General features: G+C 60.1%; 56 protein-coding genes, 1 pseudogene and 1 riboswitch (2 of these 58 cut by a window edge). Of the genes and pseudogenes, 27 read left to right on the forward strand and 30 right to left on the reverse strand.

Annotated elements, in window-relative coordinates; translation table 11 throughout:
• On the forward strand, positions 1–400 hold the 3' portion of the coding sequence (locus D8U60_RS12210) for a phosphoheptose isomerase (RefSeq protein ID WP_008082788.1). It extends 194 nt beyond the left edge of the window; 400 of the gene's 594 nt are visible here — the last part of the coding sequence; its start codon lies beyond the left edge, outside the window; its stop codon occupies positions 398–400.
• Complete coding sequence (locus tag D8U60_RS12215; protein ID WP_024014250.1) at positions 397–975, forward strand: BON domain-containing protein; 579 nt, start codon at positions 397–399, stop codon at positions 973–975. The genes D8U60_RS12210 and D8U60_RS12215 overlap by 4 nt, the downstream gene beginning before the upstream one ends.
• 153 nt (positions 976–1128) lie before the next feature.
• Here D8U60_RS12215 and D8U60_RS12220 read toward each other — a convergent pair whose 3' ends face one another.
• The 7 genes from D8U60_RS12220 to rplM all read right to left on the reverse strand — a co-directional run bounded on the left by D8U60_RS12220 (position 1129) and on the right by rplM (position 6018).
• A complete protein-coding gene (locus tag D8U60_RS12220; protein WP_016773263.1) occupies positions 1129–1542 on the reverse strand; it encodes a ClpXP protease specificity-enhancing factor in 414 nt (137 codons plus the stop codon).
• 16 nt (positions 1543–1558) lie between these two features.
• Positions 1559–2176, reverse strand: coding sequence for a glutathione S-transferase N-terminal domain-containing protein (locus tag D8U60_RS12225; RefSeq protein ID WP_007961620.1), 618 nt, complete (start codon positions 2174–2176; stop codon positions 1559–1561).
• Between the two features lie 146 nt (positions 2177–2322).
• The gene (locus tag D8U60_RS12230; RefSeq protein ID WP_024014251.1) at positions 2323–3105 is read right to left on the reverse strand and encodes a cytochrome c1; all 783 of its coding nucleotides are present in this window, start codon (positions 3103–3105) and stop codon (positions 2323–2325) included.
• Entirely contained in the window at positions 3105–4316 is a 1212-nt protein-coding gene (locus D8U60_RS12235) for a cytochrome bc complex cytochrome b subunit (protein ID WP_024014252.1), read from the reverse strand. Before D8U60_RS12235 ends, D8U60_RS12230 begins: the two co-directional genes overlap by 1 nt.
• The gene (petA, locus tag D8U60_RS12240; RefSeq protein ID WP_007917031.1) at positions 4316–4909 is read right to left on the reverse strand and encodes a ubiquinol-cytochrome c reductase iron-sulfur subunit; all 594 of its coding nucleotides are present in this window, start codon (positions 4907–4909) and stop codon (positions 4316–4318) included. Before petA ends, D8U60_RS12235 begins: the two co-directional genes overlap by 1 nt.
• A 273-nt stretch (positions 4910–5182) precedes the next feature.
• Positions 5183–5575 carry a 30S ribosomal protein S9 gene (gene rpsI, locus D8U60_RS12245; RefSeq protein WP_003228056.1) on the reverse strand — a complete coding sequence of 131 codons (393 nt, stop codon included), beginning with the start codon at positions 5573–5575 and terminating at the stop codon, positions 5183–5185.
• Between the two features lie 14 nt (positions 5576–5589).
• Positions 5590–6018 carry a 50S ribosomal protein L13 gene (gene rplM / locus D8U60_RS12250; protein ID WP_003228062.1) on the reverse strand — a complete coding sequence of 143 codons (429 nt, stop codon included), beginning with the start codon at positions 6016–6018 and terminating at the stop codon, positions 5590–5592.
• Between the two features lie 244 nt (positions 6019–6262).
• Here rplM and D8U60_RS12255 point away from each other — a divergent pair, with 244 nt between their 5' ends.
• Positions 6263–7303, forward strand: coding sequence for an NADP(H)-dependent aldo-keto reductase (locus tag D8U60_RS12255; RefSeq protein WP_024014253.1), 1041 nt, complete (start codon positions 6263–6265; stop codon positions 7301–7303).
• A gap of 157 nt (positions 7304–7460) precedes the next feature.
• Here the strand turns inward: D8U60_RS12255 and D8U60_RS12260 are convergent, their stop codons facing one another.
• The gene (locus tag D8U60_RS12260; protein WP_130900201.1) at positions 7461–8597 is read right to left on the reverse strand and encodes an acyl-CoA dehydrogenase family protein; all 1137 of its coding nucleotides are present in this window, start codon (positions 8595–8597) and stop codon (positions 7461–7463) included.
• A gap of 250 nt (positions 8598–8847) precedes the next feature.
• On the opposite strand from D8U60_RS12260, the gene D8U60_RS12265 reads away from it, so the two are divergent.
• From D8U60_RS12265 to D8U60_RS12285, 5 genes are all read left to right on the forward strand, one after another.
• Positions 8848–9744 (forward strand): GlxA family transcriptional regulator, encoded by an 897-nt coding sequence (locus tag D8U60_RS12265; RefSeq protein WP_162999820.1) that lies wholly within the window; start codon positions 8848–8850, stop codon positions 9742–9744.
• Positions 9745–9926: 182 nt separating this feature from the next.
• Entirely contained in the window at positions 9927–11876 is a 1950-nt protein-coding gene (locus D8U60_RS12270) for an FAD-dependent oxidoreductase (protein ID WP_130900202.1), read from the forward strand.
• A 176-nt stretch (positions 11877–12052) separates the two neighbouring features.
• Positions 12053–12940, forward strand: a complete 888-nt coding sequence (locus D8U60_RS12275; RefSeq protein ID WP_130900203.1) for a nitrilase family protein — start codon at positions 12053–12055, stop codon at positions 12938–12940.
• A 14-nt stretch (positions 12941–12954) separates the two neighbouring features.
• Positions 12955–14160, forward strand: a complete 1206-nt coding sequence (locus D8U60_RS12280; protein ID WP_130900204.1) for a hypothetical protein — start codon at positions 12955–12957, stop codon at positions 14158–14160.
• 65 nt (positions 14161–14225) lie between these two features.
• A complete protein-coding gene (locus tag D8U60_RS12285; RefSeq protein ID WP_110603048.1) occupies positions 14226–15212 on the forward strand; it encodes an asparaginase in 987 nt (328 codons plus the stop codon).
• 45 nt (positions 15213–15257) lie between these two features.
• Here the strand turns inward: D8U60_RS12285 and zapE are convergent, their stop codons facing one another.
• From zapE to D8U60_RS12300, 3 genes are all read right to left on the reverse strand, one after another.
• Entirely contained in the window at positions 15258–16352 is a 1095-nt protein-coding gene (zapE, locus tag D8U60_RS12290) for a cell division protein ZapE (protein WP_016773254.1), read from the reverse strand.
• A gap of 90 nt (positions 16353–16442) precedes the next feature.
• A complete protein-coding gene (locus tag D8U60_RS12295) occupies positions 16443–17798 on the reverse strand; it encodes a tryptophan--tRNA ligase (protein WP_130900205.1) in 1356 nt (451 codons plus the stop codon).
• A gap of 24 nt (positions 17799–17822) precedes the next feature.
• Complete coding sequence (locus D8U60_RS12300; RefSeq protein ID WP_122880734.1) at positions 17823–18452, reverse strand: alpha/beta fold hydrolase; 630 nt, start codon at positions 18450–18452, stop codon at positions 17823–17825.
• Between the two features lie 144 nt (positions 18453–18596).
• Between D8U60_RS12300 and D8U60_RS12305 the strand changes: the two genes are divergently transcribed.
• A complete protein-coding gene (locus tag D8U60_RS12305) occupies positions 18597–19031 on the forward strand; it encodes a DUF1043 family protein (protein ID WP_016773251.1) in 435 nt (144 codons plus the stop codon).
• A gap of 256 nt (positions 19032–19287) precedes the next feature.
• Here D8U60_RS12305 and D8U60_RS12310 read toward each other — a convergent pair whose 3' ends face one another.
• From D8U60_RS12310 to D8U60_RS12340, 7 genes are all read right to left on the reverse strand, one after another.
• Complete coding sequence (locus tag D8U60_RS12310; RefSeq protein ID WP_016773250.1) at positions 19288–20022, reverse strand: OmpA family protein; 735 nt, start codon at positions 20020–20022, stop codon at positions 19288–19290.
• A 121-nt stretch (positions 20023–20143) separates the two neighbouring features.
• Complete coding sequence (locus D8U60_RS12315; protein ID WP_130900206.1) at positions 20144–20788, reverse strand: MBL fold metallo-hydrolase; 645 nt, start codon at positions 20786–20788, stop codon at positions 20144–20146.
• Between the two features lie 60 nt (positions 20789–20848).
• Positions 20849–23584: a LuxR C-terminal-related transcriptional regulator gene (locus D8U60_RS12320; protein WP_130900207.1), complete on the reverse strand. Its 2736-nt coding sequence runs from the start codon at positions 23582–23584 to the stop codon at positions 20849–20851.
• Between the two features lie 344 nt (positions 23585–23928).
• The gene (locus tag D8U60_RS12325; RefSeq protein ID WP_024014265.1) at positions 23929–25293 is read right to left on the reverse strand and encodes a DUF1329 domain-containing protein; all 1365 of its coding nucleotides are present in this window, start codon (positions 25291–25293) and stop codon (positions 23929–23931) included.
• A gap of 27 nt (positions 25294–25320) precedes the next feature.
• Positions 25321–27210, reverse strand: coding sequence for a DUF1302 domain-containing protein (locus D8U60_RS12330; RefSeq protein ID WP_122611810.1), 1890 nt, complete (start codon positions 27208–27210; stop codon positions 25321–25323).
• Between the two features lie 337 nt (positions 27211–27547).
• The gene (locus D8U60_RS12335; RefSeq protein WP_130900208.1) at positions 27548–29230 is read right to left on the reverse strand and encodes a fatty acid--CoA ligase; all 1683 of its coding nucleotides are present in this window, start codon (positions 29228–29230) and stop codon (positions 27548–27550) included.
• Between the two features lie 268 nt (positions 29231–29498).
• A complete protein-coding gene (locus D8U60_RS12340) occupies positions 29499–30128 on the reverse strand; it encodes a LysE family transporter (protein ID WP_016773245.1) in 630 nt (209 codons plus the stop codon).
• A gap of 240 nt (positions 30129–30368) precedes the next feature.
• On the opposite strand from D8U60_RS12340, the gene D8U60_RS12345 reads away from it, so the two are divergent.
• From D8U60_RS12345 to D8U60_RS12355, 3 genes are all read left to right on the forward strand, one after another.
• Positions 30369–31334 carry a 2-hydroxyacid dehydrogenase gene (locus D8U60_RS12345; RefSeq protein ID WP_130900209.1) on the forward strand — a complete coding sequence of 322 codons (966 nt, stop codon included), beginning with the start codon at positions 30369–30371 and terminating at the stop codon, positions 31332–31334.
• A 32-nt stretch (positions 31335–31366) separates the two neighbouring features.
• Entirely contained in the window at positions 31367–32365 is a 999-nt protein-coding gene (locus tag D8U60_RS12350; protein WP_122611807.1) for a class I SAM-dependent methyltransferase, read from the forward strand.
• 40 nt (positions 32366–32405) lie between these two features.
• Positions 32406–32528, forward strand: a riboswitch (yybP-ykoY riboswitch).
• 89 nt (positions 32529–32617) lie between these two features.
• Positions 32618–33202, forward strand: a complete 585-nt coding sequence (locus tag D8U60_RS12355; RefSeq protein ID WP_130900210.1) for a TMEM165/GDT1 family protein — start codon at positions 32618–32620, stop codon at positions 33200–33202.
• 81 nt (positions 33203–33283) lie between these two features.
• On the opposite strand, the gene D8U60_RS12360 is transcribed toward D8U60_RS12355, so the two are convergent.
• Positions 33284–34099 carry a M48 family metallopeptidase gene (locus D8U60_RS12360; protein WP_122507852.1) on the reverse strand — a complete coding sequence of 272 codons (816 nt, stop codon included), beginning with the start codon at positions 34097–34099 and terminating at the stop codon, positions 33284–33286.
• A gap of 251 nt (positions 34100–34350) precedes the next feature.
• Between D8U60_RS12360 and D8U60_RS12365 the strand changes: the two genes are divergently transcribed.
• Positions 34351–36492 carry a methyl-accepting chemotaxis protein gene (locus D8U60_RS12365; RefSeq protein WP_122699526.1) on the forward strand — a complete coding sequence of 714 codons (2142 nt, stop codon included), beginning with the start codon at positions 34351–34353 and terminating at the stop codon, positions 36490–36492.
• A 206-nt stretch (positions 36493–36698) separates the two neighbouring features.
• Here the strand turns inward: D8U60_RS12365 and D8U60_RS12370 are convergent, their stop codons facing one another.
• The 3 genes from D8U60_RS12370 to D8U60_RS12380 are packed head-to-tail and all read right to left on the reverse strand — an operon-like array spanning position 36699 to position 37810.
• The gene (locus tag D8U60_RS12370; RefSeq protein ID WP_130900211.1) at positions 36699–37322 is read right to left on the reverse strand and encodes an SOS response-associated peptidase; all 624 of its coding nucleotides are present in this window, start codon (positions 37320–37322) and stop codon (positions 36699–36701) included.
• 35 nt (positions 37323–37357) lie between these two features.
• Positions 37358–37618, reverse strand: a complete 261-nt coding sequence (locus tag D8U60_RS12375) for a DUF2007 domain-containing protein (RefSeq protein ID WP_016773239.1) — start codon at positions 37616–37618, stop codon at positions 37358–37360.
• A 9-nt stretch (positions 37619–37627) separates the two neighbouring features.
• Positions 37628–37810 (reverse strand): CPXCG motif-containing cysteine-rich protein, encoded by a 183-nt coding sequence (locus D8U60_RS12380; protein ID WP_016773238.1) that lies wholly within the window; start codon positions 37808–37810, stop codon positions 37628–37630.
• A 138-nt stretch (positions 37811–37948) separates the two neighbouring features.
• On the opposite strand from D8U60_RS12380, the gene D8U60_RS12385 reads away from it, so the two are divergent.
• On the forward strand, positions 37949–39115 hold the full coding sequence (locus D8U60_RS12385) for a 1-acyl-sn-glycerol-3-phosphate acyltransferase (protein ID WP_041479984.1): 1167 nt from the start codon (positions 37949–37951) through the stop codon (positions 39113–39115).
• Between the two features lie 97 nt (positions 39116–39212).
• On the opposite strand, the gene D8U60_RS12390 is transcribed toward D8U60_RS12385, so the two are convergent.
• Positions 39213–39491: a hypothetical protein gene (locus D8U60_RS12390; protein WP_016770663.1), complete on the reverse strand. Its 279-nt coding sequence runs from the start codon at positions 39489–39491 to the stop codon at positions 39213–39215.
• A gap of 193 nt (positions 39492–39684) precedes the next feature.
• Between D8U60_RS12390 and D8U60_RS12395 the strand changes: the two genes are divergently transcribed.
• Positions 39685–39891 carry a hypothetical protein gene (locus D8U60_RS12395; protein WP_016770662.1) on the forward strand — a complete coding sequence of 69 codons (207 nt, stop codon included), beginning with the start codon at positions 39685–39687 and terminating at the stop codon, positions 39889–39891.
• 349 nt (positions 39892–40240) lie between these two features.
• Here D8U60_RS12395 and D8U60_RS12400 read toward each other — a convergent pair whose 3' ends face one another.
• Entirely contained in the window at positions 40241–40825 is a 585-nt protein-coding gene (locus tag D8U60_RS12400) for a YajG family lipoprotein (protein WP_024014276.1), read from the reverse strand.
• A gap of 205 nt (positions 40826–41030) precedes the next feature.
• Between D8U60_RS12400 and D8U60_RS12405 the strand changes: the two genes are divergently transcribed.
• Together D8U60_RS12405 and mqo are read left to right on the forward strand one after the other, a co-directional pair.
• On the forward strand, positions 41031–41264 hold the full coding sequence (locus tag D8U60_RS12405) for a hypothetical protein (RefSeq protein ID WP_016773235.1): 234 nt from the start codon (positions 41031–41033) through the stop codon (positions 41262–41264).
• A 704-nt stretch (positions 41265–41968) separates the two neighbouring features.
• Positions 41969–43477 carry a malate dehydrogenase (quinone) gene (gene mqo, locus D8U60_RS12410; RefSeq protein ID WP_024014277.1) on the forward strand — a complete coding sequence of 503 codons (1509 nt, stop codon included), beginning with the start codon at positions 41969–41971 and terminating at the stop codon, positions 43475–43477.
• Positions 43478–43626: 149 nt separating this feature from the next.
• On the opposite strand, the gene D8U60_RS12415 is transcribed toward mqo, so the two are convergent.
• From D8U60_RS12415 to D8U60_RS12430, 4 genes and pseudogenes are all read right to left on the reverse strand, one after another.
• Positions 43627–43914, reverse strand: a complete 288-nt coding sequence (locus tag D8U60_RS12415) for a PA4642 family protein (protein WP_130900212.1) — start codon at positions 43912–43914, stop codon at positions 43627–43629.
• Positions 43915–43977: 63 nt separating this feature from the next.
• Positions 43978–44457 (reverse strand): hypothetical protein, encoded by a 480-nt coding sequence (locus D8U60_RS12420; RefSeq protein WP_016773232.1) that lies wholly within the window; start codon positions 44455–44457, stop codon positions 43978–43980.
• A 69-nt stretch (positions 44458–44526) separates the two neighbouring features.
• A pseudogene (locus tag D8U60_RS27870) lies at positions 44527–44628 on the reverse strand (metal ABC transporter ATP-binding protein); the annotation flags it as partial.
• Positions 44629–44637: 9 nt separating this feature from the next.
• Positions 44638–45195, reverse strand: a complete 558-nt coding sequence (locus tag D8U60_RS12430) for a hypoxanthine-guanine phosphoribosyltransferase (protein ID WP_130900213.1) — start codon at positions 45193–45195, stop codon at positions 44638–44640.
• A gap of 164 nt (positions 45196–45359) precedes the next feature.
• Between D8U60_RS12430 and upp the strand changes: the two genes are divergently transcribed.
• On the forward strand, positions 45360–45998 hold the full coding sequence (gene upp / locus D8U60_RS12435; protein ID WP_024014279.1) for a uracil phosphoribosyltransferase: 639 nt from the start codon (positions 45360–45362) through the stop codon (positions 45996–45998).
• Positions 45999–46000: 2 nt separating this feature from the next.
• On the forward strand, positions 46001–47275 hold the full coding sequence (locus tag D8U60_RS12440) for a uracil-xanthine permease family protein (RefSeq protein ID WP_016773229.1): 1275 nt from the start codon (positions 46001–46003) through the stop codon (positions 47273–47275).
• Positions 47276–47407: 132 nt separating this feature from the next.
• On the opposite strand, the gene hemH is transcribed toward D8U60_RS12440, so the two are convergent.
• Together hemH and D8U60_RS12450 are read right to left on the reverse strand one after the other, a co-directional pair.
• On the reverse strand, positions 47408–48433 hold the full coding sequence (hemH, locus tag D8U60_RS12445; protein ID WP_130900214.1) for a ferrochelatase: 1026 nt from the start codon (positions 48431–48433) through the stop codon (positions 47408–47410).
• Positions 48434–48446: 13 nt separating this feature from the next.
• On the reverse strand, positions 48447–49349 hold the full coding sequence (locus D8U60_RS12450; RefSeq protein WP_130900215.1) for a TIGR01777 family oxidoreductase: 903 nt from the start codon (positions 49347–49349) through the stop codon (positions 48447–48449).
• A gap of 197 nt (positions 49350–49546) precedes the next feature.
• Between D8U60_RS12450 and D8U60_RS12455 the strand changes: the two genes are divergently transcribed.
• The 8 genes from D8U60_RS12455 to D8U60_RS12490 form a co-directional block, all read left to right on the forward strand.
• Positions 49547–50533, forward strand: coding sequence for an NAD(P)/FAD-dependent oxidoreductase (locus tag D8U60_RS12455; protein WP_122880673.1), 987 nt, complete (start codon positions 49547–49549; stop codon positions 50531–50533).
• Positions 50530–50745, forward strand: a complete 216-nt coding sequence (locus D8U60_RS12460) for a TIGR02450 family Trp-rich protein (protein WP_016773224.1) — start codon at positions 50530–50532, stop codon at positions 50743–50745. Before D8U60_RS12455 ends, D8U60_RS12460 begins: the two co-directional genes overlap by 4 nt.
• 213 nt (positions 50746–50958) lie before the next feature.
• Positions 50959–51921, forward strand: coding sequence for a DUF523 and DUF1722 domain-containing protein (locus D8U60_RS12465; RefSeq protein ID WP_041479992.1), 963 nt, complete (start codon positions 50959–50961; stop codon positions 51919–51921).
• A complete protein-coding gene (locus tag D8U60_RS12470; protein WP_130900216.1) occupies positions 51921–52862 on the forward strand; it encodes a MerR family transcriptional regulator in 942 nt (313 codons plus the stop codon). Before D8U60_RS12465 ends, D8U60_RS12470 begins: the two co-directional genes overlap by 1 nt.
• 16 nt (positions 52863–52878) lie before the next feature.
• Positions 52879–54324, forward strand: coding sequence for a deoxyribodipyrimidine photo-lyase (gene phrB / locus D8U60_RS12475; RefSeq protein WP_130900217.1), 1446 nt, complete (start codon positions 52879–52881; stop codon positions 54322–54324).
• Positions 54317–54739 (forward strand): nuclear transport factor 2 family protein, encoded by a 423-nt coding sequence (locus D8U60_RS12480; protein WP_073473500.1) that lies wholly within the window; start codon positions 54317–54319, stop codon positions 54737–54739. Before phrB ends, D8U60_RS12480 begins: the two co-directional genes overlap by 8 nt.
• Complete coding sequence (locus tag D8U60_RS12485; RefSeq protein ID WP_016773219.1) at positions 54736–55518, forward strand: SDR family NAD(P)-dependent oxidoreductase; 783 nt, start codon at positions 54736–54738, stop codon at positions 55516–55518. The genes D8U60_RS12480 and D8U60_RS12485 overlap by 4 nt, the downstream gene beginning before the upstream one ends.
• Positions 55515–56142, forward strand: the 5' portion of a protein-coding gene (locus D8U60_RS12490; protein WP_016773218.1) for an FAD-dependent oxidoreductase. 620 nt of this gene lie beyond the right edge of the window; the window shows 628 of its 1248 coding nt (coding positions 1–628); the start codon lies at positions 55515–55517; the stop codon falls past the right edge of the window. Before D8U60_RS12485 ends, D8U60_RS12490 begins: the two co-directional genes overlap by 4 nt.

Genomic DNA, 56142 nt, shown 5'->3' on the forward strand with positions numbered 1-56142 from the left:
GCTCAACCGCTTCGAGCGCGAGCGTCCGAGTCTGCCGGCGATTGCGCTGACCACCGACACTTCGACGATCACCTCGATCGCCAACGATTACAGCTACAACGAAGTGTTCTCCAAGCAGATCCGCGCGCTCGGCCAGCCGGGTGACGTGCTGCTGGCGATTTCGACCAGCGGCAACTCGGCGAACATTATTCAAGCGATCCAGGCCGCACATGATCGCGAAATGATTGTCGTAGCTTTGACCGGACGCGATGGCGGCGGCATGGCGTCGCTGCTGTTGCCCGAGGACGTCGAGATTCGCGTACCGGCCAACGTCACTGCACGTATTCAGGAAGTCCACTTGCTGGCGATCCATTGCCTTTGCGATCTGATCGACAGCCAACTGTTCGGGAGTGAAGAATGACCCCTAATCGCCTTGGCCTTCTGGCCTTGACCCTGTGCCTCGGCATCAGCGGCTGCACCTCGGTGGTAAATGCCAGCCGTGAAGCGCCGATCGAAGACGACCGTGGCACGCGCACCTTCGGCAGCAAGATCGACGACTCGCTGATTGAGACCAAAGCAGGCGTGAACATCGCCAAGGCCGACCCGGCCCTGGACAACGATTCGCACATCGTCATCACCAGCTTCAACGGCGTGGTATTGCTCGCCGGCCAGACGCCACGCGAAGACCTCAAGGCCAAAGCCGAACAGGCCGCCGCCAACGTCCAGCGCGTGAAGAAGGTGCACAACGAACTGCAAGTGCTGCAACCGTCCTCCCTGCTCGCGCGCCAGAACGACGCGTGGCTGACCACCAAGATCAAGACGCAGATGCTCACCGACGCCAGCATTCCTGGCTCGCGCATCAAAGTCGTGACCGAGAACGGCATCGTCTACCTGCTGGGCCTGCTGACCAAACAGGAAGCCACTCAGGCAACCAATCTGGTTCAGGGTGTGTCTGGTGTGCAGAAGATTGTGAAGCTGTTCGAATACATCGACTGACCTGATTTCGCAGGAGCTGTGTAGGAGCTGACGAGTGCAACGAGGCTGCGATCTTTTGATCTTGCTTTTAAAAATCAAAAGATCGCAGCCTCCGGCAGCTCCTACACGACCAATGCAGACACAAAAAAGGCGATCCATCCGGATCGCCTTTTTTTATTTCACAACCTTCAAACTTGGCCGGCCACTCGGGCGTGGCGGCTCGCTGCCCGGTGGCGGCGAGTCGTCATCCGGATCGATGTCTTCCTCGTCGTCCATCGGCAACTCGAGGTCAAACACCATGCCCTGGCCGTTCTCCCGGGCGTAAATACCCAGGATCGCGCTGATCGGCACGTAGAGACTGTGCGGAACACCGCCGAAGCGGCCTTCGAACGTCACCACGTCGTTATCCATGTGCAGATGACGCACGGCACTCGGCGAGATGTTCAGGACGATCTGGCCGTCACTGGCAAAACCCTGTGGCACCTGCACCGCCGGGTACTCGGAGTTGACCAGCATGTGCGGGGTGCAATCGTTATCCACAATCCACTCGTAGAGCGCGCGGACCAGATAAGGTCGACTGGAGTTCATAGCGGCTCCTTAAGCCTTAGCGCATATCGCGTTCGACACCAGACAGACTTGCCTGGAAAGCCTCACGCGCAAACTGACGCTCCATATAATCAAGCAGCGGCTTGGCCGGCCGCGGCAGTTCAATACCCAGAATCGGCAAACGCCAGAGTATGGGTAATAGGCAGCAATCCACCAGACTTTGTTCCTCACTGAGGAAGAACGGTTTGTCGGCGAACAGCGGCGAAACGCCGGTCAGGCTTTCGCGCAGTTCCTTGCGCGCCACGACCCGTGCAGCCTCTTTGCTCTTGGGATCCAGAATCAGATCCACCAGCCCGCACCAGTCACGCTGAATCCTGTGGATCAGCAGACGACTGTTGGCCCGCGCCACCGGATAAACCGGCATCAGCGGCGGGTGCGGGTAACGCTCATCCAGATACTCCATCACCACGGTCGACTCCCACAACGCCAGGTCACGATCGACCAGCGTCGGCAGACTGCCGTAAGGGTTCACCTCAATCAGTTTAGGCGGCTGGCGGCCCGCTTCCACGTAAATGATTTCGGCGCTGACACCCTTCTCTGCAAGCACGATGCGCACTCGGTGGGAATAGTGGTCGGCGGGGTCGGAGTAACAGGCCAACCGATTGGTCACGCCCATGGCGATCCTCCTCGCTTGTTGAATTTGTCGGAACCGGAAAAACGCGCGCGCCCAGAGGGCACCTCCCGCAGGGTCTGACTGAGCAGACCCTGCTTTAGCGGAGGCGCCCTTGGGCGCGCGCGATTAACAGCAATGCTTGAAGCGTATCAGTGCACGTCTTTCCAGTATTCACGCTTGAGCAGGTAGGCGAACACAAAGAAGAACGCCAGGTACAGCAAGACATAAGTACCGATGCGCTGATGTTGCAGCTTAACCGGGTTAGCCGAGTAAGCCAGGAAGGTTACCAGATTCTTGACCTTCTCATCGAACTGCTCTTCGTTCAGAGCACCGGACTTCGGCACGATGGTCAACTGATCACACGCTTCATGGGTCAGCGGCGTGCCGGTCAGCGGATCGTATTGCTTCTTGCCGTCCTCGACGATCTGCACCTGTTTGCAGCCCACGACCTGACGACCTTGCAGGCCGACCAGCACGTTAGGCATGCCGACGTTCGGGAAGACCTTGTTGTTCACGCCCCATGGACGCGCCGGGTCTTCGTAGAACGACTTCAAGTAACCGTAGAGCCAGTCGGTGCCGCGTACCCGCGCTACCAGAGTCAGGTCCGGCGGCGCTGCGCCGAACCAGGTCTTGGCGTCGGCCGGCTGCATGCCGATGTTCATGTGGTCGCCAATCTTGGCACCGGTGAACACCAGCTTCTCCAGCATCAACTCGTGCGGGATGCCGAGGTCATCGGCGACGCGCTCGTAACGCTGGAACTTGGCACTGTGGCAACCCATGCAATAGTTGGCAAAGGTCCGCGCACCATCCTGCAGGGCGGCTTTGTCGGAGACGTCGATATCGACACTTTCCAGTTCCGGACCATGACCCTCGGCAGCAAAAACCAGGGAAGGCAGCGCAGCAAAAATCAGAGCAAGAAATAACTTTTTCATCAGCCAGTCACCCTTTCCGGAACCGGTTTGGTCTTCTCGAGCCGGGTGTAGAACGGCATCAGAATGAAGTAGGCGAAATACAGGAAGGTGCAGACCTGCGACAGCAACGTGCGCCCCGGCGTCGGCGCCAGAACGCCAAGGATGCCAAGAATCACGAAGGAGATGCAGAACACCACCAGCCAGATTTTGCTCAGCCAGCCCTTGTAGCGCATCGATCTCACCGGACTGCGATCCAGCCATGGCAGCACGAACAGCACCGCAATCGCCGCACCCATGGCGATAACGCCCAGGAGTTTGTCCGGCACCGCACGCAGGATTGCGTAGAACGGCGTGAAGTACCAGACCGGGGCAATATGCTCAGGCGTCTTGAACGGGTTGGCCGGCTCGAAGTTAGGTTTTTCGAGGAAGTAGCCGCCCATTTCCGGGAAGAAGAACACAATGAAGCAGAAGATGAACAGGAACACCACCACACCGACAATGTCCTTCACCGTGTAGTACGGGTGGAACGCAATGCCGTCCAGCGGGATGCCGTTTTCGTCTTTGTGCTTCTTGATATCGACGCCGTCAGGGTTGTTCGAACCGACTTCGTGCAGCGCCAGAATGTGCAACACCACCAGACCGAGAATCACGATCGGCAGCGCGACCACGTGCAAGGCGAAGAAGCGGTTCAGGGTGATTCCGGAGATCAGGTAGTCACCACGAATCCACTGGGTCAGGTCATCGCCGATCAGCGGAATCGCACCGAACAGCGAGATGATCACCTGGGCGCCCCAGTACGACATCTGGCCCCAGGGCAGCAGGTAACCCATGAACGCTTCGGCCATCAGTGCCAGGTAGATCAGCATGCCGAACACCCAGACCAGCTCGCGCGGTTTCTGGTACGAACCGTAGAGCAGACCGCGGAACATGTGCAGATAGACGACGATGAAAAACGCCGAGGCGCCGGTCGAGTGCAGCAGACGCAGGATCGAGCCGTACTCGACGTCGCGCATGATGTATTCAACGGAAGCAAAGGCCTCTTCTGCCGACGGCGTGTAGCTCATCGTCAGCCAGACACCGGTAACGATCTGGTTGACCAGCACCAGCAGCGCCAGTGAGCCGAAGAAATAGAAGAAGTTGAAGTTTTTTGGTGCGTAATATTTGCTGAGATGGTCTTCCCACATTTTGGTCGCGGGAAAGCGCGCATCAACCCAATCCATGAACTTGCTCATCACGCTTTCTCCGTATCGACGCCAATGACAATCAGGTCATCGGTCTCATAGGAATGCGGGGGAACTGGCAGGTTCAAAGGCGCAGGTTGCGACTTGTAGACGCGGCCAGCCAGATCGTAGTGGGAACCGTGGCACGGGCAGAAATAGCCGCCTACCCAGTCTTTGCCCAGATCCGCAGGTGCCACTTCGGGACGGAAGGTCGGTGAGCAACCCAGGTGCGTACAGATCCCGATCAGCAGGAGAATTTCCGGCTTGATCGAGCGTACTTCAGGGTCGACATAAGTGGGTTGCGTGGAGTTTTTGGAGGTCGGATCGGAGAGCTGACCCTCGATCTTCTTGAGATTCCCCAGGATTTCCTCGGTACGGCGGACAATGAACACCGGCTGGCCGCGCCATTCAGCAATCATCTGCTGGCCTGGCTCGATTTTGCTGACATTCACTTTCACCGGTGCACCGGCAGCTTTCGCCTTGGCACTGGGAAACCATGACCCCACGAACGGGACCGCAGCCCCCACCGCTCCTGCAGCACCCACCACGGATGTGGCTGCCACCAGGAAGCGACGCCGGCCTGCATTCACGCCGTCATTGCTCATTCAGTCCTCTCCCATCAGCTTTTTTGGCCTGTTAAATCAGGCGTCTACTAAATAAATCAAATGTTACTTATAAAAATTTTGCCCGAATGGTAATGAAAACCCCCAATTCTGACAAGGTTAATTCCCCGGGGCTCAGCCCCTTAAGCCTTGGAGTATAGGGGGTCTACGGCTGTGGCAAGTTGTCACAACGCAATTCTTTGATAAATCGCAGGCATAAAAAAACGCCCGCTTCCGTGAGGAGGCGGGCGTTCTTTTTTGAACGTGGAAGCGGAATTAACGCTTCGAGTACTGCGGACGCTTACGCGCTTTACGCAGACCAACTTTCTTACGTTCAACTTCACGGGCGTCGCGGGTAACGAAGCCAGCTTTGCGCAGAGCGCTACGCAGGGTTTCGTCGTAGTCCATCAGAGCGCGAGTGATGCCGTGGCGGATTGCGCCAGCCTGACCACTTACACCACCGCCGATCACGGTGACGTAGATGTCGAACTTCTCGACAGTCTCGGTCAGCTCCAGCGGCTGACGAACTACCATGCGGGCAGTTTCGCGGCCGAAGAAGTTATCCAGCGAACGGTTGTTGATGGAGATGTTACCAGTACCCGGACGCAGGAAAACGCGTGCGGTTGCGGTCTTGCGACGGCCAGTGCCGTAATTTTGAGTCGCCGACATAATGAACTATTCCGTTAAATCTTCAGTTCTTGGGGCTGCTGAGCAGTATGAGGGTGTGCAGCGCCCGCATAGACTTTCAGCTTACGGTACATGTCGCGACCCAGTGGGTTTTTAGGCAGCATGCCTTTAACCGCGGTCTCGATCACGCGCTCAGGGGCTTTGGCGATCAGCTTTTCAAAGTTGATCGACTTGATGCCGCCCGGGAAACCGGAGTGGGAGTAGTACATTTTGTCAGTGGTTTTAGCGCCGGTAACACGGATCTGCTCGGCGTTGATGACGACGATGTAGTCGCCGGTGTCAACGTGAGGAGTGTACTCAGGCTTGTGCTTGCCACGCAGACGGCTCGCGATTTCGGTGGCCAGACGACCCAGGGTCTGACCAGCAGCGTCGACGACAAACCAGTCGCGCTTTACTGTTTCCGGTTTAGCAGTAAAAGTTTTCATTCTTTATAGCCTCAGGGGCCGCCTGTAAATAAGACGGCGGATCTTACTGAATAGTGCGTACTTTGACAAGTCAAAGGCAGCCGGATACAGACGCTTTCGGGGGCTCGGGTCGGCGCGTCCGTTCAACGGCAAGATTCTTCGGCGGCGGCGCATCACTTCCACTGCAGAAAGAGGTCGGCAATTATGCAGATTGCGAAAAAATTTTCAACCTGCTTTTATGATTGTTTTGCCCAAGGAGCACCCGATGGACTATCGCCAGCTAGGCCGTACCGACCTGAACGTGAGTGCAATCTGCCTCGGCACCATGACCTGGGGCGAGCAAAACACTGAGGCTGAAGCCTTCGCCCAGATTGAACGGGCGAAAGAAGCGGGGATCAATTTCCTCGACACCGCCGAAATGTATCCGGTGCCGCCCAAAGCCGAAACCTACGCCACCACCGAGCGCTACATCGGCAATTACTTCAAGAGTCGCGGTGACCGTTCCGACTGGATCCTCGCCAGCAAGATCGCCGGCCCCGGCAACACCATCGACTACATTCGCGACAAGAACCTGCGCCACAACCGTCAGCACATCACCGAAGCACTGGACGGCAGCCTCAAGCGTCTGCAGACCGATTACATCGATCTGTATCAATTGCACTGGCCGGAACGCAGCACCAACTTTTTCGGACAGCTGGGGTATAAGCACAAGATCGAAGCCAACCTGACGCCGCTGGAAGACACCCTCGAAGCCCTCGACGAACAGGTGAAGGCCGGCAAGATCCGCCACATCGGTCTGTCCAACGAGACGCCGTGGGGCACCATGCGCTTCCTCGCTCTGGCCGAAGCCCGTGGCTGGCCGCGTGCGGTGTCGATCCAGAACCCGTACAACCTGCTCAACCGCAGCTTCGAAGTCGGCCTGGCCGAGATCGCCATTCGCGAACAGTGCGGCCTGCTCGCCTATTCGCCGCTGGCGTTCGGCTTCCTCTCCGGCAAGTACGAAGGCGGCGCCCGACCACCGAAAGGCCGCCTGAGCCTCTACAGTCGCTTCAGCCGCTATTTCAACCCGCAATCGGAGGCGGCGTGCAGCCGTTACGTTGCCCTGGCCCGTGAACACGGTCTGGACCCGGCGCAAATGGCCTTGGCCTTCGTGACCCAGCAACCCTTCGTCACCAGCAACATCATTGGCGCGACGACGCTTGAGCAACTGGACAGCAACATTGCCAGTTTTGATCTGAAACTGTCCGATGAAGTGTTGGCCGGGATCGAGGCGATTCATAAGGATCATCCGAATCCGGCGCCATAACTGACCGCCAAAAAGCTTCGCGAGCAGGCTCGCTCCCACAGTGGAATACTGTACCTGTGGGAGCGAGCCTGCTCGCGAAGAGGCCAGTCGGATTACCTCAACAGCGGAACGCGGAGCGTCCCCGGCGGCGTACCCACGCACAGCGTGGGAACGATCATCAGATCGACCGCGCAATAATCTCCTTCATGATTTCATTGGTGCCGGCATAAATCCGCTGCACCCGCGCATCCGCCCACGCCCGGGCCACCGGGTATTCCCACATGAAGCCGTAGCCGCCATGCAGTTGCACGCACTCGTCGAGCACTTTGCATTGCAGGTCGGTGCCCCAGTATTTGGCCATTGCCGCCGTCGGCACATCGAGTTTGCCTTGCAGGTGCAGCTCCAGGCAGCGGTCAACGAAGACCCGGCCGATCTGGATCTCGGTAGCCATTTCGGCCAGTTTGAAGCGGGTGTTCTGAAAGTCGGCAATCGCCTTGCCGAAGGCCTTGCGATCGCGGGTGTAATCCAGCGTCCATTGCAGCGCTGCCTCGGCCGAGGCCAGGCCGCCGATAGCCACGGTCAGACGTTCCTGCGGCAACTCCTGCATCAGATAGGCAAACCCGGCACCCGCCTGGCCGAGAAGGTTTTCCTTCGGCACGCGCACGTCCTGGAAGAACAGTTCCGAGGTGTCCTGCGCCTTCATGCCGACCTTCTCCAAGCGCTTGCCTTTCTCGAAGCCCGGCGTATTCGCCTCCACCAGAAACAGACTGGTGCCCTTGGCGCCAGCCTTGGGATCGGTCTTGGCCACCACGATCACCAGGTCAGCCAGAAAGCCATTGGTGATAAAGGTTTTCGAGCCGTTGATCACATATTCGTCACCGTCGAGCACCGCCGTGGTTTTCACCCCTTGCAGGTCGGAACCGGCGCCAGGCTCGGTCATGGCAATCGCCGTGACCATTTCGCCCGAGACCAGTTTCGGCAGGTATTTGTGTTTCAGCGCCTCGCTGCCGTAATGCAGGATGTACGGTGCGACGATGTCCGAGTGCAGCGAGAAACCGATACCGGTCAGACCCAGACGCCCGACTTCCTCGATGACCACGGTGCTGTAGAGGAAATCCGCGCCGAGCCCGCCGTACTCTTCCGGCAGATGCGAACAGAGCATCCCCGCCTCCCCCGCCTTGTTCCACAGCGCGCGATCAATGTGTCCCTGCTTCTCCCACTGCGCGTGATACGGCACGGCCTCTTTTTCGAGGAAAGTTCGCACGCTGTCGCGGAACAATTCGTGCTCGGAGCTGAACAGGGTTCTGGGGATCATGCGGCACCTTTCTTTGTTGTTGGAGGGATACGGCTCTCAGAGACTAAGCCCGACTCCTGCTACGGGACACTGGACACATCCGACAAAAAATAAGACGATCCAGCCGTCTGGTGACCACTTTCCCTTATAAAAACAAAACAAAAGTTGAATTATGTCTAAGCACGTCTCCCCGCCCTTGCGGCGCGTCAGCATCCTGGCCATCGACCGGGTTTTCGCTTACACCCTCATGCAGGCCAAGGATTTTTTCCATGTGGCCAGCCTGCGTTACGGCAAACAACTGGGCCACGGCCTGACCCCGGCGTTTGAAACTCGCCTGGTCAGCCCGGATGGCAAACCGGTAAAAAGCTTCAGCGACGTAGTGATGCCGGTCGACGGCGGCCTGGAAAACGCCGATGTGATCATCCTCCCGGCGTTCTGGGACGATTTCGACACGCTGTGCAGCCGTTACCCGCAAATCCTGCCGTGGCTGCGCGAACAGCATGCGCGCGGCGCAGTGTTATGCGGCGAAGCCACCGGAGTGTTCTGGCTCGCCGAAGCCGGGCTGCTCAACGGTAAGGAAGCGACCACCTACTGGCGCTTCTTCAATGCCTTCGCCGAGCGTTTCCCCAAGGTCTATCTGAATCAGGACAAGCACCTGACCGACGCCGACAATCTCTATTGCGCCGGCGGCACGACCTCGGCCTGTGATCTGTACATCTATCTGATCGAACGCTTCTGCGGCGCAAACGTGGCACAAGCCGTGGCCCGCGACATCCTCTACGAAGTGCAGCGCAGCTATTCGCCGGGACGTATCGGTTTCGGCGGGCAGAAGCTGCATCAGGACGTGATCATCCTGCAGATCCAGCAGTGGCTCGAAGAACATTTCGCCGACAAGTTCCGCTTCGAAGACGTCGCCCGCGAGCACGGCATGAGCATCCGCAACTTCATGCGCCGCTTCCAGACCGCCACCGGCGACAAACCGCTGCACTACTTGCAGCGCCTGCGCATCGAGACGGCCAAGGGCCTGCTTTCGGGCACGCGCAAGAGCATCAAGACCATCAGTTATGAGGTCGGTTACGACGATGCGAGCTTCTTCGCGCGACTGTTCCGCCAGCACACCGAGCTGTCGCCGAATCAGTATCGGCAGCAGTTTCAGCAGGCTGCCTGACCCCGGTCAGACTGAAGTCCCTGTGGGTGTAGTCCTCCCACGGGGACTGGCGTGCAAGCTGTGATTCGTCCGACACAAATGAACGAAAACAGAACAACGTCTGGCTGTGTTTTACGACTGTTCGGACGCGCCTGCGCCGACCAGACTACTTCCCAAGCACATCGCATCAGGGAAGATCAACAGTGACCATCGGCTCCAGCTACAACTACCCCTCACAGGCTCCTGGCCTTGAAAAACGCAAAAAACGTTCGCCACAAAGCAAATGGAAAGCCCGTTTCCCCAATCCGCCGGACCTGTGTTTTGACTACCGCGCGTTACTGGAGCAGCCAGGCGGAATCGCCCGAGCGACTGATTCGAGCCATCGAATCTGCATCATCGGCGCAGGCATCACAGGCCTGACGGCAGCGAGAGAATTGCTGCGCTGCGGCTTCACCCAGATCACGCTGATCGAACAGTCCTCGCGAATCGGCGGCAGGCACCTGACCGTTCCCGGCAGTCCCCAATCCAAGGCCAGCCATACCCCATTCGAAATGGGTGCGATGCGTATGCCTTTGTTCAATCGCGAAGGAGAATCGCCGAAGGACGGTCGTTCGCTGATGGCCTACTACGCGACGATATTCGACCTGGCCCTTTCAGACTTTGCCAACCCCGGCAGCCAGTGGGTCAAAACAACCGGCATCTATCTGCGCGAGGGCAGCCTGTCGAAGCAGGCTACGCCGCAAATGCTTATCTGGAAAAACGCCGACGGCCGGACTCGCCCTCCCGGCGAGGAGCTGCAAGCGGTATATGCAAAATGGAGAGCCTTCGCCGACCGCATGACCCGGCACGTTTGCGACAGTTATGCGAGCGAGGAATGGGAGTCCGTGTGGGCAGCTATTGTCGCCAGGTATCACGCCATTTCCTTCCGTGATCTGGTGAGCATGCCGGTGCTGCAACGCTGGGAAAAAGACGCGCCGGGCGATTTTGGCGGGATGGGAATGTCGCCAGAGGAATCGGCCATTTTTTATGCCATCGGCATCGGTGACGGCAGCTGGGGCGCATTTTATGACGTCTGTGCACTGTACCCGCTGCGCACTGCCATATTCGGGTTCAGCAGTCACTTGCAACTGGTGCTGGGTCGGGTAGATGAACAAGGCGATCCTCTGCCTGACTCACCGCATATCCGCAGCAATGCGGTTTTCGATTCAACCGGCCTGCAGTTTGAAGGCCCGCGCTACCTCGGTCTCGCGGCGCTGAGTGAAAGCCTTATGTTCATCAAACCTGATGAAACAGCGATGTCTTTCCACGAACACAGCCTGCAATACCGCGAAGGTTTGCTGACTGATAGCGCCGTCACTCGGCTGAAAAAGCTCGACAGCGGTAAAACTCGTGTCTACTACAACTGGAAGCAAAGTCGCCCCCATCAGGCCCAGGAACATTTCAGCGATTATGACTCCGTGATCATGACGCTGCCTTCGTGGTTGATCGAAACACGAATCAGGCTTGAAAACTTCACTGCACAAATGCTGCCGTTCGAAACGATCAATGCGTACAAGACTGCACATTGGGAAACCAGCTGCAAAGTGTTCGCGCCGCTGAAGAAATCCTTCCTGTCCGGCAATACCGCCATCCCCCAAGCGATCGTCACGGACAGTTTTATCCACGATGTTTATACCTATCGCTATAACGATCACTACAGCTACGACTGCATTCTTCTCAGTTACACCTGGGAAGATGACGCTACCAAACTCTGCTGTTTCAGCGACAAGGAGCTGGTCGCCAAATGTGCCGAAGAACTTGATCGAATCCTGATGAACTGCAGCAATATCGGGCAACGCATCTCGCCTTTCATTGGCCTCAATCAGGCCGTCGTACAGCGCTGGATCACCGATAAGAACTCACTGGGGTGCGCCAAACTTTACCGCCCCGGCGCCTACTACGATGCTGTTAGCCTGATGAAATACAACCGCGACTATTCCAGTGTTTCCGGGCTGTATCTTTCTGGCGAGTCGTTTTCAGTGGATGCCGGCTGGACCGAGCCCTGCTTTCGCGGTGCCATCGATGCGGTGATTCATATTTGCGAAAAAACCTCGGCGCAGTTCAATGGCGGCTTCCAGATAACCGACTATCCACACTACCAGGCCGGACCATGAAGTTTTCAGTCACGCAATTCAGCGTCCTGAGCGTGCATCGTCGATATGTGTTTAATCGTCCTAGGAGGCGTACTACAACTTAACCGGAAAGCGCCGACTTACCTTCCAGTGCTGACTCGACTCTTATGTTCCCCGCCACCCGATGGCGTGAAAACAACAATAAGGGATCATGAAAAATGAGTGAGTCAACAAGCCCTGTTCGTGTTGCGGTTGTGCAATGTGATCCGCAGGTCGGTACGCAAAATCGTGCAGCGAATCTGAGTAATAGCCTGGAGTTGGCACTGCAGGCGGTCAATGGTGGTGCCAACCTCATCGTTTTGCCCGAGCTGACAAACACCGGTTATTTCTTTCGCACTCGACAGGACGCGTTCGATCACGCCGAATCGGTTCCGGATGGGCCGAGCGTGAGCCGATGGGAGGATTTTGCCCGCCAGCATCAGGTGTATCTGGTGGCAGGGCTGACCGAGCGCGAAGGGGCACGGTTGTACAACACAGCCGTGTTGTTGGGACCTGACGGTTTCATCGGCAAATACCGCAAGGCGCACCTGTGGAATCTGGAGAAGCTCTGGTTCTCTGCCGGCGATAGCGGTTTCCCGGTGTTCGAAACGCCGATCGGTCGTATCGGTCTGCTGATCTGCTGGGACATCTGGTTTCCCGAGGTCCCGAGAATCCTCAGCCAGCAGGGCGCGGACATTATCTGCAGTCTGAACAATTGGGTCTGGACGCCACCGCCACTATTCGATGACGCCGGCAAATGCATGGCCTCGTACCTGACCATGACCGCAGCGCACGTCAACAATGTGTTTATCGCGGCAGCGAGCAGAATCGGCGAAGAGCGCGGTGCTCGCTACCTGGGATGCTCTTTGATTGCCGGCACCAACGGCTGGCCGATCGGCCGGGTCGCATCCGCCGATCAGCAGGAGATTCTCTACGCCGATATCGATTTGACCAGCTCGCGCAGTGCGCCGATCTGGAATGACCTGAACGACCTGCACCGTGATCGGCGCTGTGATGTCTACGATCGAATGCTCGGTTACACCCAGCATCCGTGCCTGCCGCGTTAACCGGAGGCCGGGCTATGGACATTCACGCAAAGCAACGCAAAACAATCGTGGCCAGAACCGCGATGGACAGCACCATTATCGGCCTGATTCTGGGTGCGACGGTTTTGATTGGCTGGCTATCGCTCACCCATCATTCGTTGTGGTCGGCGCGCTGGCCGGACTACAGCCATATGGTTTCGAGTTTTCCCGACGCTGCTGCCTGGCTGCGTTGGGTGCTTGGAGATATCAGCGAGGTGGCGTTTTATAAACACGAGTTTGCCTCGATTGGCCTTCTGGCCGGTGCATATCTGGGCTATTGGGCTAATCGAACGGGAAAAGCCTGGCAAGGCTTCACGATCTGTTACGGCAGCGGGCTCTGGCCGTGGCTGGTGACAAGCTCACTACTGGGTCTGGTGCTGAGCAATTTGCTGTGGGGCTGGACCGTCACCGCGACCAGTTGGCAGCCCACCTTCGCGGCATTCGTGTCGTTGCCTGCCGCAATGGTATTGATGTTCGGTGCAGGCTGGAAGGTCGCGATCAACGGAGCCATCATGGGCGCCCTGTTCGTGACACCGCTGTGTCTGCTGATGGTCAATTACGTATGCAATCCACTCGGTCTGCCCGTGGTGATTGGCAACGTTTCGGGCATGGCCATCGCCAGCATCGGCGCCTTCGTGCTTTGTCGCTACGTGCCAAGCCTGGTGAGACCAGCGGAGCCCGAGCCGGCTGCCGAGGAAGTCAGCGTCACCGTGTCCGGCAAGGCGCCGGATTATGGCGTGGTATGGAGCATGCGCCGGGTCTTGGCGGATTTCTCCGAGGCACCTTTCTTCGGCAATGAATGGGCGAGCCTGGGACTGATTGTCGGTGCGTTGCTCGCATTTACACTCAACCCGATGAGCCCGGTCTACGGCACTGGTCTGCTGCCGCAATTGCTGGTCGGTCAGGCGCTGACCTCGGCACTGGGCGTGGTGATCTGGCGCAGGCAGTGGATGGAGCGCGGTTGGTATCCGACTTATGTGCCGCTGGTGTCCGTTGTTCCGGCTGCGATCCTTACCTTCGGCGGCGCTTGGCAAGTGATCATCTCCAGTGCGCTGCTCGGCGCCCTGATCGCCCCGCCAGTGGCCTGCGCCCTCGCACAGAGGCTGCCAGGCTTTATGCATGGCTTTATCGGCAATGTGTTGTCGATGGCCCTCAGTACGCTTTTGATCCTGCCAATCGTTGGATGGCTCGCCAGCCACTGACTTTATCCTGCCCCGGCTGGCTTCTGGATCGTCTCCAGAACAGCCGGTTCTTCGCGAGGTATCACATGGAACTGCCAAAACTGGCCATTGCCGCGCTCGGCGGCACTGTCAGCATGCAATCGACGCAAGACGGCCAAGGTGTCGTTCCGGCGGTGTCCGGCGAAGCGTTGCTGAACACCGTGCCGGAGTTGAATATGCTCGCACGAGCAACCGTCGAGAGTTTCGGTCTGTTACCCAGCGCTTCGCTGGATTTCGAATACCTTTTGAACGTATTGGACTGGGCCAACGCGCAGATCAGCCGAGGCGTGGCCGCAGTCATCATCATCCAGGGGACAGACACTCTGGAGGAATCCGCCACTTTCTTCGACTACCTGTGGGCGCACGACGAGCCACTGGTGCTGACTGGCGCCATGCGCTCTGCCATGCAAGCGGGGGCTGACGGCCCGGCAAACCTGCTGGATGCCGGTCGCGTTGCATTAGCGGCATGCAGTCATGGGCGCGGAGCACAGGTGGTTATCAACGGCGAGATTCACCGCGCCAATAGCGTGCGCAAGGTCGATTCAATGGCCATGCACGCCTTCGCCTCGCCCTTGACCGGCCCTGCCGGCTTGTTGGTCGAAAGCGCACCGCGCTACTTTCAGCCGCCCGTTGCGCGCCATGTATTGCCGATGCCGCAAGACACGCTCCCGAAGATCGCGTTGCTGGAAGCATCACTTGGTGCGGACAGTATGCTGTTGGACAAGATAGTCGAGTCGGGTTACGACGGCCTGGTGATCGCCGGCTTTGGTGCGGGCCATGTTTCCGCGCACTGGGCCGAGGTCATCGAAGGCATCGCCCGGCACATCCCGGTGATCATTGCCACCCGCACCGGTTGCGGCGCGACTGCGCAAGCGACGTATGGCTTCGCCGGCAGTGAAATCGATCTCACGCGCAAAGGCGCCGTCATGGCAGGATTTCTCTGCCCGCGCAAAGCGAGAATCCTGTTATGGCTTCTGGTTGCCTGCCGACAGCAAGCACAGTTGGTCAAATGCCTCGCTGAATCCACGCCATGAAAAAAGGCCTGCAATCGCAGGCCTTTTTCGTTGCCGAAACTCCGTTTAAGGCTTGTGCGCCCGCGACAGGAATTCGTGGGATTGCATCTCCAGCAATCGGCTCAGGGTGCGCTGGAACTCGAAGGTCAGGCGTCCGCCGGTGTACAGATCCTTCAACTCGACTTCGGCAGAAATGATCAGTTTGACGTTGCGGTCGTAGAACTCGTCAACCATGTTGATGAAGCGCCGGGCGATGTCGTCGGTGGTGACGCTCATCTGCTCGACGCCGCTGAGCAGCACGGCGTGGAAAATCTTGCCCAGTTCGATGTAGTCGTTCTGGCTGCGCGGGCCGTCACACAGTTCGCGGAAGTCGAACCAGGCCACGTCGTCGCAGGTGCGCAGAGCGCGGATTTCGCGGTTCTCGATGATCAGCACATCGTTTTCCACCGCTGCCGTGCACTCCGGCGTCAGTGCCTTGAAGCTCTTGCGCAGGCTTTCGTGGGCGGCTTCGTCGAGCGGATAGTGGAACAGCTCGGCTTGCTCGAGGTGACGCAGACGATAATCGACGCCGCTGTCGACGTTGACGATCTCGGTGTTCTGCTTGATCAGCGCGATGGCAGGGAGGAAACGCGCACGTTGCAGGCCATCCTTGTACAGACCGTCCGGAACGATGTTCGACGTCGCGACCAGGGTCACGCCGTTCTTGAACAGCTCTTCCATCAGCGTGCCGAGGATCATCGCGTCGGTGATGTCGGAGACGAAGAATTCATCGAAGCAGATCACCCGCGACTCGGCCGCGAAGCGCTTGGCGATGATGGTCAGCGGGTTCTTCTCTCCGCCCAGGGTTTTCATTTCTTCGTGCACACGCTTCATGAAGCGGTGGAAGTGCGTGCGGGTCTTTTCCTTGAACGGCAGCGCTTCGAAGAAGGTGTCGACCAGGTATGTCTTGCCGCGACCGACGCCGCCCCAGAAATACAGGCCCTTGACCGGTGCCTGATCCTTTTTGCCAAACAGCTTGCCGAGCAAGCCCGGCTTGTTCTGGTCGGCGGCGATCAAGTCGTCGTACAGACGCTGCAAGTGACGCACAGCAGTTTCCTGCGCGGCGTCATGGAAGAAATCCGGGCGTTTCAGATCAGCTTGATATCGTTCTAGGGGCGTCATAATTCGTTAGCAAGGCAACAAAAACGGGCCGTCACTGTAGCGACGGCCTGTGGGAATGGCAATCGGCCCTTGGTCGGGTCGTGCCGCCGATCAGTCTTGAGCTGGAGTCAGTGCGACGCGCAACGCCTCGATGGCGGCGTCCCGCGCACCGATGTTGGCAAACGCCGGGCTGTCGCCCACGCACTCACCGGCCAGCCAGACGCTGAAGCTCAATTCTTCAGTACGCACGTCCAGCGGCTCGCCGGATTGCAACTGTTTGGTCACCTGGCCGGCGGTTTTGCCGTCGGCGAAGTTGCGCGACAGCAGCAATTGCTCGCCATCGGCCGCCAGCAGACGGAAACGGAAGCTGCCGTCGTCCTCGCGGAAGCTGACGAAACGCGCGGCTTTCGCGGCTTTTTTCTTGGTAGTCGCGGCGACCTGAACCTGATTGACGAAGGAACGCAGGCCAACCGCTTCACGCAATTCATTGAGGAACGGCGTGGCCACGGCGCGGGCCTTCTTCGCACCGATCTGCAGGATGTCTTCCAGGTCCGCCGGACGCTCGATCAACTGGTGATACTTCTCGCGCGCCTCGCCCAACTCGCTGTCGAGCAACTGGAACAGGCGATTCTTCGCCTCACCCCAGCCCAGACCACCGAGCAGTTCGCTGCGGAACTCGTCAGCCTGCGCCGGAGTGGCGAAGGCCTGGAACAGGGTGAACAGATGCGAGTTGTCCGGATCTTTCGCTTCGCCGGGCGCCTTGGAGTCGGTGACGATCCGCGAGATCGCGTCCTTCATCTCTTTGGCGCTGGAGAACAGCGGAATGGTGTTGTCGTAGCTCTTCGACATCTTGCGACCGTCGAGGCCCGGCAAGGTGGCCACGCTTTCTTCGATCAGCGCTTCGGGCATGGTGAAAAACTCTTTGCCCTGACCGAACAGATGGTTGAAACGCTGGCCGATATCGCGGGCCATTTCCACGTGTTGAATCTGATCGCGACCGACCGGCACCTTGTGCGCGTTGAACATCAGGATGTCCGCCGCCATCAGCACCGGGTAACTGTAGAGGCCCATGGTGATGCCGGCATCCGGGTCTTCACCCGTCTCAACGTTCTTGTCCACCGAGGCCTTGTAAGCGTGCGCGCGGTTGAGCAGGCCCTTGGCGGCGACGCAGGTCAGCAGCCAGGTCAGCTCGGGAATTTCCGGGATGTCGGACTGGCGGTAGAAGGTCACCCGATCGACATCGAGGCCACCGGCCAGCCAGGTCGCAGCTATTTCCAGACGCGAGCGCTGGATGCGCAGCGGGTCATCGCATTTGATCAGGGCGTGGTAGTCGGCCAGGAAATAGAACGAATCGGCCTGGCTGTCGCGGCTGGCGAGGATTGCCGGGCGAATCGCGCCGGCGTAGTTGCCCAGGTGCGGCGTGCCAGTGGTGGTGATGCCGGTGAGAATGCGGGTACGGTTGGTCATGGGTAATCGCTTGTCAGACTGCAATCAATTCGAAAGACGCGGCAGCAGCAGATCCTTGAGATCGGTCAGCTTGCCGTGAAAAAAGTGTCCGCATTCTGCCACTTTCAGCAGCTCATGGGGGCGCTGGAGTTGTGCCGACCACTGGTAGACCAGTTGCGGATCGATGACTTCATCGGTTTCCGGCTGGATCACGGTCAACTCGCCGTGTTGTGGCAGTTGATCCTGCTCGCCCAGACGCATCACCGCCGGGGCAACCATGAACAGGTGTGCAAGCTGGACGCCTTGGGCTTCGAGACGGCCGCCGAGACTTGCTGCAACAAATCCGCCGAAGGAGAAACCGAACAGGGTCAGCGGCAGATCCGGGTGTTTTTCCCGCAGCCATGCAGCGGCGGCCTGGGCGTCGTCGACTTCACCGGTGCCCATGTCGTGCGTGCCCTGGCTGGCGCCGACGCCGCGATAGTTGAAACGCAAGGTGATCAGGCCTGCGTCGCGCGCGGTGCGCTGCAGGGTCGAGACGACCTTGTTGAGCATGGTGCCGCCCTGTACCGGGTTCGGATGGCAGATCAGCGCGATGCCGCGCGGCTGCTCGTTATCCAGATACAAAGCCTCAATTTGGCCGACAGGGCCGTCAATCACTACGGGGGTTTCACGCATCAGCAAGGGAGGAACTCCGTGACCTCGAATCGGGTCGACTCGTCTAGCAAATTGTCTGTGCCAATCTATTGCGAGTGAATCGCGGTATACAGCGCAGGTTCGAGCCGTTAACGTAAAGCAAAGCCGTTTATAGAGGAAGGACTCGTGGAACACTCGCTCTTAGTTTGGTTGTTACCGACTCTTGCCCTGGTTGTGGGTGTCGCCATTGGATTCCTGATCGCGCGCGTTGCGCCGAACGCCGCACCGAGCCGCACGCAGCGTCAACTGGATGATATCCAGGAGCGTTTCGACAGTTATCAGAACGAAGTGGTCACGCACTTCAACAGCACCGCGATGCTGGTCAAGAAGCTGACCCAGAGCTATCAGGAAGTGCAGGACCACCTCGCCGAGGGCGCCAATCGTCTGGCCCTGGACGAGCAGACCCGCCAGCGCCTGATCGCCGCCCTGCACGCCGACGCAGCGCAGGCACCACGTGAACGCCTGACGCCACCGCGCGATCAGGAACCACCGCGTGATTACGCACCGAAGAGCCCGAATTCGCCGGGCATGCTCGATGAGCATTATGGTCTGAAGAAGTAATCGGGTTTCGCGCCCAACAAAAAGCCCCCGGACAATGCTGTTGTCCGGGGGCTTTTTTGTATCGGCTGATTTTGCGGTGACAACACTGGCCTCTTCGCGGGCAAGCCCGCTCCCACAGGGGCCAGGTGTGGAACACAGATTTTGGGTACACCACCAATACCTGTGGGAGCGGGCTTGCCCGCGAAGAGGCCGGCACAGATGACACAAAAAAATGCCCGAATCACAGGACCGGGCATTTCTTCAATCAGGCAATCGCTTACGGATACTGCTGCACCGTACCCGGCTGTTGCTGCTGACCACCGTACTGCTGACCCGGAATCGCCTTCAGGTTGACTTCGACCCGGCGGTTCTGCGCGCGGCCGTTGACGTCGCCGTTGCTGGCAATCGGGTTATCCGGGCCGGCGCCACGGGCCGACAGGTTGGCACCGCTGACACCTTGCGAGGTCAGGTAGGTCGCCACGCTCTGCGCACGACGCTGGGACAGGTCCATGTTGTGCTGGCGGCTGCCGGTGCTGTCGGTGTAACCGACGATTTCGATCTGGTTCTGGTTGAACTCTTTCAGCGAGTTGGCCAGGTTGTTCAGCGGTTGATAGAAGCTGGACGCGATGTTCGCCGAATCGGTGGCGAAAGTGATGTTGCCCGGCATGATCAGCTTGATCTGATCGCCCTGACGCTGCACTTCAACGCCAGTGTTGGCCATGCTCGCGCGCAGTTTCTTTTCCTGCTGGTCGGCGTAGTAGCCGTAGCCTGCTGCGGAGGCACCGACGACGGCAGCGCCGATCAAGGCGCCCTTGCCACGGTTGTCGTGGCCGATGGCGGCACCGGCGAGTGCACCGGCCAGCGCACCGAGGCCACCGTATTTGGCGGTTTTGCTCATGCCTTGCGAGCCACCGTCGGCCTGACCCTGATTGTCATACGGATTGGGCGAGGCGCAGCCGGACAGCACGGCCACGGCAGTAGCGACAATAATCAAACGACGCGTGGTGAACATGGAGAGCTCCTGGTCTTTTTGCATTCTGTGGTGCAGCGGCCACTGATCAATCAATGGACCTGCGCGGGCGTTGGATCATGACAATGCGCAAAAATTCCGCCGCACACCCGTGACAAAAAATTCAGGCACGCACAAACGGGTTCTCGCGCATCTCATCACCCAGACGCGTATCCGGACCGTGCCCGGTGACAACCGTTGCGTCCTCGTCCAGCGTATACAGCCGCTGCTTGATCGAACGCACGATGGTCGCCTGATCGCCACCCCACAAATCCGTGCGCCCTACCCCGCGACGAAACAGCGTGTCGCCGGCTATCAACAGCTTAGCCTCGGAAAACCAGAAGCTCATGGAACCGGGTGTATGTCCCGGCGTGTGCAGGGCCACGCCGCAACCGCAGGCGAGTTCTTCGTTATCGCTCAACCAGCGATCCGGCGACGGCACCGGGGTGTACGGCACGCCGAACATCTGGCATTGCATTTCGAGGTTTTCCCAGAGGAACTGGTCTTCCTTGTGCAAATGCAGCGTCGCGCCGGTTTTTTCTTTCATCTGCCCGGAAGCGAGGAAGTGATCGAGATGGGCGTGGGTGTGAATGATACTGACGACTTTCAGGCCATGCGCATCGAGCCGCGCCATGATCAGGTCGGGGTTGCCGCCCGGGTCGACGACGATGGCTTTTTTCGTGATCGGGTCGCCGATGATGGTGCAGTTGCACTGGAGCGGGCCGACGGGGAAGGTTTCGCGGATAAGCGCAGGGCTGGGCGTGGTCATGGAAAAATCCTGGACAGGGTCAACGCCGCTGGCAACGGCCGATGGCGAATTTTACCGGCGCTAGAGCAATAACCCCAACGCCTTCGCCCGCGCCACCGCCTGCGTACGCCGCTCAACCCCCAATTTGCTGTTGATATGGCTGGCGTGGGTTTTCACGGTGTGCAGGGAAATGAACAACTGCTCGCTGATTTCCTGATTGGAACAGCCCTGAGCGATCAGGCGCAGCACGGCCAATTCCCGGCTGCTGAGTTGTTCGGTAGCGGAGCTTTCCACGGCCGGGCGTGGCGCGGCTGTTGGAAAATGCGTGAGCAATTGCTGGCCGACCGCGTTGCAGGAGAGCGGCTGCAATTGCCCGCGCATCCAGTCGGCATGACTTTTCAGCAGCGCATCAAAGGGTTGGTAGACGCCGCCGGCCGCAGCTTCCAGCGCCTGACTCAACACCTTGCGCGCCTCGGGCTCGCGTCCACTCGACAGCAACAGCGCCACCTTCTGCGTCAACGCCATCACACTGAGCAACTGCCGGCCGGTCTGCTGGCCGTTTTCATGCAACACGTTCAAGCGCCCTTCGGCAAGCATCGGTTGCCCCTGAATCACATCGAGCAGCGCCTGTTGCAGTTCCACATGCAGCGGCAGCTGTGGATGAAATTCCGGTGGCGCCGCAGCGTTTTCGCCGGTGTAGGTCTGGCCCAATCGTGCAAGCCACGCCTCGGCAAGATCGATGCGGCCCTGAGCCAGCCACAGCTCGCATTTGACCAGAGTGATCATCGCCAGATAGTAAATCGGCGGTACGTCCCAGATGTGCATCAGGCGTTCGGCTTCGGCGAGTTCGGCGAAGGCCTTGGCGAACTCGCCGCTGGCGCCGTCCAGGCGGGCAATCACGCAGTGGCCGATCAGCACGCTGATGTCGCGACAGGCGCGCGCCTCGCCAATGCCGGCCAGCAGACGCAGGCGTGCGGCTTGCGGCTGCAAACGCATCGCCAGCAGGAAACCTTCATACAACGTCAGCCGTGCGCGCACGGCGTACAGGCGTTGCGGCGACAGACCGCGCAAGCGTTCCAGGCCCTGATGCACTTCATCCAGCGCGCGCAGGATCTCGCCCCGCGATTGCAGAACCCGGGCCCTGTCGTAGTGCGCCAGTGCTTCGAATAATGGATTGCCGACCCGTTGCGCCAGTTCGAGGGACTCACGGTTCAGGCCACGAGCGCGCCACAGATCGCCGTCCGCGATCGCCAGATTGGACAAGGTCGACAGGCACATCAGCCGCTGGCCATAACGCTTGGCCGGCAGGCTCTCCAGCGCTTCACTGCAATAGCGCAGGGTCAGTTCACGATGGCCGCGTCCGCGAGCGATGATCCCGCTCAGCGCAAGCCATTGCGCCAGCATGGATTTCTGCGCAGTGGCCGAAGGCGCCGGCAGGAAACGGCTCAAATGGCTGGCCAGCTCTTCAGCGGCATCGAGCTGACAGGCCAGCCCCAGCGCCCAGCTGTAGAGCACAATCAGCCGTGGCGTGCTGATCAGCAGGCTGTCGGGCAAGTCCATTTTCCAGCGCAGCAGCATGCCGACGTTCTGCTCGGCGAGCAGCTGTTCTTCGGACAGGTTCTGTACCAGGTTCGCCGCGACATCGAGATGCCCGGCACGCAACGCCTGCTCCACCGCTTCGTCGAGCAGGCCCTGTGCGTTGAACCAGCGGCAGGCGCGCAAATGCAGGGTGGCGTTGGGCACCATCGCCTGGGCGATCGGCCGGCTGCGCAACAAGTCAGAAAACAAATGGTGATAGCGGTACCAGTGACCGTGCTCGTCCAGCGGCACCAGAAACACCTGATGGGCGAGCAGAAAGCGCAGGATCTCGGCGCTGTCATGGGCTTCGCGGACGGCGTCGCACAGCTCGCTGCAAAAGCGTTCCTGCGGAGCGGTTTCGTAGAGAAACGATTGCACTTCGGCCGGCAAGCAATCGATGACTTCTTCGAGCAGATAATCGCGGATCAGCCCTTCGCCGCCGTTCAGTGCTTGCGGCAGCGCGGCATCGTTGCCCGCCTCGGCCACCGCCAGCAGCCAGAAGCGCAGGCCGGCGACCCAGCCTTCGCTGCGCTGGATCAGGCTTTCCAGTGCTTCGCCGCGCAGTGAGCTGCTGTGGCGATCGAGCAAGGTCAGGGCTTCGTCGTGGGTCAGGCGCAAATCCTGTTCGTGCAGCTCAAGCAACTGCCGCGACAGGCGCAGACGCGCCAGATGCCAGTCCGGGCGCTGACGGCTGGTGACCATCACCAGCAAGCCATCGGGCAGATGATTGAGGAAAAATTGCAGGCAACGATCCAGCACAGGCCCCTGGGCGAGGTGGTAGTCGTCGAGCACCAGCAGCAGCGGTGCAGCAGGATCGAGATGCAGCGCCAGCTCATCGAGCAGACCGTCGAGCCACTCTTCGAAAGCAAATGGTTGATGGCGCTGACGCATTTTCAACAGGCCGAGGGCACCAGCGCCCAAGGCCGGAAAATAGTCCTGCAGCCCTTCGAGCAAGCGCTCGAGAAAACGCCCGGGATCACTGTCACGCGGACTCAAGCCCAGCCAGAGACTTTGCCAGTGCGCCGGCAGGCTCTGACAGAACTCCACCGCCAGCGAACTTTTGCCGAACCCGGCCGGGGCGCTGACCAGCAGCAACCGACCTCCGAGCCCGGCCTGCAGACGCTGGCAAAGGCGCGGCCGCAAGACATAGCCGTCAGGCAGCGGTGGGCGGAAAAAACGCCCGTCCAGTGCTGCGACGGTGATGCTTGCGGGACCCGGAAGTGGGGACAGATCAGTCATGGCCGGCTCTTGTTCGAAGGCGATTGGCGGCGTTGCAGATGTCCGCAGCCTAGCCTTAAACGAAGAGGTAATGAAGGTCACTGCTACAAATGGCTACAAAAAGCCTACACAGCGCCGCCAAAATCCGGCATCACCGACCAATCGCGACCACGATGAATCCGTGTAGGAGCTGCCGAAGGCTGCGATCTCTTGACTTTGCTTTTTCCAGAATCAAAAACAGGATCAAAAGATCGCAGCCTTCGGCAGCTTCTACATGAGCGGTGCGGCGTGAAACCGCACGCAAAAAAACGCCCCGAACCGGTCGGGGCGTTTTCACGAGGATGCGGCCTCGGGTTTACGCAGGTTTAGCGAACACCATCCTGACGCAGAGCGGCCGGGGTGAAGTCGCTGGTGGTGGCGGTGAAGCCGAAGTCATACGCCTGCTTCTCTTCGTTCTTCATGCCCAGTGCCAGATAACGGCCGGACTGCAGGTCGTAGAGGGTTTCGAGGGCGTACCACGGCACTTGCTTGTCGTAGTAGTTCTCGGCATGCGCCTCGGCTACACGCCACAGTTGGCCACGACCGTCGTAGTGGTCGATGACCGCTGCCTGCCAGGTGTCCTCGTCGATGTAAAAGTCACGCTTGGCATAGATGTGGCGCTGGCCTTCCTTCAGGGTCGCGACCACGTGCCAGACGCGGCGCAGCTCGTAGCGTGCCAGGTCCTGGTTGATGTGGCCGGCCTTGATGATGTCCGAGTACTTCAGTTTCGGATCGTCGAGCTTGTAGCTGTCGGAGGCGATGTACATCTCTTTCTTGCCTTCGAGCTTCCAGTCGTAACGATCCGGCGCACCGTTGTACATGTCGAGGTTGTCGGAGGTACGCAGGCCGTCTGCGGCGGTACCCGGGCCGTCATACGACACTTGTGGTGCACGACGCACACGACGTTGACCGGCGTTGTAGACCCACGCCGAGCGTGGCTCTTTGACCTGGTCGAGAGTCTCGTGCACCAGCAGTACGCCACCAGCCAGACGCGCCGGCGCGGTCACTTTCTGCTTGAAGTAGAACAGGATGTTGCCCGGGTTCGCCGGATCGTAGTCCTTCATCTTGTCGCGGAACACGAACTGATCCTGGAAGTACACCAGGCTGTACGAGCCGTTCGGTTGCGGCGTGGCCTGGGTCACCAGACGGGTCACGCTGCCGCCGCGATAGCGGGTGATGTGGTTCCAGATCACTTCCACACCGGTTTTCGGGATCGGGAACGGCACGGCGGTATCGAAGTTTTCCAGACCGTTGCCGCCGGACACCAGGTTGGTGCTGGTGGCGTTCTTCTTGATCGCGGCAAACACGTCATCCGGCACGGTGGCGCCGCGATGGGACGGATAGACCGGCATCTTGAAGGTTTCCGGATAGCGCTTGAACATCGCGTACTGGCCCGGGGCAAGCTTGTCCTTGTACTTGTCGACATCCTTGGCAGTGATGGTGAACAGCGGCTGCTCACTGGCGTAAGGGTTGGACAGGAAGCCTTTGCTGTCGACGCTGCCGGCATTTTTCGGCAGTGGTTTCCAGGCCGGGATCGAACCGTCGGCATTACCGGCCATTTCCGCGCCCATCGGCGTCAGGCTCTTGCCCAGTTTGTCCGCTTCGGCAGCAGGCACCGCCGCCATGACACTGGTCGCCAGCAGCGACAGGCCCAGAACACCGGCGTGGAACAGACTCTTTGTTATTTTCATAAATTCGTTCGTCCTGAAATGCAGTGCTTAGAAGTTCACGCCGAAGCTGAGCGCCACGAAGTCGCGGTCATCCACGGTGGTGTACTTGCCGTCGAAGAAATTGGTGTAGGCCAGGCTCGCGGTGTAGGTGTTCTGGTACTCGGCATCGACGCCCAGGCTGACCGCTTTGCGACCTTCCTCGAAGTTGCCGCCAGGGCCTGGCGAGTAACCGCTGACGTCGTGGGACCAGGCCACGTTCGGCTTCAGGTTCACACCGGCAAACACGTCGTTGTATTCCCAGATCGCCCGACCACGGTAGCCCCACGACATCGACGTGGTGAAACCGTCGTTTTCGCAATTGCGGCTGCGGTTGTTCTGCGGCGAACCAGGACCTGCGCCGTTGATCGTGCTGTTGTTGAGGATGTTGGCGCAGGTATCGATACCGCCAGTGGCCGGCAACTCACCCGGACCGTAGACCGGATCGCGGCCATAACGCTTGTCGGAACGGCTTTCCAGGCCACCGACGTAGGTCGCGCCGACTTCACCAACGAGGGTCAGACGGCTGGCGCCCATGACCTGATCGAAGAAGTGCGTGAAGGTCGTCTGGATCTGGGTAATTTCCTTGCGCTCATAGCCATGCAGATCCTGACCCGGCACGCCGGTCAGCAGCGAAGCGTTGGTCAGCGCGCCGCCCAGCGGACGCACGCCGGCAAACAGGATGTCGGTGGAGTTCAGTTGTACCGGCGCGTTCGGACGGTAGCTGATCTCACCGCTCCACGCCGTACCGGTAGGCAGGGTGGTGGAGAAGCTCAGACCGTAGAGACGAATGTCTTCCGGGTATTCGATGAAGTAATTCGAATTGCCCGCAACCAGCAGCGGTGCGAGCGCGGCAAACGGCCCCGGCAGACCGGCGGCGGTGTTGTAGACCGATTGCGGTGCGCCGGTGGCGCTGAAAATCGGCGCACGGCTGTGGTAGTTCATGAAGTAGGCGCCGAACTCGGTGTCGAGTGGCTCGAACATGTATTTGAGGGACGCACCCCACTGACCGCTATCGCGCGCGTCACGGTCCGGCCCACGGCGCACCAGCACGCCTTCTTCGTCGACGTTCACACCGTTGGCGGCCAACGGCCCCAAAGCGATCGCCGGAATCTGCGAACGCTTGTTCAGTACGCGCAAATTGTTGTCGCAACCGTCGGCAACGATGTCCGGCTGGGAGAAGAAGGTGCCGCAGTTATCGACGACAGTCTGATCCCATTCCAGTTGGTAGAACGCTTCGGCCGAGAGGTTATCGGTGAGGCTCTGCGACACGTAGAACATGTTGACCGGAATCAGGCCTTCCTTGATCTCGGCGCCCGGACGACGGAACGCGGAGACGTCGATCGGGTTGATCGAGTTGATGCCGCCGCCGATGAAGGTACTTTCACCCCAGCTCACTACCTGTTTGCCCAGACGCACGGAGCCCGGCTGATCGGCAATCGCGTAGTTGTGGTAGACGAAGGCGTCGAGGATCTGCCCGCCGGAGGACTTGGCGCCCTCTTTACGGTTGCTGTCGCTGATGTCCTTGAACTCGCGGCTCTCGTCCTTCAGTTCGAAGTCGTACCAGTACTTGCCACGGACGAACACGCCGGTGTCGCCGTATTTCAATTCAAGGTCATGGATGCCCTTGAAGATCTTCGAGAAGGTTTCGCCGCTCTTGAAGTTGGCGTGACCGTCATCGGAGGTCTGCGACAGGCCGCGGCCGCCGTTGTTGACGCCGATGAGGTTCTTGTTCGGGCTCTGAGTAGACCAACTGGCACCGATCGACAGGGACGAGTCGAACTGGCCTTCGATTTCACCGACGTTGAAACTGACGCCGAATGCAGGCCCGGCGAGCGAGGAGGCAAGACTGACCGCCAGAGGCAGTTTCGCCCGGCGCCAGAACTGGTTTACTGAGGTCATCGACGCTACTCCATGTGCATTATTGTTATGGCAGTGAGTACTTTTAAAAACGCTGTGGAGGACCGGGCGCCAGGGCTGCCCGAAATCGTTCCAGAGTTGCTCGCCCCGTTCAGTGCGTGTGCTCCGTTTTCAAAAAGTCCTTGAGCGGACTATAGCCAGCGGGTGGTAGTGCTTGATCCCTCTAAAGTGTGATTTGCAGCCGCCAACCACTCTGGAACAGTCCTTTCGCCAGTCCGACACACGTCGGCACGGCAAGGATGGCTGATTTTTTCGATTTCACAAGCCAAGCGCTTGCTTGGTGGGTCTGGCGCGCCGGTTTCGGCGCGCCAGCAGGCACTTAAAGTGTCGAAAGGAAGGTGCTGTTGTTGGCCTGCCATTCGGTGATGTCGAGGCGAATGCGCTTCTTGTCGAGCTTGCCGACACTGGTCTTGGGAATTTCGGTAACAAGGGCGATCTGACTGGGAATCGCCCACTTGCTCAGGTGCCCCAGCTCGACGAACGGCTTGAGGTGTTCCTTCAGTTCCCGTGCGCCGATCACCTGGCCTTCGCGGACCACCAGCAAGGCAAACGGGCGCTCGCCCCACTGCGGATCGGCGATGCCCACCACTGCTACTTCGCGTACCGCCGCATGCCTGCTGATGAGGTCTTCGAGGTCGAGTGAGGAGATCCACTCGCCGCCGGTCTTGATCACGTCCTTGATGCGATCACGAATATCGATCACGCCCATGCTGTCGAGCGTGGCGACGTCACCGGTGTGCAACCAGCCACCGGCCCAGAGCTCGGCGCCCTTCTGCGGTTCGTTGAAATAACCTTCGGTCAGCCATGGCGCGCGCAGCACCAGTTCGCCCTGGGTTTCGCCGTCGGCCGGAAGGAAATTGCCCTCGCCGTCGACAATCGCCGCTTCGACCAGTGGCCCCGGCACGCCGGCCTTGATCCGGTAAGTGGTGCGCTCGTCTTCGCTGCCGGCCATCAATTCGTCGTTGAGGTGCGCGCAGGACACCAGCGGCCCGGTTTCCGACATGCCGTAAGCGGCCGTCAGCTGAATGCCACGGGCCTTGGCGTTTTCATAAAGACTGCGATTGAGTGCGCTGCCGCCAATGACGATCTTCCAGCCGCCGAAGTCGGCACTCTGCGCGGCTTTGGCGTTGAGCAGCATCTGCAGGATGGTCGGCACGCAATGGGAAAAGGTGACTTTCTCCTTGCGCCACAACTCCACCAGATACTCCGGATCGTAACGCCCCGGATAAACCTGCTTGAGCCCGAGCATGGTCGCCACGTACGGCAACCCCCAGGCGTGGACGTGGAACATCGGCGTGATCGGCATGTACACATCGTTGGTGCCGAGCAGCCGCACGCTGTCGATCGAACCCATGATCGTCGCCACGCCGATGGTGTGCAGCACCAGTTGCCGATGGGTGAAATACACGCCTTTCGGATTGCCCGTGGTGCCGGTGGTGTAGAACGTGGTGGCGACCGAGTTTTCGTCGAAGTCCTGAAAATCGTATTGCGCACTCGCAGCGGCCAGCAGTTGCTCGTATTCGCCGACAAGGTTCGGCAGCTCCGCGGTTTTCTCCGGCAGATCGGTCAGCAGCAGGGTTTTCTCCACCGTGGTCAGCTGCGGCGCGATGGCCTGATACAGCCCGACGAACTCGCTGTTGACCAGCACGAAGCGGTCCTCGGCGTGGTTCATGGTGTAGAGGATCTGCTCGGGTGACAGGCGCACATTGATGGTGTGGATCACCGCGCCGATCATCGGAATGGCGAACATGCATTCCAGGTAACGGTGGCTGTCCCAGTCCATCACCGCCACGGTGTCACCGGCCTTCACGCCAGCAGCCGTCAGCACGTTGGCCAGCCGCGCAACCCGCTCGATCAGGGTCGGATAGCTGTAGCGCAACTGGTCGCGGTAGATGATTTCGCGGGTTTTCTCGTAACGGGCGCCGGACATCAGCAGCCGTTTGATCAGCAATGGATACTGGTAGGCCCCATCGGCCGGCGGAATGACCCGAGTCTGCAACATAAGAATCCCTTTTCTGACTGCACGGTGTTGGCGGAGAGATTCGTACTCTAGTGCGCCAGCATGACAGTCAAATCAGCCAAAGGAATGATTTGCAGAGCCGTACAAATGCTAGCTTTGCGCCAGCACCCCAGGTATCAGGAAATTGGATATGGCCCCTGTAGGAGCTGCCGAAGGCTGCGATCTTTTGATTTGCTTATGAAAAGACAAGATCAAAAGATCGCAGCCTCGTTGCACTCGTCAGCTCCTGCAAGAGAACAACGCGGCCCGGTCAGTGCATCTCGGTGAACGCGATTTTCACGCCGAGAGCGATCAGCACGGCGCCCATGGTGCGGTCGAACCAGTGGCCCATGCGGGCGAAGCCGGCGCGCACGCGTTGTTGGCTGAACAGCATCGCCACCAGGCAGAACCAGATCGCCGTCGCCACCGCCAGGTAAACGCCGTAACCGGCCTGCACCGCCAGCGGTGTGTGCGGGTTGATCACCACGGTGAACAGCGAGAGGAAAAACAGCGTGGCTTTCGGGTTCAGACCGTTGGTGACGAAGCCCGAGGTAAAGGCGCCCCGCGCGGTGCGTACGCCGGTTTCCCGGTGCAAGTCATCGGTGACGGTTTTCGCCGGTTGCGCGCGCAAGGCCTTGAAGCCGATGTAAAGCAGATACGCGGCGGCGGCCCACTTCAGCGCGTTGAACAGCACGATCGACTGCGACACGATCAGACCGATGCCGAGCAACGAATAGCCGACATGCAGGAAAATCGCCGAGCCCACGCCCAGCGCGGTCCAGGTGCCGGCGCGGCGCCCGTGGGTCACGCTCTCGCGCACGACCACGGCAAAGTCCGGGCCGGGGCTGGCCACGGCGAGCAGATGGATCAGGGCAACGGTCAAGAACTCGGTCCAGTACATGGGGGCTCCTCAGGATTCGAATGTTCACACTGGGCTCATTGCCGAATGCTTTCCCTGTGGGAGCGAGCCTGCTCGCGAAAGCGCTGGGTAAGCCAACAGAGATGTTGACTGGGCCAGAGCTTTCGCGAGCAGGCTCGCTCCCACAAGAGTTCAAGGCATCTCGGTGTCGAGTAACCAATTGTTTCATCTGGTAGGCTCGGCAGAGTACGCCCTCCGCTCACAGCACAAAAGGTACAGTTGATGACGAACACGCGCCGCGCGGTATTCCTTGATCACCCTTCGCTGGACCTCGGCGATCTGGACCTCGGTCCGTTGCGCGAATGCTTCAGCGACTTGCAGCTGTTCGCCCAGACTCTGCCGGAACAGGTCAGCGAACGCCTGCACGGCGCCAGTGTGGCGATCACCAACAAAGTCGTGATCGACGCGGCCGCGATGGCTGCCAACCCGCAACTGAAACTGATCCTGATCAGCGCCACCGGCACCAACAATGTCGACCTCACTGCCGCCCGCGCCCACGGCATCACCGTGTGCAATTGCCAGGCTTACGGCACGCCGTCGGTGGCGCAACACACGATCATGCTGTTGCTCAACCTCGCTACGCGCCTGGCCGACTATCAAAAGGCTGTGGGCGCAGGCCGCTGGCAACAGGCGAAACAGTTCTGTCTGCTCGACTACCCGATCGTCGAACTGCAAGGCAAAACCCTCGGCCTGCTCGGCCATGGCGAGCTCGGTGGCGCCGTGGCGCGATTGGCCGAAGCGTTCGGCATGCGCGTGTTGCTCGGGCAGATTCCGGGGCGCCCGGCTCGGCCGGATCGCTTGCCGCTGAAAGAACTGCTGCCGCAGATCCACGCCCTGACCCTGCACTGCCCGCTCAACGAGCACACCCGGAACTTCATCGGCGCCGGCGAACTGGCCGCGATGAAGCCCGGCGCATTTGTGGTCAATACCGCTCGTGGCGGCCTGATCGATGAGCAGGCGCTGGCCGACGCTTTGCGCAGCGGTCATCTCGGCGGTGCGGCCACCGATGTGTTGAGTGTCGAGCCACCGACCCAGGGCAATCCGCTGCTCGCCGCCGATATCCCGCGCCTGATCGTCACCCCGCATAACGCTTGGGGCAGTCGCGAGGCGCGCCAGCGTATCGTCGGGCAACTGAGCGAAAATGCCCAGGCGTTCTTCAGCGGTGAGGCGCTGCGGGTCGTCAGTTGATAAACTGCGGCACTTTTTTTCAAGGAGCAGTTATGGATCCGCGCAGTGAAGTACTGCTTCGTCAGGCCGAGTTATTCCAGGGTTCGCTGCTGTTGGCCGGCCTGCCCGCCGATGATTTGCTCGGGCGTCTGCCGAATGCGTTCGGCTGGTGCTGGCACGCTGGCGACCAAGCCGCACTGGACGCGCGTTTCGAGGGCCGCAGCCAGTTCGGCGTGAATGTCCCGGAGCGCGATTTCGACAGCGCTGTGGTGTTCCTGCCCAAGTCCAAGGACCTCACCGATTACATCCTCAACGCCGTGGCGTCGCGTCTGGCCGGGCGTGAGGTGTTTCTGGTCGGGGAAAAACGCAGCGGCATCGAAGGCGCGTCCAAACAGCTCAACCCGTTCGGCAAGCCACGCAAACTCGACAGCGCTCGCCACTGCCAGCTCTGGCAAGTCACCGTGGCCAATGCGCCTGAAGCGAAACCGCTGGAAAGCCTGGCGCAGACCTACGAACTGCCGCTGGCCGAAGGGCCGTTGAAAGTCATCAGCTTGCCGGGCGTGTTCAGCCATGGGCGCCTGGATCGCGGCAGCGCCCTGCTGCTGGAGCATCTGGACAAACTGCCGAGCGGCCATCTGCTCGATTTCGGTTGCGGCGCCGGCGTGCTCGGGGCTGCGGTGAAACGTCGCTATCCGCACAATCAGGTGACGTTGCTGGATGTCGACGCGTTCGCCGCTGCCAGCAGCCGTCTGACCCTGGCCGCCAATGGCCTGGAAGCCGAAGTGCTGACCGGCGACGGCATCGACGCGGCGCCGATGGGTTTGAGCGCGATTCTGAGCAATCCGCCATTCCATGTCGGCGTGCACACCGATTATTTCGCTACGGAGAACCTGCTGCGAAAAGCGGCTAAACATTTAAAAAACGGTGGCGAACTGCGCCTTGTGGCGAACAGCTTCCTCAAGTATCAGCCGTTGATCGAGGAGCACCTGGGCGTGTGTGCGATCAAGGCTGAAGGCAATGGTTTCCGGATCTATCGGGCCAAGCGCGGCTGAAAATTTGTTCTTGCCCAATCGGATTTGCCTAGGCAGAATCCGCTCCGTCCTAGGGGAGTAGTCTCCCACGAGCGCCAAGCTCGTCCGGCATACGTCAACATACTTGATCCTCAGATCATGGCGTATGCGACCCAAGCGTCCGCACCAGACGGATCGTAGGGTTTGACAAGACCTATGACACGCACACCTTACCCGGGGCGGGAAGGCTGTACGTGTCATAGCCGTGTCGACCCGCCCCTTAGGAAATCCCTGATGCTGGACTCGTTACTCGTTCCCACCGCTATCGTTGCCTTGGCCGAAATCGGCGACAAGACGCAACTGCTCGCGCTGATTCTCGCCGCTCGCTTTCGCAAACCCTGGCCGATCATCGCCGGGATTGTCGCCGCGACCCTGGCCAACCACGCAGCAGCCGGTGCGGTAGGTGCCTGGGTCGGCAGTTTCTTCTCCGACGCCGTCCTGCACTGGATCCTCGCCGCCAGCTTCGCCGCCACGGCGCTGTGGACCCTGGTCCCGGACAAAATGGATGACGACGAAGCCAGCACGGCGCGCAAGTTCGGGCCGTTCCTGACCACGCTGATCGCGTTCTTCCTCGCGGAAATCGGCGACAAGACGCAGATCGCCACGGTGATGCTCGCCGCGCAATATCCGGAACTGTGGCTGGTGATTATCGGCACCACCTTGGGCATGCTGATTGCCAACGTGCCGGTAGTACTGGCGGGTAACTTTGCCGCAGAGAAACTGCCGCTGACCCTGATCCGCCGCCTCGCGGCTTCGGCGTTCATGATTCTGGCGATTGTTGCGGTTTATAAAGCGATGCAGAGCAGCGGCTGGGTTTGAAGCAGCTGCAAGCTTCTAGCTGCAAGCTGCAAGTAAAAAGCTGCAAGCCACGCACATCTGCTTTAGCTTGCAGCTTGCAGCTTATCGCTTGCTGCTGTTGTAGAGCGGCATCACCTTCGGAATCGCTGCCTGCAACGCAGCAATGCGGCTGCTCGAGGCCGGGTGAGTGCTCATGAATTCCGGTGGCGCGCCTTCGGAAGCCTTGCTCATCTTGTCCCACAGGGTGATCGCCGCGTTCGGGTTGTAGCCGGCGCGGGCGGCCAGTTCCAGGCCGATCAGGTCGGCTTCGTTTTCGTTGGCGCGGCTGTTGGGCAAGGTCATGCCGTAGTTGGCCACGGTGTCGGCCAGCGCCAGGCTGTCCTGCCCCAGACCGAACAGGGCACCGGCGCCCTGCTTGGCCATCTCCATTCCGTAAGCCTTGGACATCGCTTCACGACCGTGCTCGCGCAGGGCGTGGGCGATTTCATGGCCCATGACCGCAGCGATTTCATCGTCGGTGAGTTTCAGGCTGTCGATCAGCCCGGTGTAGAAGATGATCTTGCCGCCGGGACCGCAGTTGGCATTGAGCTCATCGCTCTTGATCAGATTGACTTCCCATTGCCACTGCGCCGCGTCCGGGCGGAAGGTTGGCGCCTGGGCGATCAAGCGGTTGGCGATGGTCTGCACGCGCTTGGCTTCAGGACTGGTCTTGTCCAGCACACCTTTGCTCGACGCCTCGCCGACGGTCTTCTGATACGACTGCGCGTACATCTGGTCGACCTCTTGCGAGGACAGCATGCTGAACATGTACTGCTTGCGCTCCACGCCCACGGCGCCGCCGCTGGTGGTGTTGACCGACTGACAACCGGCCAGCAACAGCGCTGCGCTCAAAGCACTTACCACTAATGTCTTGTTCATTCGAAAGCTCCCTGAAAACCTGAGGCGTATCCTAGGCGGCTAATTGTATCGGCGCCAGATACAACGGACGCATTGCGCGTACATCCACCTAAGGCCGCAAGACTGGCTGGAAATTCCTCAACGCGCATTGAATCCGCCGCGCACCGATCCGTCAGCGACATCGCGCGGCGATTCCGACCAGCGTCTCTCATGGCCGCGCCCACCCCGCCGATAAATCCCTCGCAGTTTGTCCTCTTGCGTGCGGAGCTCCCATGAAGTTCAAGTCGATCCAGTTTTCCGTCGCCGCCCTGGCCGGCGCCATCGTTCTCAGCGTGGTCGCGGCGCTGGTGCTGTACGCGCTGTTCTCCGGCGCTCGCACGCAAGAAATGGTGCAACAGCGCACCCAGGCGCAGTTCGAGCAAGTCATCGAACAGCGCCTGACCTCGCTGGCGCAGACCCAGGTCAGCCAGATCCAGCGCGAACTCGAAGCGCCGCTGCTGATTGCCGGCGGTCTGGTACGGGTCAACGCCCTGCTCGGCACAACCGGCACCGATGGCCAGCCGCGCCTGAGCGTCAGCCGCGAACAACTGATCAGCCTGATCAAGGAAAACGTCGAAAAGAACCCGAAGATTCTCGGCACCTACATCGGCTGGGAAAAAAACGCACTGGACCACAATGACGCGGCCTACATCGGCAGCGCCGTGGTCGGTATCGACCCGGCCACCGGGCGCTTTTTGCCGTGGTGGTTCCGCAATACCGACGGCAGCCTGGGCGTGGACAAACTGGCCGATGTCGACGATCAGAAAACCCTGTCCACCGGGGTGCGCGCCAGCGAGTACTACCTGTGCTCGAAAGAGACGAAGAAACCCTGCGTGATCGACCCGGCACCGTACAAGGTCGGTGACAAGATTGTCATGCTCGCCTCGTTCATTGAACCGATCATGGTCAACGGCGCGTTCCAGGGCATCGTCGGCGCCGACCTCTCGGTGAACTTCATTCAGGACATGCTGCTCGCCGCCAATCAGAAGCTTTACAGCGGCGCCGGTGAAATGGCGCTGGTCGGCGGCAACGGGCGGATCGTTGCCTACACCAAGGACTCGAGCAAATTTGGTGAAAAAGTCAGCGACATCCTCGACGCCGAACAGGCCAGCAATCTCGCCAATCTCAAGCGCGACGAGGTCACCTATTCGGTGAATCAGGCCAAGGGCCGCATCGAACTGTACCTGCCGTTCGGCATCGGCCAGACCGACGCACGCTGGACACTGATGCTGCAATTGCCGCTCAACGCGGTCATGGCCGATCTGCAAAACCTCCAGGCTGATCTTGATGCCCAGCGCAAATCCGACACCTTCGGCATGGCCATGGTCGGCCTGATCATCGCCGGCATCGGCCTGCTAGTGATCTGGCTGGTGGGTCACGGCATTGCGCGGCCACTCAAGCAAATGGTCGCCATGCTTGATGACATCGCTCAGGGCGAAGGCGATCTGACCCGTCGTTTGAGCAGTGACCGCAGCGACGAATTGGGCTCGATTGCCAAAGGCTTCAACACCTTCCTCGCCAAATTGCAGGCGATGATCACCCAAGTGGTGACCTCGGTGCAGAGCGTCAGCGATTCTTCGGAACACACCGCCGACATCGCCATCCGCACCAACATCGGCGTGCAGAAACAAATGGCCGAAATCGATCAGGTGGCGACTGCGGTGCAGGAAATGACCGCCACCGCCCAGGACGTGGCGCGCAACGCCACCCAGGCCGCACAAGCGGCAAGCCACGCCGACCAGGCCGCCAGCCAGGGCATGCAGATCGTGCGCGACACCTCGAATTCGATTGGCGTACTGGCGGTGGAAATCGGCAAGGCTGTCGAGGTGGTGCAGACCCTGGCCAAGGACAGCGAAAACATCAACGCCATCCTCACCGCCATTCGCGGCATCGCCGAACAGACCAACCTGCTGGCACTGAACGCGGCAATCGAAGCCGCGCGCGCCGGCGAGCAGGGTCGCGGTTTTGCCGTGGTTGCGGATGAAGTGCGCAATCTGGCGCAGAAAACCCAGAAGGCCACTGAAGAAATTCAGAGCATGATCCAGCAGTTGCAACAGGGCACGCGCGATGTGGTGCGCGTCATGGAAGACAGCCAGAACCGCACCGACGAAAGCGTGCAGCACGCGGCGAAAGCGGCCGAAGCGCTAGAGACCATTACTCAGGCCGTGTCGGTGATCAACGATATGAACACGCAGATTGCCAGTGCGGCCGAAGAGCAAAGTGCAGTGGCCGACGACATCAACCGCAATGTGATCAACATCGGTCAGGTGGCGAATGAAGTGGCCGGCGGTGCGGATGAATCGAGTTCGGCGAGCGCCGGGTTGACCAAACTGGCCGAGCAGCAGCGGCGGTTGATCAATCAGTTCAAGGTCTGAAAGATCAAGAGCCCCTCACCCTAGCCCTCTCCCGGAGGGAGAGGGGACCGACCGCGATGTCTTGCGCTATACATCGACCTGAAAAAAACAGTCGATTATGGATTCACAACAGATCGTTCAGGTCGGTGTACCTCTCAAGCATCCCCCATTCGGCTCCCTCTCCCTCCGGGAGAGGGCTGGGGTGAGGAGCTTTTGATCCACGCAAATCAAGCCGGGGTCAAACACTCCGGCCCGTTCAACTTCGGATCATTCACCAGATTCGCCAGCACCCGCTCGCGCAGCGCCGCCGGTTCACTGGCGAGCAAACCCTGCAACACATGCAGCGGCGTTTCGGGATCAAGCCAGGCAGCCTGCCCCGCTTCATCAAGAATCAACGGCCGGCGCTGACTCGCCGCCGACTGAGTAATCACCGCCGTGCTCAGCCAGACCTGTTCCTGCACCGGATACGCTTCCCAGATCGCGGCGAAAAACAACGACGAGCCCTCCCCCGGCGTCAACCAGTAAGGGCGCTTGCGCTGGGTGCCACGCCATTCGTAGAAACCGTTGGCCGGCAGCAGGCAGCGACGCAAGCGCAAGGCCTCACGAAACATCGGTTGTTCAGCGACGGTTTCGGCGCGGGCATGGGCCGGGGTCTTCGACAGATCGGTCAGCCACGGCGGCGTCAGGCCCCAGCGCGCACGGGCCAAGGTGCGCTGGCCGTCTTCTTCGGCACGTAGCATCAACACCGAATCATTCGGGGAAATGTTCCACTGCGCCTGCTGATCGGCGGGAAAACCTGGCAGGGTCGCGAAGTCGCGGTTCCAGCGAAACAGGGCATAACGTCCACACATGGGGCAGCACGACTCTTGATCAAACGAACGCCAGCCTAACAGACCAGCGTGCCGGGAAAGCTTTCCGGTTCGTCGCCGGGCAGCGGCAGCGCGGCATTGTACGCGGTGATCAACTCGCGGGCGTATTCGGCCTGATCGTTATCCACCGACAGCCAGAGCAGGCCGAAGATCGGCAATTCACCCGCACCGCCCACCAGATCACGGCCAATCAGATGCGCCTCGATCCCCTCAGTGGCAAGCATGCCCTTGAGCATTTCGCCCTCCATCAGGTTCGCCGGTTCGTAGATGCGCTGCATACGCGGCCCTCACTCGTTTTCGCTGAAGACTTCCAGATGCCACTCTTCTTCATGTACCTGCAGGACAAAGGTGATCGGACGACAGCACACCTGGCAGTCTTCGATATACGTTTGATCCCCAGCGGACAAATCCAGAGTGGTCTCGACTTCCTCACCGCAATACGGACATTCATACAGTGCATTTTCCAGCATCGCGGTCTCCCCAGTGACTTGTGCGTATAATCGCCGGTCTATTTGCAGGGCTATTTTTGTCTGACTACTTTTCAGACCGTGCCCCGCGGGTTTTCGATCAAACCCTTTACTTACCCTAGCCGTTTCCAACAAGAGAGCATGATGGGCGAATTCGATGCCATCCGACCTTACGACGACAGCGAAGTACCTGCGGTACTGGCAAGGCTGCTCGGCGACAAGGCGTTTCTAGATATCCTCACCCACTTCCGCTTCCCGCGTTTTGCCGGTGCCTTCGGCTGGATGCTCAAACCTCTTATAGCCCATCGGCTGCGTCGTGAGTTTGCCGACGTGAATTCCGTGGCTACCTTACAGGACAAAGTCGAGTTCTACGTCGACCACACCATCGAGCGCGCCACCGACGGCGTGACGTATACCGGTGTCGAGCAATTCAAGTCCGGCAGCGCCTACCTGTTCATCGCCAACCACCGCGATATCGTCATGGACCCGGCCTTCGTCAACTACGCCGTGTACCACGCCGGCCTGCCGACGCCGCGCATCGCGATTGGCGACAACCTGCTGCAGAAGCCGTTTGTCAGTGACCTGATGCGCTTGAACAAGAGCTTCATCGTCCACCGTTCGATCACCGGCCGTCGCGAGAAAATGGCGGCGTATCAATTGCTGTCGGCGTACATCAATCACTCGATACGCAACGATTGCGCGTCGATCTGGATTGCTCAGGCTGAAGGTCGGGCGAAGGACGGCGACGACCGCACCGAGTCGGCGATCCTCAAGATGTTCCACATGAGCCGCAAGGACGAGCCGTTCGGCGAAGTGATCCGCTCGCTCAACGTGACGCCAGTGTCGATCAGCTATGAGTACGACCCTTGCGACCAGGCCAAGGCCCGCGAACTCTACATACGCGCCACCACCGGCACCTACGCCAAAGCGCCGGGCGAGGATGACGTGAGCATCGCCAAGGGCATCACCGGTTATAAGGGCCGGGTCCACGTGAACTTTGCCGCGCCGATCACCGAAGTGTTCGAGGACACCAAGCAATTGGCGATCGAAATGGACAAGCAGATTCTCGGCGGCTACCGGTTGTTCCCGGTGCATTACCTGGCGTACGCGCAGTGGGCGGATGCCGATCCGCAACTGAATGTGCCTACGGCGGCCGAGGTGTTCCCGGCTGACGAACTGGCCAAGGCGCAGGATGAATGGCAAAGCCGACTGGACGCCTGCCCCGCTGAGCATCGGCCGTACCTGGTGCTGCAATATGCGACGCCGGTGCGCAATCAGTATCGGGTCAAGGCTGGATTGCCGCTGTAAAGCAACAGCAATATCAAAAGATCGCAGCCTTCGGCAGCTCCTACATGGGAATGATGTACATCCTGTAGGAGCTGCCGAAGGCTGCGATCTTTGCTTTTTAAAAGCGGGTGCTGATCCAGGAGACGATCAACGCAAGCCCCAGGCAAGCAAAACCAAAACGATAGAAAAACCGGTTCATGCGCAACGTCGCCCAATCGAGCATCGGCTCGGCATTCGGCTGCGCCTGGCGCTGGGCGGCGAGACTGGCCTGGGCGCGCTGCTCTCGGCGGCGGGTCGCGTGCAGCAGCCAGCTGCCCGGAAAGGCCAGGAGCAAGGCCAGCAGGTTGATCAACTTGGCGGGATGGGCGGTAAACAGCGTCATCAAGTGCAGCGACATCACAGACCTCGAACTTAACCGGTGTGGCAGACGCCAGACCGACGACCGCGGCGCGGATTCTACCCAAACCCTGACGCCCTGCCCCAGCCTTTGCGACAAATAACCTGACAATCGACCGATGGCTGTCCTGTGTCATGGCATCGTCACGTGGATGCTTCACCCTGCGCGCCTCGAAACCCGAATGGAATGCGACATGCTGCACGCGGAAAACCAGGATCGCCTGTACCTCATCACTCCTTACGACGACCAGCAAAGCCTGGTCGGCAGCCTCGCCTTCAACGTGCAGGACCGGCATTGGCTGGTGTATTGCGCGCTGGGCGGGCATCAGCATGCGGACTTGCCCGAGACCGATTTGCTGACCGGCGTGAGCGTGCTTGATTTCTATTCCCAGGCTGCCTGAACGTCAAAAGCACCCTCACCCTAGCCCTCTCCCAGAGGGAGAGGGGACTGACCGAGGTGTTTGCGGTAGATACGCCGACATGAGATACCGCGCCGAATTCAGGTTTTGAAGCACACGCGATCGGCTCCCTCTCCTTGGGGAGAGGGGACTGACCGAGGTGTTTGCGGTAGATGCTCCGACATGAGATACCGCGCCGAACTCAGGTTTTGAAGCACACGCGATCGGCTCCCTCTCCCTCGGGAGAGGGCTGGGGTGAGGGGAATCGATTTCCCATACGACACAAATCTCAGATCCACAAAAAAGCCCGGAACCATCACTGGCCCCGGGCTTTTTCACGTTCGCTGCAAACTTACTCAGCGAGCACCTGACCCACGGTCGGGTCCTTGAACAGACGCGTCAGTGCGTCACTCAATACATCGCTGACCAGTTTGGTATTGGTCTCCTGATTCGGCGCCATGCCGAAGCGCTGGTCCAGCGACGCACCGTAACGGCCGCTGTAACGGCGGTTGGCGTTCTGCACGTCGGAGCGGAAGGTCGCGCCGATGGTGGCTTCGGTCACGTACATGCCTTCTTTCGGCGACTGGTATTTCAGCTCGGCCAGGGTCACGGTCAGCTGCGGCGCGTTGGGTGCGTTAGTGGTCGGGGTAAAGCCGAGCAAACGTACGGCGGCTTCGGCCTGGGCCTGCAGCTTGGGCAGGATCTGCTCGCGCTGTACGGTGATGGCGCTGGTTTCCGGGTACAGACCGCCACGGGTGCCGAGGGTTGGCGACGGACGACCGTCGACCACACGCACGATGACAGGCTGGCCGCGACCGACCGCTGGCAGTTGCGTGGTCAGCTTCGGCTCCGGATTCAGTTGTTGCGGGCTGTGGGCGCAGCCGGCGAGGGTCAAACCGGCGACAGTGATCAAACCGAACAACAGGCGTTGCAACATGCTCTTCTCTCCAGAATCAGGCACAAACAGGCCGGCAGTATAGCGGTGGGCCACTGCGCGTAACCAGCGCCGCACAGTGAATACTGCAATGTCAGACAAACCCCGCCGAAAGCGGTTCCTGTCACACATTCTTCACCGTCCATACACTCTGGCGTCATGGCTTGCCGACAAGCTTCAAAGCAGTCCTCATTCAAGGAACTCTGCCATGCGTTATCTGATCTCGCTGTTCGCCCCACGCCCGCTGCATCGCAGCTTTGCCCTGCTCGACCGCAACGGCCGCTGCCAGGCCTTCAAGCAGTGCAGCCTGCAACCGATGGGCGACGGCTGGGTGGAAATTGAAGAAATACGCCTGACCTGGTTGAACCAGCCGCTGCCCGCCAGCGCCCGGGTCGTACCGCGACAAATGCGCGCACGGGGTCAGGTGCAGTTGAGCATCTGACCGGATGCCTAATAAAAGTCATTAAACACGAGCAACTGCGCGCATTTCTTCGCTACAATCTCCCCCCGATTATAAGGACGTCTCCTGATCGGGCCCCGCAACAGCGTCAATGCGCATGCATCGACATCAAAATCGCCCACAGAGAGCCGCCCACACAGATCGAGTGAAGTTGGCGCGCTTGCCTGTTCTTCCGGCAAAAACCCGCTTTTCGCGAATCTGCAGAGCTGTCATTCGCTCGGCCACCGCGTTGTTTTGCCCTAGCGGGCAGGTGCCAGGCCAAGGCAGCCCTTTTTTGAGGTTCACGTCTTCAAAAGAGCGTGAAAAAAACGGGTTTTCACAACTTCACAAGAGTGTGGCGAGCAAATGAATAGTTTTGCGTCTGAACATGCACCATTAGCGTCTGAAACAGCCCAACGACACAGGACCGGGTATACCTCGAACATCGGAGCCTGAAGCCTGTCCGCTACGGATTTGGTTGCACGAAAACGGATGACTCGACCATAAGTCGAATTGCCAGCCCTGCGTGAAAATGCGTTCATGGAACGCTTGAAACCAGGCCGCACGCATCCGTCGAAGTTGCGAAAAATTGCGAAGATTCGGACATGGCCCACCTGACCACGGATAGCCCGGGCCCACTGACCTGCCCTGGAACGCCTGGCAGCCATGCCGACAATTTGGTGCTGCAGATTTGGGAGACGCGTTAAATGGCGCATAACGAAGCAGTCGACGTAGTTCTGGTAGGGGCCGGCATCATGAGTGCCACCCTGGCCGTACTGCTCAAAGAGCTCGACCCCGCGATCAAGCTGGAAGTCGTCGAGCTGATGGATTCCGGCGCCGCCGAGAGTTCCAATCCGTGGAACAACGCCGGTACCGGTCACGCCGGCCTGTGCGAGCTGAACTACACCCCGCAGGCTGCCGATGGCAGCGTCGACATCAAGAAAGCCGTGCACATCAACACCCAGTTCGAGGTGTCGAAGCAGTTCTGGTCGTACCTGACCAAGAAAGGCACGTTCGGCTCGTGCAAATCCTTCATCAGCCCGGTTCCGCACCTGAGTTTCGTTCAGGGCGAAAGCGGTGTGTCGTTCCTCAAGGAGCGCTTCAATGTCCTGAGCAAGCACCACGCGTTTGCCGACATGGAGTACACCGAAGACAAGGGCAAGATGGCCGAGTGGATGCCGCTGATGATGCCGGGCCGCTCGCCCGACGAAGTCCTCGCCGCCACCCGCGTAATGAACGGCACCGACGTCAACTTCGGCGCCCTGACCAATCAGTTGCTCAAGCATTTGAGCAGTGCTCCGGACACCCAGGTCAAATACTGCAAGCGCGTGACCGGCCTCAAGCGTAACGGCGCCGGCTGGACCGTCAGCATCAAGGACGTCAACAACGGCAACACCCGCGAAGTCGACGCAAAGTTTGTCTTCCTCGGTGCCGGTGGCGCGGCCCTGCCGTTGCTGCAGGCTTCGGGCATCGAAGAAAGCAAAGGCTTCGGCGGCTTCCCGATCAGCGGCCAGTGGCTGCGTTGCGACAACCCGGAAGTGGTCAAGCACCACCAGGCCAAGGTCTACAGCCAAGCGGCCGTGGGTTCGCCACCGATGTCGGTGCCGCACCTCGACACTCGCGTCGTCGACGGCAAGAAATCCCTGCTGTTCGGGCCATACGCCGGTTTCACCACCAAGTTCCTCAAGCATGGCTCCTTCATGGACCTGCCGATGTCGGTGCGCGCCGGTAACATCGGGCCGATGCTGGCGGTGGCGAAAAACAACATGGACCTGACCAAGTACCTGGTCAGCGAAGTGATGCAGTCGATGGAACAGCGTCTGGAATCCCTGCGCCGTTTCTACCCGCAGGCGAAAGCCGAAGACTGGCGCCTGGAAGTGGCCGGCCAACGGGTGCAGATCATCAAGAAGGACCCGAAAAAGGGCGGCATCCTGCAGTTCGGTACCGAACTGGTCGCGGCGAAGGACGGCTCCCTCGCTGCCCTGCTCGGCGCATCGCCAGGTGCGTCGGTGACCGTTTCGATCATGCTCGAGCTGATCGAGAAGTGCTTCCCGGCCAAGGCGTCCGGCGAGTGGGCAAGCAAACTGGCGGAGATCTTCCCGGCCCGTGAAAAGGTTCTGGAAACCGATGCTGCGCTGTATCGCAAGATCAACACGCAGAACAACATCGCCCTGGAACTGGTTGAAGAAAGCAGCGAGACACCAAGCTTCGCTTGATCTTGCGGCATAAAAAACGCCCCGATCGGGGCGTTTTTTATGGACGCCAGAATCAAAAGATCGCAGCCTTCGGCAGCTCCTACAGGGCCAACATAAATCCCATGTAGGAGCTGCCGAAGGCTGCGATCTTTTGATCTTGTCTTTTGCCCTTAACCGCGGGACTTTTCGATCAGCTCGATGTAGTCCGGGGCGTTGCGCTGATCGGCGATCAGGTCAACAAAGGTCTTGCCCTGCTCATCCTTGCCATCGACGTCATAACCCGCCGCAACAAAGAAGCCCAGAAAGCGCTCGAAGTCATCGATGCGCAAACCGCGATAGGCCTTGATCAGTTTGTGCAGCGACGGCGAAGTGGCGTCGACCGGCTCAAAATCGAGGAACGGCTTGATCTGCTCATCGCTGATCTCGTCACCAATCACTTGTTTCTTATCTTTACGCATTGCCGACTCCAGCTCGCAGACATGACACGGGGCGGGCAGTTTACCCCTGCCCGACCGCCCGGCTCAACGCGGACGAATCGCCCCGGTGTGCAAATCGGCCCAGATATGGCCGTTGGCATAACTGAGGAACTGCACATACACCGTGTCATTGCGCAACAGATCCATCACCACGCGGTATTGAGCGAGCGGATAGAACAGCGTCAGGGTTTTGCTTTTGTCATCGTAGGCCGGCTTTTTCAGGCTTTTGCTTTCGCCGTCGAAACTCACCAGCACCTGAGAAATGCTCGCGCCCTTGTTCAGCGATTTGCCTTTGAGGCGGATCAACAAGGATGAGGTGACCGGAATCGGCTGCTGATTGGACTGGCGCTGCGCACCGACCACCACCGAATACTCGCTGACCTGCAGCAGTTGCTGCTGCTCGGGTTCAGCGTCGCGCAGGGTCAGATCGTCCGGCGGCAGGAACTGGCTGTGCATCGGCGCGGCGGACAGCGGCAGGCTGAGAGACAGCAACAGGGCGGCGAGACTGCAGATCAAGAGGCGCATGACAGGCTCCGGAGGGCGGGGCCGAGCACTCTAGCATGGCTGTCGCGCAAGGATCAGCACACACAAAAACAACTGTGGGAGCGAGCCTGCTCGCGAAAGCGGTGTGTCAGTTTTCAATGATGCTGACTGACACGACGCCTTCGCGAGCAGGCTCGCTCCCACAGGGGGCAATGCAGGTTCTTACATGCCTTTAACGGCGTAAATCCCGTTGGCGTTGCGCCAGTAGCCCTTGTAGTCCATGCCATAACCGAAGATGTAGCGGTCGATGCATGGCAGGCCGACGAAATCGGCTTTCAGGTCAGGACGTGCCTTGCGGTCGTGATCCTTGTCGATCAGCACGGCGGTGTGCACTTTGCGCGCGCCGGCGTGTTTGCAGAAGTCGATGATCGCGCCCAGGGTGTGACCTTCGTCGAGGATGTCGTCGATGATCAGCACGTCGCGGTCGATGAACGAGACTTCCGGCTTGGCTTTCCAGAACAGGTCGCCGCCGCTGGTTTCGTTGCGATAACGGGTCGCGTGCAGGTAGGACGCTTCCAGCGGGAATTGCAGATGCGTCAGCAGTTTGCCGGAGAAGATCAGGCCGCCGTTCATCACGCAGAACACCACCGGATTGCTGTCAGCCAGTTGTTCGTTGATTTGTCCACCGACGCGGGCGATGGCCGCCTCGACTTCAGATTCGGTGTACAGGCAGTCAGCCTCTCGCATGATTTGACGGATATGCTCGAGATCAGCGGACATGGCGCTCTCCAGGGGTTGGCGGAATTGGAAAAGCGGGCAAAGGTACGCATCCCGCGAGGTCGAATCAAGCTCTTATGGACTAACGTACAGAATGTCCTATAGGACATCACCCTCGGATAGATTAATCTAGGCCGGTTTTTTTGCCCGCCGCCGGAGCCTTTCCCATGCCCATCCTCGAGATCCGCCATCCGCTGATCCGTCATAAACTCGGCCTGATGCGCCGCGCTGACATCAGCACCAAGAATTTCCGCGAGCTCGCTCAGGAAGTCGGCGCCCTGTTGACCTATGAAGCTACAAAAGATCTGCCGCTCGAATCCTACGACATTGCCGGCTGGTGCGGCACCGTGTCGGTGGAGAAGATCGCCGGCAAGAAGATCACCGTCGTGCCGATCCTGCGTGCCGGTATCGGCATGCTCGAAGGCGTGCTCAGCCTGATCCCGGGCGCCAAGGTCTCGGCTGTGGGCGTTGCCCGCAACGAAGAAACCCTGCAAGCGCACACCTATCTGGAAAAACTGGTACCGGAAATCGACGAGCGCCTGGCGATGATCATCGACCCGATGCTCGCCACCGGCAGCTCCATGGTTGCCACCATCGATCTGCTGAAAAAGGCCGGTTGCCGCGACATCCGTGCCATGGTCCTGGTGGCCGCGCCGGAAGGCATTGCTGCCGTCGAACAGGCGCACCCGGACGTGACCATCTACACCGCGTCCATCGATGAACGTTTGAACGAGCACGGCTACATTATTCCTGGGCTTGGCGATGCTGGTGACAAGATCTTCGGCACCAAGCAGAAGGACGCGTAACCATGCAGCAAGAGTTCAACGATCCGCTCTGGCGCACGGTGCTGTCCGGCGCGCAGATGCTGTTCGTGGCCTTCGGCGCCTTGGTGCTGATGCCGCTGATCACCGGCCTGGACCCCAACGTGGCACTGTTCACCGCGGGTCTGGGGACGATCCTGTTCCAGATCGTCACCGGGCGTCAGGTGCCGGTCTTCCTCGCGTCGAGCTTCGCCTTCATCACGCCGATCATTCTCGCCAAGGGCCAGTTCGGCCTCGCCGCGACCATGGGCGGGGTGATGGCAGCCGGTTTCGTCTACACCTTCCTCGGCCTGGCCGTGAAGATCAAAGGCACCGGCTTCATTGACCGTTTGCTGCCACCAGTGGTGATCGGTCCGGTGATCATCTCCATCGGCCTGGCCATGGCGCCGATTGCCGCGAACATGGCGATGGGCAAGGCCGGTGACGGCACTGAACTGATCCACTATCAGACGGCGATGATGATTTCCATGCCGGCGCTGCTGACCACGCTGATCGTGGCGGTGTTCGGCAAAGGCATCTTCCGTCTGGTGCCGATCATTTCCGGCGTGCTGGTGGGTTTTGCCATGTCGTTCTATTTCGGCGTGGTCGACACAGCGAAAATTGCTGCAGCGCCATGGTTCGCTCTGCCGCACTTCACCGCGCCGGAGTTCAACTGGCAGGCGATTCTGTTCATTGTTCCGGTGGCGCTGGCCCCGGCGATCGAGCACATCGGCGGCGTGATTGCCGTGGGTAGCGTGACCGGTCGCGATTACCTGAAGAAGCCGGGCCTGCATCGCACCCTGCTCGGTGACGGCATCGCCACCACCGCCGCCGGCCTGTTCGGCGGCCCGCCCAACACCACTTACGCCGAAGTGACCGGCGCGGTGATGCTGACAAAGAACTACAACCCGAAAATCATGACCTGGGCGGCGATCTTCGCCATCACCCTGGCGTTCATCGGCAAGTTCGGCGCGCTGCTGCAGAGCATTCCGGTGCCGGTGATGGGCGGGATCCTGTGCCTGTTGTTCGGTTCGATCGCAGCGGTGGGCATGAACACCCTGATCCGTCACAAGATCGACCTGGGCGAAGCGCGCAACCTAGTGATTGTTTCGGTGACGCTGGTGTTCGGTATCGGCGGCGTGCTGGTCGGCACCGGCACCGGTCCTGATGACTTCGGCCTCAAAGGCATCGCGCTGTGCGCGGTGGTGGCGATTGCGCTGAACCTGATCCTGCCGGGCAATGACGGCTGGAAGCAGAAGAAGGCGGATGAGCCACTGATTTAACCCCCCGCAATGATCGTTCCCACGCTCCGCGTGGGAATGCCTCAAGGGACGCTCCGCGTCCAGTGACGCGGAGCGTCACGGGCTGCATTCCCACGCAGAGCGTGGGAACGATCACTGTGTGAGCGGGCTTGCTCAGAGGGCCAGCGGCGCTCGTTCGCAGAGCGTGGCCAACGCCTTGGCCCATTGCGGGTCGTCGTTCAGGCACGGCACCAGCAGCAACTCCTCGCCCCCCGCTTCGCGGAACTGTTCCCTACCGCGATCGCCAATTTCTTCCAGCGTCTCGATGCAGTCAGCGACGAACGCCGGGCACATCACCAGAATCTTTTTCACCCCGCTTTTGGCCAGTTCATCCAGCCGCGCTTCGGTATACGGCTCGATCCATTTCGCCCGGCCCAGGCGCGACTGAAACGACACCGACCATTTGCCGTCCGCCAGCCCCATGGTTTTAGCGAAGGCGGCGGCGGTACGGAAACACTGCGCGCGATAACAGGTCGCCAATACCGCCGGCGAGGCGGTCTGGCAGCAATCGGCGCCCTTGAGGCAGTGGTTGCCCGTCGGGTCGAGCTTGCTCAGATGGCGCTCCGGCAAGCCGTGAAAGCTCAGCAGCAGATGATCGTAATCCTGCTGCAGATGCGGACGCGCGCTGGCGGCCAGTGCCTCGATGTATTCCGGCTGATCGTAGAACGGTTGCAGGATCGACAACTGCACGTCGAGTTTCTTCTCGCGCAGCACGCGCCGGGCTTCTTCGATCACGGTGGTCGTGGTGCTGTCGGCGAACTGCGGATACAACGGCGCCAGCGTGATCTTCTTATGTCCCGCTTTGACCAGACGCAGCAGACAGGTTTCGATCGACGGCTCGCCATAACGCATCGCCAGATCCACCGGGCCGTGTTTCCACGTCCGGGTCATCTGCTCCTGCAAGCGGCGGCTGAGCACCACCAGCGGCGAGCCCTCTTCCCACCAGATCGAGGCATAGGCATGTGCCGATTGTTCGGGACGCTTGATCAGGATCAGCGACACCAGCAACCGCCGCAGCGGCCATGGCAGGTCGATCACGTAGGGGTCCATCAGAAATTGATTGAGGTAGCTGCGCACATCGGCCACCGAGGTGGAGGCCGGAGAACCCAGGTTGACCAGAAGCAAAGCGTGATCGGTCATGCAACGTCCTATTTCAGAGGCGGCTGGAGAGATCATCCAGAGCCGCGCGTAAATCCGTAAAGCGGAAAGCGAACCCCGCTTCGAGCAAGCGTGCCGGCGTCGCGCGCTGGCCGCCAAGCAATAACAGAGACAGCTCGCCGAGCATGACCTTCAGCGCCAGGGTCGGCATCGGCATGAACGCCGGGCGGTGCAACACACTGCCCAGGGTCTTGGCAAATTCACGGTTGCGCACAGGTTTCGGCGCGCAGGCATTATAAGGACCGCTGGCCTGATTCCGGTGCAGAAGAAAATCAATCAGGGCGATTTGATCGTCGATGTGAATCCACGGCATCCACTGCCGACCATTGCCCAAAGGCCCGCCCAGCCCGAGCTTGAACGGCAGCAACAGCCGCGACAAAAAGCCGCCCTCGGCCGACAGCACCAGACCGGTTCGCACCAGCACCACGCGGATGCCGAGGTTCTCGGCACGCAGCGCGGTTTCTTCCCAGGCGATACACAACTGACTGGCGAAGTCGTCGATGCCGGGCGGTGATTCTTCAGTCAACTCGCGTTCGCCACCGTCGCCGTACCAGCCGATCGCCGAGCCGGAAATCAGCAGCGACGGTTTCTGCGCGCGAGTTTCCAGCCACGCCAGTAGCGTTTCCGTCAGGGTGATGCGGCTGCTCCACAGCAACGCCTTACGGCGATGAGTCCAGGGGCGGTCGGCAATCGGCGCACCGGCGAGATTGACGATCGCATCCAGCGGCTCTTCGCCGAGGTCCTCCAGACGCGAAATTCCGCGCACTTGCGCGCCGCAGATCTGCGCGACTTTTTCCGCGCGGCGACTCCACACCGTCAGCCGATGGCCCTGCTCCAGCCAGTGCCGGCAGAGCTGACGTCCGATCAAACCAGTACCGCCGGTCAGCAATATGTGCATGACATCTTCCTCGCGTGGCGTTTAACCCGGATCACTAGTCTATTTTTATAGGCAGGGATCTTTTCGATCGGGCAGGCTCTATGGTTTAACAATAGGCCAAGCTGTCAGAACGAGAACGCTAGAAGTTATACCAAAAAACAGAATTGTACAGGTTTGATCGACGGCGTAGTCTGTACAGAAAGGTAAACGAGGCCCCTATGACTGTACCTATCGCAATCATCGGCACCGGCATCGCCGGGCTCTCCGCCGCTCAGGCTCTGACAGAGACCGGGCATACCGTTCAACTGTTCGATAAAAGCCGCGGCAGCGGCGGGCGCATGTCGAGCAAGCGCAGCGACGCCGGCTCGCTGGACTTGGGCGCTCAATACTTCACCGCGCGTGACCGGCGCTTCGTCACCGAAGTGCAGCGCTGGCAGAGCCGGGGCTGGGCCGCCGAGTGGGCGCCGCAGCTGTACACCTTCCAGGGCGGCCAACTGAACATGTCGCCGGACGAGCAGACCCGCTGGGTCGGCACGCCGCGCATGAGCGCCATCACCCGTGGCTTGCTCGATGGCCTGGACGTGCAGTTTGCCTGCCGCATCACCGAGGTCTATCGCGGCGAAGAGCACTGGCATCTGCAGGATGCCGACGGCTGCACCCACGGCCCCTTCAGCCATGTGGTGATCGCCACACCGGCACCGCAAGCCACCGCGCTGCTCGCCGCCGCGCCGAAACTTGCCGGCGTCGCTGCCGGGGTGAAAATGGAGCCGACCTGGGCCGTCGCTCTCGCCTTCGAAACCCCGCTGGATACGCCAATCGAAGGCTGCTTCGTGCAGGACAGCCCGCTCGACTGGCTGGCGCGCAACCGCAGCAAACCCGGGCGCGACAGCACTCTCGACACGTGGGTGCTGCATGCAACCAGCGCCTGGAGCCGGCAACACATCGACCTCTCCAAGGAGGCGGTGATCGAGCATCTGCACGGTGCTTTCGCCGAACTGCTGCACAGCGCCATGCCTGCGCCGACCTTCAGCCTCGCCCACCGCTGGCTCTACGCCCGCCCCGCCACTGGCCATGAATGGACCACACTGGCCGATGTCGATCTGGGCTTGTACGCCTGTGGCGACTGGTGCCTGTCGGGCCGCGTTGAAGGCGCCTGGCTCAGTGGTCAGGAGGCTGCACGTCGCTTGCACGAACACCTGCAATGAATCGCATCAATCCGCGCAAATTGCTGCTGTCGAAGTGGACAGCAGCCCACCCGCAAAATCGCGAAAAACATTTTCTGGTCACCGAACTGATCCGCGACGAGGAAGGTACGGTGCTGGAAGTTGAATTGCAGGCGGTGCTGACCCAGCGTAGCGAGCGACTGGATTGGCAGGTGCTGAAAGACAGCAAGCTCTGGTTACTCGGCTGGAAATAGATTTCCCTTGGGGTGGCGAGCCTGCTCGCGAAAGCGCTGTATCAGATTCGAATTCGTCGACTGCCCCACTGTTTTCGCGAGCAGGCTCGCTCCCACAGATCAACGCCGCACAAAAATCTTATACAAATCATTTGACTTGTACATCCATCGATCTATGCTGAGGAAAAGTTGTACAGAGATAACTCTCTGTACAGGTATAGATTCGAGGTGCTCATGTCTACTGCTTCCCTGTCCAAGCCGAAGATCGCCATCAGCGCCTGTCTGTTGGGCGAAGAAGTGCGCTACAACGGTGGGCACAAGGAATCGCGGCTATGCAGCCGTACCCTCACCGAATATTTCGATTTCGTCCCGCTGTGCCCGGAAGTCGCCATCGGCATGGGCATTCCCCGTGAGCCGATTCGGCTGGTCGGCGACCCTGAACAACCCGAGGCCGTCGGCACCGTCGACCGGACCATCAACGTCACCAGGCCGCTGGCCGAATACGGCGAGAAAATGGCCGCCGAGTTGCAGGACCTGTCCGGCTACATCTTCATGCAGCAGTCGCCATCCTGCGGGCTGGAACGGGTCAAGGTCTATCACGACAACGGCGCGCCAGTGAACGGTGGCGGACGTGGCATCTATGCGCAGGCATTCTGTGCCCAACATCCGGATCTACCGGTGGAAGAAGCCGGGCGCCTCAACGATCCGGTGCTGCGGGAAAACTTCATCACCCGCGTCCTGGCCTACAGCGCCTGGCAACAAGTGCTCGCCGAAGGCCTGAGCCGCCGCGCCCTCACCGAATTCCATTCGCGCTATAAGTACCTGCTGATGGCGCACAACCCGCTGCAATACAAAAACCTCGGCAAGATGCTCGGCAATATGGCTGACAGCGATCCCGCCGAGCTCGGCCCGCGCTACTTCAGCGAGCTGATGGCCGCGCTGAAGAAATGCGCCACGCGCGGCACCCATTGCAACGTGCTGCTGCACCTCAGCGGTTATTTGAAACAATCGCTGAGCGCCGAAGACAAACAGGAAATGCAGCAGATCATCGGCCAGTACCGCCAGGGCATCGTGCCGCTGGTGGTGCCGTTGACGCTGCTCAAACACCATTTTCGACTCCATCCGGACCCGTACATCGCGCAGCAGGTTTACCTGCAGCCGCATCCGGAAAACCTCAGTCTGCGAAACGCGATCTAATGAACGATAAAACCGACAGCAGCGCCCGGGAAGACCTCGGCGCCGACTTCAAGAAAGCCCTCGACGAGGGCTGGTTGCCGATTCGCGAAGTCGCGCGGCAGACCGGCGTCAACGCCATCACCCTGCGCGCGTGGGAACGTCGCTACGGCCTGGTGGTGCCCCAGCGCACGCCCAAGGGCCATCGACTGTATAGCGCTGAACATGTGCAGCGAATCATGGCCATCCTCACTTGGCTCAACCGTGGCGTTGCGGTCAGCCAGGTCAAGCCACTGCTCGATGCGCCGCAGGCCTTCACGGAAACCGTGGAAAACGATTGGCAGCGTCTGCATCAGACGTTGCTGTCGGCGGTCACCTCGCTCAATGAGCACGCGCTGGATGACAGCGTCAATCAGGCCATCGCCTTGTATCCGCCACGGACGTTGTGCGAGCAATTGCTGATGCCGCTGCTGGCCGAGCTCGAACAGCGCTGGCAGGGCCAGTTCGGCGCACAGATGGAACGGACGTTTTTCTTTTCCTGGTTGCGCAGCAAATTCGGCGCACGCATCTACCATAACAACCGCCAGCTGCATTCGGCGCCGCTGCTGTTGATCAATCATTCCGACCTGCCGCTGGAGCCACATCTGTGGCTGTGCGCATGGCTGATCAGCAGTGCCGATTGCCCGGTGCAAGTGTTCGACTGGCCACTGCCGGCCGGTGAACTGGCGCTGACCGTCGAGCATCTGCAAGCCCGTGGCGTGCTGCTGTATTCGAGCAAAGCCATGCAACTGGCGCAGTTGCCCAAGCTGTTGGCGAACGTCAATTGCCCGACCTTGATTGCTGGCCCCACGGTGCACATTCACCACACCGAGTTGTCCGCACGCACCGCCCAGACCGCCGACCTGTTCCTGGCTGAAGATCCGCTTGCCGCACACCAGGCGCTGCTCGAGCGCGGATTGATTTGATGATGGGTTTAATCACATGCAACTGATCTGGCTGCGCAGCGACTTGCGCCAACATGACAACACTGCCCTCGCGGCGGCCGCAGCGCGCGGCCCGGCCGTGGCGGTGTATCTGTTGAGTCCTCAGCAATGGCTGGAGCACGACGATGCGCCGTGCAAAGTGGATTTCTGGCTGCGCAACCTGCGCGAACTGAGTCAGAGCCTCGGCGCGCTGAACATCCCGTTGTTGATTCGCAACGCACCGCACTGGGATCAGGCGCCAGCAGAACTGCTCAAGCTGTGCCGGCAATTGAAGATCGAGGCGGTGCACGTCAACGAGGAATACGGCGTTCACGAAAGCCGCCGCGATGAAGCCGTGGCCGAAACGTTGCAGGCCGAGGGCATCGAATTCCACAGCTATCTGGATCAGTTGCTGTTCAAACCCGGCACGATCCTGACCAAGACCGGCACCTATTTCCAGGTGTTCAGTCAGTTCCGCAAGGTCTGCTACGAACGCCTGCACCGCTCGATGCCGGCATTGATCAAAGCACCGGGCAAACAGGCCGCGCTGGATATCGAAAGTGACGCAATTCCCGAGGCGGTCAAAGGCTTCGCCACGCCGAGCGAATCCCTGCGCGCCTTGTGGCCGGCCGGCGAGCAAGAGGCGCGGCGCCGCCTCGACACCTTCACCGACGCGCAGATCGACTACTACCGCAGCGAACGCGACTTCCCGGCCAAACCCGGCACCAGCCAATTGTCGGCCTACCTCGCCGCCGGGGTGATCTCGCCACGCCAGTGCCTGCACGCTGCACTGCAAAGCAATCAGGGCGAGTTCGAAAGCGGCAAGGTCGGCGCAGTGACCTGGATCAACGAGCTGCTGTGGCGCGAGTTCTATAAACACATTCTGGTCGGCTATCCACGCGTCTCGCGGCATCGCGCCTTCCGCCCGGAAACCGAGGCGCTGGCCTGGCGCGATGCGCCGGAAGAACTCAAGGCCTGGCAGGAGGCACGCACCGGACTGCCGATCATCGACGCGGCGATGCGCCAACTGCTGGAAACCGGCTGGATGCACAATCGCCTGCGCATGGTCGTGGCGATGTTCCTGACCAAAAACCTGCTGATCGACTGGCGCGAGGGCGAACGCTTTTTCATGCGCCACCTGATCGACGGCGACCTGGCGGCCAACAACGGTGGCTGGCAATGGAGCTCGTCGACCGGCACCGACTCGGCGCCGTACTTCCGTATCTTCAACCCGCTGAGCCAGTCGGAAAAATTCGATGCCGAAGGCGTGTTCATCAAGCACTGGTTGCCGGAACTGGCCCGGCTCAACAAGAAGGAAGTGCACAATCCGGCGGCAGCCGGAGGACTGTTCGGCGTGGCCGATTATCCGCCGCCGATCGTTAATCTCAGCACTTCACGCGAGCGTGCGCTGACGGCGTTCAAGAACCTGCCGTCGCGCCAGCCTGTGGGCGGCAGCGATGAGTGAATTCCTGCGCAGCTTCGCCCGCGAGTTTTCCGGGTTGAACAAAGACAACCTGCATCGCCTCGGCGAGCTGTACAGCGACGACATTCATTTCACCGATCCGCTGCACGAAGTTCAGGGCCTGGCACAACTGCGGGATTACTTCAGTGAGCTGTACGCCAACGTCAGCGATCTGCGTTTCGATTTTCATGGTTTCGACCAGATCCGCGAAGGTGAGGGTTACCTGCGCTGGGTCATGAGTTATCGCCATCCGCGCCTGGCCAACGGTCGGGAAATCAGGGTCGGTGGCTGTTCGCACCTGCTCTGGCGCGACAAGGTTTATCGCCATCGGGATTATTTCGATGCCGGGGCGCTGCTGTATGAACACTTGCCAATATTGGGCCGGGCGATTGCCTGGCTGAAAAGGAGAATGGGATGAGTCGTACACCTCCACGGCGGTATTGGCTGACCGGCGCCAGCAGTGGCATCGGTGCAGCATTGTGTGAGGACATTCTGAAAAGCGGCGCGCACCTGGCGGTCAGCTCGCGCTCGGCCGCGCCGCTCAAGGTTTTGTCCCAGCGTTACCCGGGCCAGGTGCTGGTGGTGCCCGGCGATCTGACCAACAGTCAGACCGTGCGCGAAATCGGTGAGCAGATCGCCGAGGCCTGGGGTTCGCTGGACAGCGTGATTCTCAACGCCGGCACCTGTGAATATGTCGACGCGCGCCAGTTCGATTCCTCGATCATCGAGCACGTGGTGCGCACCAATCTGCTCGCCAGCAGCTATTGCATCGAAGCCGCCCTGCCGCTGTTGCGCAAAGGCACCGCGCCGCATCTGGTCGGCATGGCCAGCTCGGTGACTTACCTGCCGCTGCCACGGGCCGAAGCCTACGGCGCATCGAAGGCCGGGCTGCGTTACCTATTCGAATCGCTGCGCATCGATCTGGCGGATGAAGGCATTGAAGTCACCATCATCAGCCCGGGTTTTGTCGAAACGCCGCTGACCGAGAGGAACGATTTCCCGATGCCGCTGAGCTGGCCTGCGGATAAAGCGGCGCGGCACATCTTCGCCAAACTCAAGGACCGTCCGCTGGAAATTGCCTTCCCCGGACTGTTCATGGCCGCGCTGTGGCCGCTGTCGAAACTGCCCGCCCGCGCGCAATTGGCGATCGGCAAACGCATGGTGCGCAAGAACCCACCGCAGCGGGACCCGATATGAAAATCGCCGTAATTGGCAGCGGTATCGCCGGGCTCACCTGCGCCTACCTGCTGAACCGCCGCCACGACATCACCGTGTTCGAAGCGAGTGACTGGGTCGGCGGCCATACCCACACCGTACCGGTCAGCGTGGCCGGGCAATCGTTCGCCATCGATACCGGTTTCATCGTGTTCAACGACTGGACCTATCCGAATTTCATTCGCTTGCTCAACCAGCTTGGCGTGGCGTTCAAGCCGACCGAAATGAGCTTTTCGGTAACCGACCCGGACACCGGCGTGGAATACAACGGCAACAACCTCAACAGCCTGTTCGCCCAGCGCAGCAATCTGTTGTCGCCGGGGTTCTGGGGCATGCTGCGCGACATTCTGCGCTTCAACAAAGAAGCCCAGCGCGACCTGATCGAACTGCGCATCGCCGCCGACACCACCCTCGATGATTACCTCAAGGCTGGCGGCTACGGCGAGCGTTTCATCCTGCATTACATCGTGCCGATGGGCGCGGCGATCTGGTCGATGCCGATGGCGGAAATGCTCAATTTCCCGCTGCAATTCTTCCTGCGTTTCTTCAAGAATCATGGCCTGCTCTCAGTCAGCGATCGTCCGCAGTGGCAGGTCATCGAAGGCG

It is taken from the genome of Pseudomonas sp. Sample_11 (assembly GCF_004307505.1).
Classification (GTDB): Bacteria; Pseudomonadota; Gammaproteobacteria; order Pseudomonadales; family Pseudomonadaceae; genus Aquipseudomonas; species Aquipseudomonas atacamensis.

Coding starts and splice junctions, on each gene's coding strand:
- D8U60_RS12215 (WP_024014250.1), top strand. CDS start 397: ATGACCCCTAATCGCCTTGGCCTTCTGGCCTTGACCCTGTGCCTCGGC.
- D8U60_RS12220 (WP_016773263.1), bottom strand. CDS start 1,542: ATGAACTCCAGTCGACCTTATCTGGTCCGCGCGCTCTACGAGTGGATT.
- D8U60_RS12225 (WP_007961620.1), bottom strand. CDS start 2,176: ATGGGCGTGACCAATCGGTTGGCCTGTTACTCCGACCCCGCCGACCAC.
- D8U60_RS12230 (WP_024014251.1), bottom strand. CDS start 3,105: ATGAAAAAGTTATTTCTTGCTCTGATTTTTGCTGCGCTGCCTTCCCTG.
- D8U60_RS12235 (WP_024014252.1), bottom strand. CDS start 4,316: ATGAGCAAGTTCATGGATTGGGTTGATGCGCGCTTTCCCGCGACCAAA.
- petA (WP_007917031.1), bottom strand. CDS start 4,909: ATGAGCAATGACGGCGTGAATGCAGGCCGGCGTCGCTTCCTGGTGGCA.
- rpsI (WP_003228056.1), bottom strand. CDS start 5,575: ATGTCGGCGACTCAAAATTACGGCACTGGCCGTCGCAAGACCGCAACC.
- rplM (WP_003228062.1), bottom strand. CDS start 6,018: ATGAAAACTTTTACTGCTAAACCGGAAACAGTAAAGCGCGACTGGTTT.
- D8U60_RS12255 (WP_024014253.1), top strand. CDS start 6,263: ATGGACTATCGCCAGCTAGGCCGTACCGACCTGAACGTGAGTGCAATC.
- D8U60_RS12260 (WP_130900201.1), bottom strand. CDS start 8,597: ATGATCCCCAGAACCCTGTTCAGCTCCGAGCACGAATTGTTCCGCGAC.
- D8U60_RS12275 (WP_130900203.1), top strand. CDS start 12,053: ATGAGTGAGTCAACAAGCCCTGTTCGTGTTGCGGTTGTGCAATGTGAT.
- D8U60_RS12280 (WP_130900204.1), top strand. CDS start 12,955: ATGGACATTCACGCAAAGCAACGCAAAACAATCGTGGCCAGAACCGCG.
- D8U60_RS12285 (WP_110603048.1), top strand. CDS start 14,226: ATGGAACTGCCAAAACTGGCCATTGCCGCGCTCGGCGGCACTGTCAGC.
- zapE (WP_016773254.1), bottom strand. CDS start 16,352: ATGACGCCCCTAGAACGATATCAAGCTGATCTGAAACGCCCGGATTTC.
- D8U60_RS12295 (WP_130900205.1), bottom strand. CDS start 17,798: ATGACCAACCGTACCCGCATTCTCACCGGCATCACCACCACTGGCACG.
- D8U60_RS12300 (WP_122880734.1), bottom strand. CDS start 18,452: ATGCGTGAAACCCCCGTAGTGATTGACGGCCCTGTCGGCCAAATTGAG.
- D8U60_RS12310 (WP_016773250.1), bottom strand. CDS start 20,022: ATGTTCACCACGCGTCGTTTGATTATTGTCGCTACTGCCGTGGCCGTG.
- D8U60_RS12315 (WP_130900206.1), bottom strand. CDS start 20,788: ATGACCACGCCCAGCCCTGCGCTTATCCGCGAAACCTTCCCCGTCGGC.
- D8U60_RS12320 (WP_130900207.1), bottom strand. CDS start 23,584: ATGACTGATCTGTCCCCACTTCCGGGTCCCGCAAGCATCACCGTCGCA.
- D8U60_RS12325 (WP_024014265.1), bottom strand. CDS start 25,293: ATGAAAATAACAAAGAGTCTGTTCCACGCCGGTGTTCTGGGCCTGTCG.
- D8U60_RS12330 (WP_122611810.1), bottom strand. CDS start 27,210: ATGACCTCAGTAAACCAGTTCTGGCGCCGGGCGAAACTGCCTCTGGCG.
- D8U60_RS12335 (WP_130900208.1), bottom strand. CDS start 29,230: ATGTTGCAGACTCGGGTCATTCCGCCGGCCGATGGGGCCTACCAGTAT.
- D8U60_RS12340 (WP_016773245.1), bottom strand. CDS start 30,128: ATGTACTGGACCGAGTTCTTGACCGTTGCCCTGATCCATCTGCTCGCC.
- D8U60_RS12345 (WP_130900209.1), top strand. CDS start 30,369: ATGACGAACACGCGCCGCGCGGTATTCCTTGATCACCCTTCGCTGGAC.
- D8U60_RS12350 (WP_122611807.1), top strand. CDS start 31,367: ATGGATCCGCGCAGTGAAGTACTGCTTCGTCAGGCCGAGTTATTCCAG.
- D8U60_RS12355 (WP_130900210.1), top strand. CDS start 32,618: ATGCTGGACTCGTTACTCGTTCCCACCGCTATCGTTGCCTTGGCCGAA.
- D8U60_RS12360 (WP_122507852.1), bottom strand. CDS start 34,099: ATGAACAAGACATTAGTGGTAAGTGCTTTGAGCGCAGCGCTGTTGCTG.
- D8U60_RS12365 (WP_122699526.1), top strand. CDS start 34,351: ATGAAGTTCAAGTCGATCCAGTTTTCCGTCGCCGCCCTGGCCGGCGCC.
- D8U60_RS12370 (WP_130900211.1), bottom strand. CDS start 37,322: ATGTGTGGACGTTATGCCCTGTTTCGCTGGAACCGCGACTTCGCGACC.
- D8U60_RS12375 (WP_016773239.1), bottom strand. CDS start 37,618: ATGCAGCGCATCTACGAACCGGCGAACCTGATGGAGGGCGAAATGCTC.
- D8U60_RS12380 (WP_016773238.1), bottom strand. CDS start 37,810: ATGCTGGAAAATGCACTGTATGAATGTCCGTATTGCGGTGAGGAAGTC.
- D8U60_RS12385 (WP_041479984.1), top strand. CDS start 37,949: ATGATGGGCGAATTCGATGCCATCCGACCTTACGACGACAGCGAAGTA.
- D8U60_RS12390 (WP_016770663.1), bottom strand. CDS start 39,491: ATGTCGCTGCACTTGATGACGCTGTTTACCGCCCATCCCGCCAAGTTG.
- D8U60_RS12395 (WP_016770662.1), top strand. CDS start 39,685: ATGCTGCACGCGGAAAACCAGGATCGCCTGTACCTCATCACTCCTTAC.
- D8U60_RS12400 (WP_024014276.1), bottom strand. CDS start 40,825: ATGTTGCAACGCCTGTTGTTCGGTTTGATCACTGTCGCCGGTTTGACC.
- D8U60_RS12405 (WP_016773235.1), top strand. CDS start 41,031: ATGCGTTATCTGATCTCGCTGTTCGCCCCACGCCCGCTGCATCGCAGC.
- mqo (WP_024014277.1), top strand. CDS start 41,969: ATGGCGCATAACGAAGCAGTCGACGTAGTTCTGGTAGGGGCCGGCATC.
- D8U60_RS12415 (WP_130900212.1), bottom strand. CDS start 43,914: ATGCGTAAAGATAAGAAACAAGTGATTGGTGACGAGATCAGCGATGAG.
- D8U60_RS12420 (WP_016773232.1), bottom strand. CDS start 44,457: ATGCGCCTCTTGATCTGCAGTCTCGCCGCCCTGTTGCTGTCTCTCAGC.
- D8U60_RS12430 (WP_130900213.1), bottom strand. CDS start 45,195: ATGTCCGCTGATCTCGAGCATATCCGTCAAATCATGCGAGAGGCTGAC.
- upp (WP_024014279.1), top strand. CDS start 45,360: ATGCCCATCCTCGAGATCCGCCATCCGCTGATCCGTCATAAACTCGGC.
- D8U60_RS12440 (WP_016773229.1), top strand. CDS start 46,001: ATGCAGCAAGAGTTCAACGATCCGCTCTGGCGCACGGTGCTGTCCGGC.
- hemH (WP_130900214.1), bottom strand. CDS start 48,433: ATGACCGATCACGCTTTGCTTCTGGTCAACCTGGGTTCTCCGGCCTCC.
- D8U60_RS12450 (WP_130900215.1), bottom strand. CDS start 49,349: ATGCACATATTGCTGACCGGCGGTACTGGTTTGATCGGACGTCAGCTC.
- D8U60_RS12455 (WP_122880673.1), top strand. CDS start 49,547: ATGACTGTACCTATCGCAATCATCGGCACCGGCATCGCCGGGCTCTCC.
- D8U60_RS12460 (WP_016773224.1), top strand. CDS start 50,530: ATGAATCGCATCAATCCGCGCAAATTGCTGCTGTCGAAGTGGACAGCA.
- D8U60_RS12465 (WP_041479992.1), top strand. CDS start 50,959: ATGTCTACTGCTTCCCTGTCCAAGCCGAAGATCGCCATCAGCGCCTGT.
- D8U60_RS12470 (WP_130900216.1), top strand. CDS start 51,921: ATGAACGATAAAACCGACAGCAGCGCCCGGGAAGACCTCGGCGCCGAC.
- phrB (WP_130900217.1), top strand. CDS start 52,879: ATGCAACTGATCTGGCTGCGCAGCGACTTGCGCCAACATGACAACACT.
- D8U60_RS12480 (WP_073473500.1), top strand. CDS start 54,317: ATGAGTGAATTCCTGCGCAGCTTCGCCCGCGAGTTTTCCGGGTTGAAC.
- D8U60_RS12485 (WP_016773219.1), top strand. CDS start 54,736: ATGAGTCGTACACCTCCACGGCGGTATTGGCTGACCGGCGCCAGCAGT.